This is a genomic window from Eubacterium sp. An3 (assembly GCF_002159465.1).
GTDB lineage: Bacteria > Bacillota > Clostridia > Lachnospirales > Lachnospiraceae > Anaerobutyricum > Anaerobutyricum stercoris.
Window position 1 is genome coordinate 173,014 of record NZ_NFIR01000001.1, and the last position, 57,671, is coordinate 230,684.

52 protein-coding genes and 1 tRNA gene (2 of these 53 only partly in view) are annotated in these 57,671 nt (G+C 47.3%); 44 read left to right on the forward strand and 9 right to left on the reverse strand.

Annotation, left to right across the window (positions count from 1 at the left end; translation table 11 throughout):
• On the forward strand, window positions 1–731 hold the end of the coding sequence (gene ftsH / locus B5F87_RS00800; protein ID WP_343215697.1) for an ATP-dependent zinc metalloprotease FtsH. 1,123 nt of this gene lie to the left of the window's left edge; only the last 731 of its 1,854 coding nucleotides appear in the window; its start codon lies off the left edge, out of view; its stop codon occupies window positions 729–731.
• Window positions 732–1,510: 779 nt separating this feature from the next.
• Here the strand turns inward: ftsH and B5F87_RS00805 are convergent.
• Together B5F87_RS00805 and B5F87_RS00810 are read right to left on the reverse strand one after the other, a co-directional pair.
• Window positions 1,511–2,956 carry a nicotinate phosphoribosyltransferase gene (locus tag B5F87_RS00805; RefSeq protein ID WP_087275379.1) on the reverse strand — a complete coding sequence of 482 codons (1,446 nt, stop codon included), beginning with the start codon at window positions 2,954–2,956 and terminating at the stop codon, window positions 1,511–1,513.
• 4 nt (window positions 2,957–2,960) lie between these two features.
• On the reverse strand, window positions 2,961–3,392 hold the full coding sequence (locus tag B5F87_RS00810) for an SH3 domain-containing protein (protein ID WP_087275381.1): 432 nt from the start codon (window positions 3,390–3,392) through the stop codon (window positions 2,961–2,963).
• A 472-nt stretch (window positions 3,393–3,864) separates the two neighbouring features.
• Between B5F87_RS00810 and ileS the strand changes: the two genes are divergently transcribed.
• The 22 genes from ileS to B5F87_RS00920 all read left to right on the forward strand — a co-directional run bounded on the left by ileS (window position 3,865) and on the right by B5F87_RS00920 (window position 28,522).
• A complete protein-coding gene (gene ileS, locus B5F87_RS00815) occupies window positions 3,865–7,020 on the forward strand; it encodes an isoleucine--tRNA ligase (RefSeq protein WP_087275383.1) in 3,156 nt (1,051 codons plus the stop codon).
• 18 nt (window positions 7,021–7,038) lie between these two features.
• Window positions 7,039–9,477, forward strand: a complete 2,439-nt coding sequence (locus tag B5F87_RS00820; RefSeq protein ID WP_087275385.1) for a glycogen/starch/alpha-glucan phosphorylase — start codon at window positions 7,039–7,041, stop codon at window positions 9,475–9,477.
• Window positions 9,478–9,795: 318 nt separating this feature from the next.
• On the forward strand, window positions 9,796–10,458 hold the full coding sequence (locus tag B5F87_RS00825) for a cobalamin-dependent protein (RefSeq protein ID WP_087275387.1): 663 nt from the start codon (window positions 9,796–9,798) through the stop codon (window positions 10,456–10,458).
• Window positions 10,459–10,506: 48 nt separating this feature from the next.
• Window positions 10,507–11,742: a PocR ligand-binding domain-containing protein gene (locus B5F87_RS00830; RefSeq protein ID WP_158096902.1), complete on the forward strand. Its 1,236-nt coding sequence runs from the start codon at window positions 10,507–10,509 to the stop codon at window positions 11,740–11,742.
• A gap of 15 nt (window positions 11,743–11,757) precedes the next feature.
• Complete coding sequence (locus B5F87_RS00835) at window positions 11,758–12,825, forward strand: response regulator (RefSeq protein ID WP_090124500.1); 1,068 nt, start codon at window positions 11,758–11,760, stop codon at window positions 12,823–12,825.
• Window positions 12,812–13,966: a 1-propanol dehydrogenase PduQ gene (locus B5F87_RS00840; protein ID WP_087275393.1), complete on the forward strand. Its 1,155-nt coding sequence runs from the start codon at window positions 12,812–12,814 to the stop codon at window positions 13,964–13,966. The genes B5F87_RS00835 and B5F87_RS00840 overlap by 14 nt, the downstream gene beginning before the upstream one ends.
• A 226-nt stretch (window positions 13,967–14,192) precedes the next feature.
• Window positions 14,193–14,465 (forward strand): propanediol utilization microcompartment protein PduA, encoded by a 273-nt coding sequence (gene pduA / locus B5F87_RS00845; protein ID WP_087275395.1) that lies wholly within the window; start codon window positions 14,193–14,195, stop codon window positions 14,463–14,465.
• Between the two features lie 43 nt (window positions 14,466–14,508).
• Window positions 14,509–15,336, forward strand: coding sequence for a propanediol utilization microcompartment protein PduB (gene pduB, locus B5F87_RS00850; protein ID WP_087275397.1), 828 nt, complete (start codon window positions 14,509–14,511; stop codon window positions 15,334–15,336).
• A 167-nt stretch (window positions 15,337–15,503) separates the two neighbouring features.
• The gene (locus tag B5F87_RS00855; protein ID WP_087275399.1) at window positions 15,504–17,168 is read left to right on the forward strand and encodes a propanediol/glycerol family dehydratase large subunit; all 1,665 of its coding nucleotides are present in this window, start codon (window positions 15,504–15,506) and stop codon (window positions 17,166–17,168) included.
• Window positions 17,169–17,197: 29 nt separating this feature from the next.
• Window positions 17,198–17,842, forward strand: coding sequence for a propanediol/glycerol family dehydratase medium subunit (locus B5F87_RS00860; protein ID WP_087275401.1), 645 nt, complete (start codon window positions 17,198–17,200; stop codon window positions 17,840–17,842).
• Between the two features lie 12 nt (window positions 17,843–17,854).
• On the forward strand, window positions 17,855–18,352 hold the full coding sequence (locus B5F87_RS00865; RefSeq protein ID WP_343215715.1) for a diol dehydratase small subunit: 498 nt from the start codon (window positions 17,855–17,857) through the stop codon (window positions 18,350–18,352).
• A 103-nt stretch (window positions 18,353–18,455) separates the two neighbouring features.
• On the forward strand, window positions 18,456–20,276 hold the full coding sequence (locus tag B5F87_RS00870; RefSeq protein ID WP_087275407.1) for a diol dehydratase reactivase subunit alpha: 1,821 nt from the start codon (window positions 18,456–18,458) through the stop codon (window positions 20,274–20,276).
• A 2-nt stretch (window positions 20,277–20,278) separates the two neighbouring features.
• The gene (locus B5F87_RS00875) at window positions 20,279–20,641 is read left to right on the forward strand and encodes a glycerol dehydratase reactivase beta/small subunit family protein (RefSeq protein ID WP_087275409.1); all 363 of its coding nucleotides are present in this window, start codon (window positions 20,279–20,281) and stop codon (window positions 20,639–20,641) included.
• 38 nt (window positions 20,642–20,679) lie between these two features.
• Window positions 20,680–21,507: a BMC domain-containing protein gene (locus B5F87_RS21570; RefSeq protein ID WP_087275410.1), complete on the forward strand. Its 828-nt coding sequence runs from the start codon at window positions 20,680–20,682 to the stop codon at window positions 21,505–21,507.
• Window positions 21,508–21,705: 198 nt separating this feature from the next.
• A complete protein-coding gene (gene eutJ / locus B5F87_RS00885) occupies window positions 21,706–22,524 on the forward strand; it encodes an ethanolamine utilization protein EutJ (RefSeq protein WP_087275413.1) in 819 nt (272 codons plus the stop codon).
• A gap of 8 nt (window positions 22,525–22,532) precedes the next feature.
• Window positions 22,533–23,390, forward strand: coding sequence for a flavoprotein (locus B5F87_RS00890; RefSeq protein WP_087275415.1), 858 nt, complete (start codon window positions 22,533–22,535; stop codon window positions 23,388–23,390).
• A gap of 13 nt (window positions 23,391–23,403) precedes the next feature.
• The gene (locus B5F87_RS00895) at window positions 23,404–23,685 is read left to right on the forward strand and encodes a EutN/CcmL family microcompartment protein (RefSeq protein WP_087275417.1); all 282 of its coding nucleotides are present in this window, start codon (window positions 23,404–23,406) and stop codon (window positions 23,683–23,685) included.
• Window positions 23,686–23,697: 12 nt separating this feature from the next.
• Complete coding sequence (locus B5F87_RS00900) at window positions 23,698–24,717, forward strand: cob(I)yrinic acid a,c-diamide adenosyltransferase (protein WP_087275419.1); 1,020 nt, start codon at window positions 23,698–23,700, stop codon at window positions 24,715–24,717.
• Entirely contained in the window at window positions 24,717–26,123 is a 1,407-nt protein-coding gene (locus tag B5F87_RS00905) for an aldehyde dehydrogenase family protein (protein WP_087275421.1), read from the forward strand. Before B5F87_RS00900 ends, B5F87_RS00905 begins: the two co-directional genes overlap by 1 nt.
• Window positions 26,124–26,139: 16 nt before the next feature.
• The gene (locus B5F87_RS00910) at window positions 26,140–27,468 is read left to right on the forward strand and encodes a 4Fe-4S dicluster domain-containing protein (protein WP_087275423.1); all 1,329 of its coding nucleotides are present in this window, start codon (window positions 26,140–26,142) and stop codon (window positions 27,466–27,468) included.
• 17 nt (window positions 27,469–27,485) lie between these two features.
• Window positions 27,486–28,037 (forward strand): BMC domain-containing protein, encoded by a 552-nt coding sequence (locus B5F87_RS00915; RefSeq protein ID WP_087275426.1) that lies wholly within the window; start codon window positions 27,486–27,488, stop codon window positions 28,035–28,037.
• A 134-nt stretch (window positions 28,038–28,171) separates the two neighbouring features.
• Window positions 28,172–28,522, forward strand: coding sequence for a hypothetical protein (locus tag B5F87_RS00920; RefSeq protein ID WP_087275429.1), 351 nt, complete (start codon window positions 28,172–28,174; stop codon window positions 28,520–28,522).
• 214 nt (window positions 28,523–28,736) lie between these two features.
• On the opposite strand, the gene B5F87_RS00925 is transcribed toward B5F87_RS00920, so the two are convergent.
• From B5F87_RS00925 to B5F87_RS00940, 4 genes are read right to left on the reverse strand one after another with little or no spacing between them, the layout of a single operon-like run.
• Window positions 28,737–29,975, reverse strand: coding sequence for a phosphotransferase (locus tag B5F87_RS00925; protein ID WP_087275431.1), 1,239 nt, complete (start codon window positions 29,973–29,975; stop codon window positions 28,737–28,739).
• Between the two features lie 17 nt (window positions 29,976–29,992).
• Window positions 29,993–31,291, reverse strand: a complete 1,299-nt coding sequence (locus B5F87_RS00930) for a phosphotransferase (RefSeq protein WP_087275433.1) — start codon at window positions 31,289–31,291, stop codon at window positions 29,993–29,995.
• 60 nt (window positions 31,292–31,351) lie between these two features.
• Window positions 31,352–31,831, reverse strand: a complete 480-nt coding sequence (eutP, locus tag B5F87_RS00935; RefSeq protein ID WP_087275436.1) for a EutP/PduV family microcompartment system protein — start codon at window positions 31,829–31,831, stop codon at window positions 31,352–31,354.
• A gap of 15 nt (window positions 31,832–31,846) precedes the next feature.
• Window positions 31,847–32,197 carry a BMC domain-containing protein gene (locus B5F87_RS00940; RefSeq protein WP_204246034.1) on the reverse strand — a complete coding sequence of 117 codons (351 nt, stop codon included), beginning with the start codon at window positions 32,195–32,197 and terminating at the stop codon, window positions 31,847–31,849.
• A gap of 285 nt (window positions 32,198–32,482) precedes the next feature.
• Here B5F87_RS00940 and B5F87_RS00945 point away from each other — a divergent pair, with 285 nt between their 5' ends.
• The 3 genes from B5F87_RS00945 (at window position 32,483) to B5F87_RS00955 (ending at window position 34,840) form a co-directional block, all read left to right on the forward strand.
• On the forward strand, window positions 32,483–33,397 hold the full coding sequence (locus B5F87_RS00945) for a SpoIID/LytB domain-containing protein (protein WP_158096903.1): 915 nt from the start codon (window positions 32,483–32,485) through the stop codon (window positions 33,395–33,397).
• Between the two features lie 40 nt (window positions 33,398–33,437).
• On the forward strand, window positions 33,438–34,283 hold the full coding sequence (locus B5F87_RS00950) for a M23 family metallopeptidase (protein ID WP_158096904.1): 846 nt from the start codon (window positions 33,438–33,440) through the stop codon (window positions 34,281–34,283).
• A 308-nt stretch (window positions 34,284–34,591) separates the two neighbouring features.
• Entirely contained in the window at window positions 34,592–34,840 is a 249-nt protein-coding gene (locus tag B5F87_RS00955; protein ID WP_087276114.1) for a GIY-YIG nuclease family protein, read from the forward strand.
• A 171-nt stretch (window positions 34,841–35,011) separates the two neighbouring features.
• Here B5F87_RS00955 and B5F87_RS00960 read toward each other — a convergent pair whose 3' ends face one another.
• A complete protein-coding gene (locus tag B5F87_RS00960; protein WP_087275444.1) occupies window positions 35,012–35,662 on the reverse strand; it encodes a hemolysin III family protein in 651 nt (216 codons plus the stop codon).
• A gap of 297 nt (window positions 35,663–35,959) precedes the next feature.
• Here B5F87_RS00960 and B5F87_RS00965 point away from each other — a divergent pair, with 297 nt between their 5' ends.
• The 13 genes from B5F87_RS00965 (at window position 35,960) to B5F87_RS01030 (ending at window position 51,912) form a co-directional block, all read left to right on the forward strand.
• Complete coding sequence (locus B5F87_RS00965) at window positions 35,960–36,793, forward strand: nitrilase-related carbon-nitrogen hydrolase (protein WP_087275446.1); 834 nt, start codon at window positions 35,960–35,962, stop codon at window positions 36,791–36,793.
• A gap of 189 nt (window positions 36,794–36,982) precedes the next feature.
• Window positions 36,983–38,569, forward strand: a complete 1,587-nt coding sequence (locus B5F87_RS00970) for a DEAD/DEAH box helicase (protein ID WP_087276117.1) — start codon at window positions 36,983–36,985, stop codon at window positions 38,567–38,569.
• A 40-nt stretch (window positions 38,570–38,609) separates the two neighbouring features.
• The gene (locus B5F87_RS00975) at window positions 38,610–40,718 is read left to right on the forward strand and encodes a glycoside hydrolase family 13 protein (RefSeq protein WP_343215698.1); all 2,109 of its coding nucleotides are present in this window, start codon (window positions 38,610–38,612) and stop codon (window positions 40,716–40,718) included.
• Between the two features lie 97 nt (window positions 40,719–40,815).
• A tRNA-Tyr gene (locus B5F87_RS00980) sits at window positions 40,816–40,897 on the forward strand.
• 284 nt (window positions 40,898–41,181) lie between these two features.
• Window positions 41,182–41,490 (forward strand): DUF6110 family protein, encoded by a 309-nt coding sequence (locus tag B5F87_RS00985; RefSeq protein ID WP_087275448.1) that lies wholly within the window; start codon window positions 41,182–41,184, stop codon window positions 41,488–41,490.
• Window positions 41,480–43,567 (forward strand): heavy metal translocating P-type ATPase, encoded by a 2,088-nt coding sequence (locus tag B5F87_RS00990; RefSeq protein WP_087275450.1) that lies wholly within the window; start codon window positions 41,480–41,482, stop codon window positions 43,565–43,567. Before B5F87_RS00985 ends, B5F87_RS00990 begins: the two co-directional genes overlap by 11 nt.
• A gap of 250 nt (window positions 43,568–43,817) precedes the next feature.
• Window positions 43,818–45,470, forward strand: coding sequence for a VanW family protein (locus B5F87_RS00995; RefSeq protein ID WP_087275452.1), 1,653 nt, complete (start codon window positions 43,818–43,820; stop codon window positions 45,468–45,470).
• A 249-nt stretch (window positions 45,471–45,719) separates the two neighbouring features.
• Window positions 45,720–46,775 (forward strand): phosphate acetyltransferase, encoded by a 1,056-nt coding sequence (gene pta / locus B5F87_RS01000; RefSeq protein WP_087275454.1) that lies wholly within the window; start codon window positions 45,720–45,722, stop codon window positions 46,773–46,775.
• Window positions 46,776–46,968: 193 nt separating this feature from the next.
• Window positions 46,969–47,532 carry an NAD(P)H-dependent oxidoreductase gene (locus tag B5F87_RS01010; RefSeq protein ID WP_087275458.1) on the forward strand — a complete coding sequence of 188 codons (564 nt, stop codon included), beginning with the start codon at window positions 46,969–46,971 and terminating at the stop codon, window positions 47,530–47,532.
• A 43-nt stretch (window positions 47,533–47,575) separates the two neighbouring features.
• On the forward strand, window positions 47,576–48,916 hold the full coding sequence (locus tag B5F87_RS01015) for an acetyl-CoA hydrolase/transferase C-terminal domain-containing protein (RefSeq protein ID WP_087275460.1): 1,341 nt from the start codon (window positions 47,576–47,578) through the stop codon (window positions 48,914–48,916).
• Between the two features lie 311 nt (window positions 48,917–49,227).
• Entirely contained in the window at window positions 49,228–49,929 is a 702-nt protein-coding gene (locus B5F87_RS01020) for a LytTR family DNA-binding domain-containing protein (RefSeq protein WP_087275461.1), read from the forward strand.
• A 214-nt stretch (window positions 49,930–50,143) separates the two neighbouring features.
• Entirely contained in the window at window positions 50,144–51,553 is a 1,410-nt protein-coding gene (locus B5F87_RS01025) for an MATE family efflux transporter (RefSeq protein WP_242964204.1), read from the forward strand.
• 161 nt (window positions 51,554–51,714) lie between these two features.
• Window positions 51,715–51,912, forward strand: a complete 198-nt coding sequence (locus B5F87_RS01030; RefSeq protein WP_087275463.1) for a hypothetical protein — start codon at window positions 51,715–51,717, stop codon at window positions 51,910–51,912.
• 120 nt (window positions 51,913–52,032) lie between these two features.
• On the opposite strand, the gene B5F87_RS01035 is transcribed toward B5F87_RS01030, so the two are convergent.
• Window positions 52,033–52,503, reverse strand: coding sequence for a hypothetical protein (locus tag B5F87_RS01035; protein ID WP_087275466.1), 471 nt, complete (start codon window positions 52,501–52,503; stop codon window positions 52,033–52,035).
• A gap of 220 nt (window positions 52,504–52,723) precedes the next feature.
• On the opposite strand from B5F87_RS01035, the gene B5F87_RS01040 reads away from it, so the two are divergent.
• Window positions 52,724–52,921, forward strand: a complete 198-nt coding sequence (locus tag B5F87_RS01040) for a ferredoxin-thioredoxin reductase catalytic domain-containing protein (protein WP_087275468.1) — start codon at window positions 52,724–52,726, stop codon at window positions 52,919–52,921.
• A gap of 53 nt (window positions 52,922–52,974) precedes the next feature.
• A complete protein-coding gene (locus tag B5F87_RS01045; RefSeq protein ID WP_087275470.1) occupies window positions 52,975–53,952 on the forward strand; it encodes a hypothetical protein in 978 nt (325 codons plus the stop codon).
• Window positions 53,953–54,015: 63 nt separating this feature from the next.
• On the opposite strand, the gene B5F87_RS01050 is transcribed toward B5F87_RS01045, so the two are convergent.
• Complete coding sequence (locus tag B5F87_RS01050) at window positions 54,016–54,450, reverse strand: hypothetical protein (protein ID WP_087275472.1); 435 nt, start codon at window positions 54,448–54,450, stop codon at window positions 54,016–54,018.
• A gap of 242 nt (window positions 54,451–54,692) precedes the next feature.
• Here B5F87_RS01050 and B5F87_RS01055 point away from each other — a divergent pair, with 242 nt between their 5' ends.
• The 3 genes from B5F87_RS01055 to B5F87_RS01065 form a co-directional block, all read left to right on the forward strand.
• Window positions 54,693–55,577: a VWA domain-containing protein gene (locus tag B5F87_RS01055; RefSeq protein WP_087275474.1), complete on the forward strand. Its 885-nt coding sequence runs from the start codon at window positions 54,693–54,695 to the stop codon at window positions 55,575–55,577.
• A gap of 70 nt (window positions 55,578–55,647) precedes the next feature.
• Window positions 55,648–57,003, forward strand: a complete 1,356-nt coding sequence (locus tag B5F87_RS01060; protein WP_087275476.1) for a serine/threonine-protein kinase — start codon at window positions 55,648–55,650, stop codon at window positions 57,001–57,003.
• Window positions 57,004–57,180: 177 nt separating this feature from the next.
• Window positions 57,181–57,671: the start of a hypothetical protein gene (locus B5F87_RS01065; protein ID WP_158096905.1), read on the forward strand. Its footprint extends 673 nt past the window's final position; only the first 491 of its 1,164 coding nucleotides appear in the window; the start codon lies at window positions 57,181–57,183; its stop codon lies beyond the right edge, outside the window.

A 57,671-nucleotide genomic window follows, 5' to 3' on the forward strand; every position in this document is an offset into this window, starting at 1 on the left:
ACCTGATGAATGAGGCGGCGATTCTTGCGGCAAGGCATGACCGTCGTTTTATCAAGATGGAAGATGTGCAGAAGGCGTTCATCAAAGTGGGGATCGGCACGGAAAAGAAAAGCCGTCTGATTCCGGAGCTGGAGAAAAAGATCACGGCTTATCATGAATCCGGCCACGCTATTTTATTCCACGTGCTTCCGGATGTGGGACCGGTTTACACAGTTTCCATTATCCCGACAGGAGTCGGCGCGGCTGGATATACCATGCCGCTGCCGGAGAATGATAACGTGTTCAATACTAAGAGCAAGATGATTCAGGATATCAAAGTAGGTATGGGCGGAAGGATCGCTGAGGAGCTGATCTTTAATGATGTGACCACGGGGGCGTCTCAGGATATCAAGAGTGTCACGGCCACAGCCAGAGCCATGATCACGCAGTACGGCATGTCCGAGAATCTGGGCTTTATCAACTATGAGGAAAACAGCGACGAGGTCTTCCTGGGAAGAGATCTGGGACATTCCAGAAGCTTCAGTGAAGAAGTGGCGAGCCAGATTGACAGAGAAGTGAAGAAACTGGTAGATGACTGCTATGCAGACGCAAAGCGGATCATCCTTGAGCATATGGATGTGCTGCATGCCTGTGCAGCTCTTCTCATTGAAAAAGAGAGAATCAACCGCGAAGAGTTTGAGGCACTCTTTGAGAACCGTGAAAATGCGCCGATACAGGGCGCGCAAGTATAATAACAGAACGGGGCGGCCGCGCTGAATCAATTTCAGTAGTCCGCCCTGTTTTTTTGTATGATGTAAAATGTTTTTCTTGTTAATTTAAAGTCATAAATTTTTGCGTTTTTGACTTTTTGCACAATATTTCTGATAAAATATTGTTGTAAAGAAACGTAAAAACAGGGTAAAATCAATAGAATTGTGGCAAAAACGTGAGAAATGCAGCGGAAAACGATAGAAATTCAGATAATATGACCAATCCGTGTCGAAAACACTCTATCATGCACAAATTTTTTTGTTAAAAAAATATTTTTTTGTGCACACTTATTTAATAGGGAATGCTATTATAATAGACGTAACCCCCCCCAATACATTATATAGTTTTTGCTACACCCAATAAGTAACAAAAATACCTTCTCCAAAAAAGGATGGCGTTCGGAATTGCCATCCTTTTTTCGTGCGTAAAATATTGGCCGGCTGCCGGATGTGAAGCGCCGGATGCTGACATATAGTAATCATTCTTATTGTCAGATAGTTTGGAAAACTTTGACATGTATTTTGACAAAATGCATAAAAAAACCAAAGGAAATAAATAAAGTTTATGCACACTTCAGGAGAAACAGATGCTATTATAATAGACGTAACCCCCCCAATACATTATAGATTTTGTTGCTAATAACGTAACAAAATACCTTCTCCAAAATGGGAGCGGCATTCGGGGCCGCTCTCGCAAATACATGTATAAAGCCAGAAAAAGTGGCGGCCAGTCGATGGCTGCCACTTTTTTCGTAATATTATTATTTTTCGTTTTCAAGCAGCCGGCGCTTCAGATCAAAGAGCGGCTGGGATAAATCTACGTATACGGTCTGAGGATTCATCAATCTGCGGTTTTCATCCCATAAGGTATTTAATTCTTCCTGGCAGACACTCTTAATGCTCATGGTATCCGGAGATTCATATACGCATTGGCCGTTCAGGAAGACCGGAACCAGAAGTTCCCGCATGTGATAGGTTCCGCCCGGTATGGTGGACTTCTTCCAGGTGGAGATCGGGTCGAAGATCTTCAGATCCTGGGAGACGTCGTAGGTCTCTCCTGCCAGACAAATCAAATCCGCCTTGATCTTCCGGGTTTCTTTGTCATAGATACGGAAGATGGTTTTGTTGCCCGGATTGGTGATTTTCTCCGGGTTCTCGGAGATTTTGATCTTGGCGGTAAACTCTTCCTCACCCGGCTTCTTGATGGCAGCCAGCTTGTATACGCCGCCGAAGGCCGGATTATCCGCGGAGGTGATCAGGTTTGTTCCCACACCCCAGGAAGTGATGGCGGCGCCCTGAGTCCGCAGGCTGTCGATCAGATACTCGTCCAGATCGCTGGAGGCAGAGATGACCGCATCGGTAAAGCCGGCGTCATCCAGCATCTTTCTCGCCTTCTTGGACAGGTACGCCAGGTCGCCGCTGTCCAGACGTATGCCGTAGAATTTGGAATGGATACCCTGTTCGCGCATCTCTTTAAAGACGCGGATGGCGTTCGGTACGCCGGACTTCAGCGTATCATAGGTGTCCACCAGAAGAATGCAGGCGTTCGGATACATGTCGGCGTAGGTCTTGAAGGCGGTGTATTCATCTGGAAAACTCATGATCCATGCATGGGCGTGAGTACCCTGCACCGGGATGCCGAACAGCTCGCCGGCCAGTACATTTGACGTGCCGGTACAGCCGCCGATGACAGCCGCCCTTGCTCCGAGAGTTCCGGCGTCCGGTCCCTGGGCTCTGCGAAGACCGAATTCCATTACTCCGCCGCCGGCAGCATAATCGACCCGGGACGCTTTTGTGGCGATGAGACTCTGGTGATTGACGATATTTAAGATCGCCGTCTCCACCAGCTGCGCCTCCATGATCGGGGCGATGACCTTGATGAGCGGTTCCTTCGGGAAGACAACGGTGCCTTCTGGTATGGCATAAATGTCGCCGCTGAAATGGAAGCCTGCGAGATAGGACAGAAAATCCTCGCGAAAGATGTGCAGGCTTCTCAGATAATCAATATCGTCATAAGAAAAACTCAAGTTCTTTACATAGTCAATGACCTGAGCCAGACCGCAGGTGATGGCGTAGGCGCTGCCGCTTGGATTGGTGCGGTAGAACATATCAAACACAACCGTATCGTTATTGCCGTTCAAAAAATAACCCTGCATCATGGTCAGCTCATATAAATCAGTCATCATTGTCAGGTTGCTGGAAAACATAATCTTACTCCTCTGTTCCGACACGAATCGTCGATTCACCCAGACGGGTGATGTATTCGTTGTTTACATATCCTCTGTAGCTTTCGTATTCGCCGGTCTGCACTTCTACCAGTGCGTAATCTGTATCTTCCACAAACTCGATCAATCTCAGATGTGTCATAGGTGTCAGGCTGGCAATCTCATCAGAATCACTGCTTGGTCCATCCCTCAGGGTCAGAGACTGATGTACATCGGCCACGTAAATGTCCTCGCTGTTTTGTTCCTCCTCTGTAGAGGCGTTCTCCGTCTCTTCTGAATCTTCCACGGTGGAAGGAAGGCTGATGGAGCTCATTGCCTGCTGGCTTGGGATTGCAAAATAGAGAAACAGAAAACCGGAGAAAATAACTCCCGCGATAAACACAACACAAAGAAAAGAAACAATGAATTTTCTAATCATGTGGACTCCTTTCCGTCATGGTATTTAAGAAGAAATCAGTCGGTTTCTTTCTATAATAAAGTGTAGTATTCCCTTATGGCAGATGCTTCTATGCATTTAACACAAGGTTTGTCTGCTATTTTACCATAATATTATGAAAAACGCCACCGATTTATAATTGACATTTTTGCGCAAGTAGTATATGATGATACAAGTGTCAAAAAAGTAAAAAACAAAGACGGAGACAGTAAGCATTTCCGAACGCTCCCAGTGAGGCGGGGACAGTGCGAACCCGCTGCCAGTAAGAGATTGCCGAACATCACTCCTGAGTTGCGCCGCTGAAGGGTTTTAGTAAGCGACGACGGAATCTCACCGTTATAAGAGAGACATATGATAGTATGTAAAGGTGGTATAGTGAAACGCGTGTGCTTTCATCCTGTTACGGATGGGAGCTTTTTTTATTTCACGGAAACATCAGTGACAGGAGGAAAAAATGTATAAGAAAGTTTCAACGAATCTGAACTTCGTGGAACGGGAAAAAGAGACTGCGAAGTTCTGGAAGGACCATGACATTTTCAAGAAAAGTATGGAACAGAGAGAGGGCTGTCCGACCTACACATTTTATGACGGACCGCCAACCGCCAACGGCAAGCCGCACATCGGCCACGTGCTGACCCGTGTCATCAAGGACATGATCCCGCGGTACCGCACCATGAAAGGATACATGGTGCCGAGAAAGGCCGGCTGGGATACCCATGGTCTGCCGGTGGAGCTGGAGGTCGAGAAGCTTCTGGGCCTGGACGGCAAGGAACAGATCGAGGAGTACGGTCTGGACCCGTTCATCAGCAAATGTAAAGAATCCGTCTGGAAGTACAAAGGAATGTGGGAAGACTTTTCAGGGACCGTCGGTTTCTGGGCGGATATGGATAATCCGTATGTTACCTATCACGACGATTTTATCGAGTCCGAGTGGTGGGCGTTAAAGACCATCTGGGACAAGGGCCTTCTTTATAAAGGATTTAAGATCGTTCCGTACTGTCCAAGATGTGGAACCCCGCTGTCCTCCCACGAGGTGGCGCAGGGCTATAAGGCTGTCAAGGAGCGCTCCGCTGTGGTACGTTTCAAGGTGGTGGGCGAGGACGCTTACTTCCTGGCATGGACCACCACGCCATGGACCCTGCCGTCCAACGTGGCGCTCTGTGTGAACCCGGAGGAGGATTACTGCAAGGTAAAAGCTGCCGACGGCTATACCTACTATATGGCAAAAGCCCTTCTTGACAAGGTGCTCGGCAAGCTGGCCGAAGAAGGTGAGAAGGCGTACGAAGTTCTTGAGACCATGAAGGGAACGGATCTGGAACGCAAGGAATACGAACCTCTCTTTGCCGCAGCGGGCGTTGCTGCTGATAAACAGCACAAAAAAGGATTCTATGTGACCTGTGACGACTATGTTACCATGTCCGACGGTACCGGTATCGTTCATATCGCGCCGGCCTTCGGTGAGGACGACTCCAAGGTGGGCAGAAAATACGATCTGCCGTTCGTACAGTTCGTAAACGGCAAGGGCGAGATGACGGAAGAGACCGATTATGCCGGTACATTTGTAAAAGACGCGGACCCGATGATCTTAAAAGACCTGGACGCGAAGGGACTGCTCTTTGACGCGCCGAAGTTCGAGCATGATTATCCGTTCTGCTGGAGATGTGACACACCGCTGATCTACTATGCGAGAGAGTCCTGGTTCATCAAGATGACGGCGGTGAAGGAAGACATGATCCGCAACAACAACACCATCAACTGGATTCCGGAGTCCATCGGAAAGGGACGTTTTGGAGACTGGCTTAACAACCTGCAGGACTGGGGCGTATCCAGAAACCGTTACTGGGGTACTCCGTTAAATGTATGGGAGTGCGAAGGCTGCGGCCATATGGAAGCCATCGGAAGCCGTCAGGAGCTGGCCGACAGAAGCGGCGATCCGGAAGCAGCAAAGGTAGAGCTGCACCGTCCATATATCGATGAGGTGACATTTACCTGTCCGGACTGCGGTAAGACCATGCACCGTGTACCGGAGGTTATCGACTGCTGGTTTGACTCCGGAGCGATGCCGTTTGCACAGCATCACTATCCGTTCGAGAACAAGGAACTTTTTGAGCAGCAGTTCCCGGCGCAGTTTATCTCCGAGGCGGTGGATCAGACCCGTGGATGGTTCTATTCTCTGCTGGCAGAGTCCACTCTGCTGTTCAACAAGGCGCCGTATGAGAACGTTATCGTCCTCGGTCATGTGCAGGATGAGAATGGACAGAAGATGAGCAAGAGCAAAGGAAATGCGGTGGATCCGTTTGATGCTCTGGAGCGTCACGGTGCAGACGCCATCCGCTGGTATTTCTATTCCAACAGCGCGCCATGGCTGCCAAACCGTTTCCACGACGGTGCGGTGACAGAAGGACAGCGTAAGTTCATGGGAACTCTCTGGAATACTTACGCATTCTTTGTACTGTATGCGGATATCGATTCCTTTGATCCGACCCAGTACACGCTGGATTATGAGAAGCTGTCCGTCATGGATAAATGGCTCCTGTCCCGCCTGTACTCCACCGTAAAGGCTGTGGATGATAATCTGAACAACTACAAGATTCCGGAGACCGCTAAGGTTCTTCAGAGTTTTGTGGACGACATGAGTAACTGGTATGTGCGTCGTTCCAGAAGCCGTTTCTGGGCAAAAGGCATGGAGCAGGATAAGATCAACGCCTATATGACGCTGTATACAGCGCTTGTGACTGTCGCCAAGGCTGCGGCACCGATGATTCCGTTCATGACGGAAGATATCTACCAGAATCTGGTGAGAACGGTGGATAAAAATGCACCGGAGAGTATTCATCTGTGCGACTTCCCGGAAGTAAAGGAAGAGATGATCGACGCGCAGCTTGAAAAAGACATGGCGGAGGTTCTCGACATTGTCGTTCTCGGCCGTGCCGCAAGAAATGCTTCCGGCATCAAGAACCGTCAGCCGATCGGACAGATGTTTGTGAAAGCCGACAGTGATCTGAACATTTTCTATAAGCAGATCATCGAAGAAGAGCTTAATGTGAAAAATGTTGAATTCAGAGAAGATGTTTCCGAATTTGCCGGATATACGTTTAAACCTCAGCTCCGTCTTCTGGGACCGAAATACGGCAAACAGCTGGGACAGATCAGTAAAGCGCTGGCGGAGATTGACGGAAGCGCTGCGAAAAAGCAGCTGGATGCCGAGGGCATTTTGACAATTGCAGTGAATGATGGTAAGATTGATTTGACTCCGGAGGAACTGCTCATCACAACGACACAGAAAGAGGGATTTGTATCACAGGAAGATCGTGGGGTTACTGTTGTGCTTGATACGAATCTGACGCCGGAGTTGATTGAAGAAGGATTTGTAAGGGAAATCATTAGCAAGATTCAGACAATGCGGAAGGAAGCTGGTTTTGAAGTGACCGACCACATTGTGGTCTGCGAGAGCGGCAACGATACGATCAGGGCAATTATGGCCGACAACGCGGACCTGGTTAAACGGGATGTATTGGCAGAAGAGATCGTTTTCGATGCAGAGCGGGGATATTCCAAGGAATGGAATATCAACGGCGAGAAAGTACAGCTTTCCGTGGAAAAAAGATGATGTAGGAGGATTCCCCAATTGATTAAGAAAACAACCTTTAACAAGAAGAAGTTCAAAAAAGAGGTGGAGGCAAACACTCGTGTGCTGTTCCGCCGGACACTGGAAGAGGCAACTCCGCAGCAGATTTATCAGGCGGTAGCCTACTCCATCAAAGATGATATTATTGATAACTGGATCGAGACCCATAAGGCGTATGCCGCTCAGGACAAAAAGACGGTGTATTATATGTCCATGGAGTTTCTTATGGGCCGTGCCCTGGGTAATAACATGATCAACCTGACCTGCTATGACGAGGTCCGCGAGGCTCTCGAGGAGATGGGTCTTGACTTGAACCTGATCGAAGATCAGGAGCCGGATGCGGCTCTCGGCAACGGCGGACTCGGCCGTCTGGCAGCATGTTTCCTGGATTCCCTGGCTACTCTGGGATATCCGGCATACGGCTGCGGCATCCGCTACCACTATGGTATGTTTAAACAGAAGATCGAGAACGGCTATCAGATCGAGACGCCGGATGACTGGTTAAAGAACGGCAATCCGTTTGAGATCAGAAGAGACGAGTACTCTGTTGAGGTGAAGTTCGGCGGCTATGTGGATGTGGAGAATCACAACGGACGGTCTAAGTTCGTGCAGAAAGGATATCAGAGCGTCCGCGCCGTACCGTATGATATGCCGGTTGTGGGCTATGGCAATCATATCGTGAATACTCTCCGTATCTGGGATGCGGAAGCAATCAATACTTTTAATCTGGATTCTTTTGATAAGGGTGAGTATCAGAAAGCAGTGGAGCAGGAAAACCTGGCGAGAACCATTTGCGAAGTGCTTTACCCGAACGATAACCATATGGCAGGTAAGGAGCTTCGTCTGAAACAGCAGTATTTCTTCATCTCCGCTTCCGTGCAGAGAGCGGTACAGAAATACAAAGAGACTCATGATGATATCCGTAAGTTCCATGAGAAAGTGACCTTCCAGCTGAATGATACTCATCCGACGGTGGCAGTTGCCGAGCTGATGCGTATTCTCGTGGATGAGGAGGACCTCACATGGGAAGAGGCGTGGGATGTGACCACAAAGACCTGTGCTTACACTAACCATACCATTATGGCGGAGGCTCTTGAGAAATGGCCAATCGAGCTGTTCTCCAGACTGCTTCCTCGTGTATACCAGATCGTGGAGGAGATCAACCGTCGTTTTGTCATGGAGATCCAGGCCAAATATCCGGGCGACCAGGAAAAGGTACGCAAGATGGCAATCCTTTATGACGGACAGGTGCGCATGGCTCATCTTGCCATCGCCGGAAGCTTTTCCGTCAACGGCGTGGCACGCCTGCATACCGATATCCTCAAGAAACGCGAACTGAAAGATTTCTATGAGATGATGCCGGAGAAGTTCAACAACAAAACCAACGGTATCACTCAGAGAAGATTCCTGCTTCACGGAAACCCTCTGCTGGCTTCCTGGGTAACCGACAAGATCGGCGACGACTGGATCACAGATCTCTCCCATATCGGCAAACTGGGCGTTTATGTGGACGATGAGAAGTGTCAGCAGGAGTTTATGAACATCAAATATCAGAACAAGGTTCGCCTTGCAAAATATATCAAAGAACACAACGGCATCGATGTGGACCCTCGTTCCATCTTTGACTGTCAGGTAAAGAGACTTCATGAGTACAAACGTCAGCTCATGAACATCATGCACGTTATGCATCTTTACAACCTGCTCAAAGAGCATCCGGAGATGGATATCGTGCCGCGTACCTTTGTTTTCGGCGCCAAGGCGGCGGCAGGCTATGATACAGCCAAGCTGACCATCAAGCTCATCAACGCCGTGGCAGACCGTGTGAACAATGACCCGGCCATCAACGGCAGAGTGAAGGTTGTCTTCATCGAAGACTACCGTGTATCCAACGCAGAGCTTATCTTTGCGGCGGCCGACGTCAGCGAGCAGATTTCCACCGCTTCCAAAGAGGCGTCAGGAACAGGAAACATGAAGTTCATGCTGAACGGCGCGGTGACTATCGGAACTATGGATGGCGCCAATGTGGAGATCGTGGAAGAAGTTGGCGAAGAGAACGCTTTCATCTTCGGTATGTCTGCGGAGCAGGTTATGGAATACGAGAAGAATAAAAACTATCATCCGGCTGATCTGTACAACAGCCATGATGATATCCGCCGGGTAATGACCCAGATGATCAACGGCTTCTATTGTCCGGAGAATCCGGATCTGTTCCGTCCGCTGTACGATACTCTCATGCAGAAGGATATGTACTTCATTCTGGCAGACTTTGAATCCTACAAAGAAGCTCAGAAGAGAGTGGAAGCGGCATACCGCGATGAGAAACGCTGGGCGCGTATGGCGATGATGCAGACTGCTCACTGCGGCAAGTTCTCCTCTGACAGAACCATCGAAGAGTATGTACACGATATCTGGCATCTGGAGAAGGTAGAGCTTCGCTGATACTTTTTGTAATGAGACAGAATGCCGGTATACGGTTATAAGAAACAATAAAATACTGTAGTTTATTGTAAAGAAACCGAGAGAAAATGAAAAATCAGGTAAATATTTACCGTGAGAACCATTTTCTCCGGTTTCTTTTCTTTTTTTGCCAGAAGCTATCTATTTCTTGAATAAAATTAGTCGTATTCTACCAGGAAAAGTTGTGGAATATTTTGGATAATTAAAAAAGATTGTAAAATATACGATAATAATTTGCTTTTTCATGCAAAAAAGTATAGAATAAGGATAAATGAGTCCTTTGATGCGTGGAGGAGAGAAATGAGCGCGATTATTGATGAGATTATTGATTCCCTGAAAAAAGGACAGGGTAAGCGGGTGACAGACCTGGTTAAAATGGCGCTGGAAGAAGGAATTTCCGCCCAGAGCATTCTGGAAGACGGATTTCTGGCGGGAATGGGACAGATTGCGGAGAAGTTCCGACGGGAAGAAGTAGGAGTCCCGGAGATATTAAGTGTCACAAGAGCGCTTGACAAGGGGGTGCAGTCGCTCAGAAGCTATACCGGCAGCAGCAATTCCAAAGAGGTGGGCACGGTTGTTCTCGGTACAGTAAAGGGCGATATGCATGACATTGGAAAGAATCTTGTGAAGATGATGATGGAAAGTAAGAATATTCATGTTGTCGATCTGGGAGTGGACGTTTCTCCCCGGCGGTTTGTGGACGAGGCCATTGCCAGCCGGGCGCAGATCGTATGTATGAGTGGAATATTATCCAAATCAGGGGAAGATATGCGTGCGGTTGTGGAAGCATTTGAAGACAGGGGCATTCGCAATCGGGTGTATTTTATGGTGGGCGGATATTTTCTGGATGAGCAGCAGGCGAGAAAGATCGGCGCCGACTGCTATACGGAGGATGCCTGCGCCTGTGCGGAGAGGGCGTATCAGTATTTGATGAAAAAGGGGAGAAGAAAGCGGTATCAGTAAAGCTTGCCGGGTTTTGTGAAGTGACTACAGTGGATGGAGGACAGATCGTTGGCAGATAGAAATAATATTTATATTGAAGATGTCATAGATGTGAAAGAGCTGCAGAATTTGCAGGATAATTGGGCGAAGGCGACCAATCTTGCGTTTGTCAGTGTAGACTGTAACGGAACGCCGATAACAGAATACAGTAATTTCACTCCTTTTTGTGAAAAACTGCGGGAGATAGACGAGTTCAGGGAGAGGTGCCACTACTGTGACGCCTGCGGAGGAAGAAAGGCCAAGAGAATCGGGAAAGCGTATGCCTATATCTGCCACGCCGGATTGATCGACTTTGCGATTCCGATCATGATAAAGGGACAGTATGTGGGAGCGATCCTTGCCGGACAGGTGACCAGTACAGATTTTCAGGATCTGAAACCGATTACGCCTGCCAGCAAGGGATGGCAGGAAAATGAAGAGCTCATGAAGCTTTATAAACAGGTGGCGGTCATGCCGACGGAAAAAATACTGGCGGTGGCGCAGATTCTCTGCGACAGCTACAATTATTCCGTGGAGAAACAGTACGCCAACAAGGTGGATGCGGAGCTGCGGGAGAAGGATCTGAAGCTCATCAAGGAGGAGAAGCTGCGCATTGAGATGGAAAAGGCTCTGCGCGAGATAGAGCTTAAAGCTCTGCACTACCAGATTAATCCGCATTTTCTTTTTAATGTGCTTAATACCATCGGCCGCCTGGCATTTTTTGAAAATGCCAAGATGACGGAAGATGTGGTCTATGCGTTTTCTGATATGATGCGGTATATTCTGCGCAAAAGCAGCCAGCCGCTGAGTTCCCTGGGTGATGAGATTGGTTATGTGGTCAATTATCTGAAAATACAGAAGATCCGTCTGGGAAGCAGGATGCAGTACAGCATCGATGTGCCGGAAGAATATTATACGGTGAAGCTGCCGTTCCTGTCAGTGACAACCATCGTGGAGAATTCCATCAAACATGCGGTGGAGAACCGGGCGTCCGGCGGCATGATTCAGGTGAAAGCCCACAGGGAAGATAAAGATCTGTATGTGGATATCATAGATGACGGCGACGGGATCGCGCCGGAGAAGATCACCAGTATTCTCCGGGGAGACGCCTACAAGAATGAAAAAGAAGGAGCCGTGGGGATTTATAATATCAACAGCCGTCTGATCAATCATTTCGGGCATGAATATGCCCTCATGATCGAGAGCGAGAACAAGCCGTCCATGGGGACGAAGGTGACCATTAAAGTGCCGTTGAAAAATCAGTAGAAAGGCGGTGTCATTTTGTACCGTATTTTAATAGTGGAAGACGAAGAACTGGAGAGAACCTCGATGAAGATCTTCCTGGAGGAGAACCTGCCGGATGTGGAGATCGTCGGAGAGGCAAAAAGCGGGTACGAGGCCGTGGAGATGATTGGAAATTGTGACATCAATCTTATTCTGGTGGATATTAATATACCTGGTATCGACGGCATGGAAGTTATCAAATATGCCAGAAAGAAACTGCCGCAGGCGGTGATCATCATCACCACCGCCTACGATGATTTTAATATCGCCCACAAAGCGATCAAGCTGAAGGTGGATGATTTTCTGCTGAAACCTATCCGTAAAGAGGTGCTGCTTGAATCCGTGAAGGCTTTCGCAGGAAGGCTTGGGGAAGGCCCTCAGACCGATAAGAGTAATAAATTGTTGTCAAAGCTTGAGGTCGAACTAAGAAAATGCTCTTACAAAGCTACTGTAGACCTTTTAAGAGAGTACATTGACCAGTTATATTTAGAACATCACGATGTTAATGTGATCTCCAAGCGGCTGCAGGATCTGGCAAAGATGATCGTGCGTACCGCGGAGGAGCTCAATATCAGTGATACCAACGAGCTTGTAATGCAGATGGAGAAGCTTAAGATCAAATATCTGCTTTATAATAATAAACATGATGCCTACAATGAAGTTGTAAAGATGGTTGATATTCTCTTTGATAAGATGAACATCAAAGGGAAGCTGTCCGACGGCGGCATGAAGTCCGTCGTGGACTACATAGAGAGAAACTTAAAGCGGGGCATCAGCCTGGAGGACGTGGCCAACCACGTCAACATCAGCACCTACTATCTCAGCAAGATCTTCAAGAAAGAGATGGGGGTGAATTTCATCACCTACGTTACAGACCGCAAAATGGATCTGGCGAAGGAGATGCTTGTGAACACCGATATACCGGTGCTTAATATTGCCTTGGATCTGGCGTACAATGAAGCGAATTATTTCAGCAAGGCTTTCAAAAAGAAAACCGGATTGACGCCGTCTGAGTATAGAGAAAAATACAGAGTAAGAAAGGAGGAGGAAAATGAAACGGTTTAAGCTTTCCACTGAAGTGCTTTTCAGTGAGGATGCCATTGACGCTCTGCTTGAAGAGAAGGATGAGAACGCGGTTCTTATCACGGACAAGTTCATGGTGGATTCGGGGATGGCTGACATTATCCTTAAAAAGTTGTCAAACTGTAATTCAGTTTCCGTATTTGACGAGGTAATTCCTGACCCGCCGATGGATTTGATCGAGAGAGGAATCGATTTCCTTCAGGACAAAGACTGCGACGTGGTTGTCGCGCTGGGAGGAGGTTCTTCCATAGACGCGGCGAAGGCCATCGTTTTCATGGCGAGAAAGATTGAACTTGCACAGAATCCGGAGAGCACAAAGAAGATTAAGCTGATTGCCCTTCCGACCACCAGCGGCACAGGTTCTGAGGTGACGCAGTTTGCGGTGGTTACCGATTCCAAAACCGGCGTGAAGATCCCTCTTATCGACGAGAGTCTGATGCCGGATATCGCGATCCTCGATCCGGAACTGGTCAAATCAGCGCCGCCATTTATCACGGCGGATACCGGCATGGACGTAATTACCCACGCCATTGAGGCGTATGTGTCCGAGACAGCCAGCGACTGTTCCGACTGTCTGGCGGAAAAAGCCATGGAGCTGGCCTTTGAATATCTGCCGAAGGCATACCGCAACGGGTATGATATCAAGGCGAGGGACAAAATGCACCGGGCATCCTGCCTGGCGGGAATGGCGTTCAGCCTTGTTAATCTGGGACTGAACCATGGTATCGCTCATGCACTTGGAGCTATTTTCCACATTCCTCACGGCCGTGCCAACGCGCTTGTGCTTCCGCATGTCATCTATTTCAATGCGGATATGGACAGAGAAGCGGCAAAACACAGCAATGATTCGGCAAAAAAATACCAGAAGCTTGCCCGTATCGTAGGGCTGCCGGCGCCGACAGTTAAGGTGGGTGTGTCCAACCTGATTTCAGAGATCAACCGTCTTCTGAAATACATGGACCGTCCGATGTGTATCACAGAATGTGGCGTTACCCTCGAGGAGTTTGAGGCTAACAGAGACGAGATCGTACGCCGGGCTCTGGCAGACGCATGCACCCAGGCTAACCCGAGAAAGGTTACGGCGGACGACGTCAACAAGATTCTTGACCACATTGCAAAATAATAGACATATCATACGGAATTGTTTTGCAGTGCAGGTGAAAAAATGTCAACAAAGTATCATGTCGAAGTTTGGCTTTCAGAATATTATATATATTTAAAGGCTAAAAATTATAGGAAAACGCCAAGTAATTTTGTGAAAGTTGCTATATAATGATACTATCCTGTAAATCAACCAAAGGTAGTCTGTCCTATCCAGACAGACAAGAATTTTTATAAGGAGGTCAATTATGCAGAAAGAAGCTTTAGGAATGATTGAGACCAAAGGTTTGGTTGGCGCAATCGAAGCAGCCGATTCCATGGTTAAATCAGCAAACGTAACACTGGTGGGATATGAAAAAATCGGATCTGGTTTAGTTACTGTTATGGTTAGAGGTGATGTAGGAGCTGTTAAAGCATCTGTTGATGCAGGTACTGTTGCTGCTGACAAAGTAGGTACTGTTGTATCCAGCCATGTAATCCCAAGACCACATACAGACGTAGAAAAAATCTTACCACAATAAGTTTAGTCCTAGTCTGATCAATTATTAATGGAGGTATAATTCAATGAAAGATGAAATGATGGCTAAAATCATGGACGAAGTTATGAAAAAAATGGGTGGCACTCAGGCTGAAAGTGCTTTCGCTAATGATACAACTATCGCAGCTCCAACACCTAAGGGAATCAACGAAGATCTTTGCGGATTAACAGAGTATGTTGGAACAGCATTAGGCCATACAATCGGTCTTGTTATTGCTAACCTTGACTACAGCGTTCATGAATTACTGAAAATCGATCCTAAATACCGTTCTATCGGTATTATTTCCGACCGTGTTGGTGCAGGCCCACAGATTTTTGCATGTGACGAAGCTGTAAAAGCTACAAATACTGAGATTGTTCTTTGCGAGTGCCCAAGAGATACAGAAGGCGGCGCTGGACATGGTTCCTTAACAATCTTCGGTGCTGAGGATGTATCCGATGCAAGAAGAGCTGTAGAGGTTGCATTAAGCTTTGTTGAGAAACAGATGGGTGATGTATACGGCAACTCCGCTGGACATCTGGAGTTCCAGTACACAGCACGTGCTTCCTACTGCTTAGAGAAAGCATTCGGCGCTGTTGTTGGTAAAGCATTCGGTATCACCGTAGGTGCTCCTGCTGGTATCGGTGTTGTATTAGCGGATACAGCTGCTAAGACTGCTACAATTGATCCTATCGCTATCGCTACCCCAGGTAACGGCGGAACATCCTTCTCCAACGAGGTTAACTTCTTCTTTACTGGAGATTCAGGTGCAGTTAGACAGGCTATCATCGGCGCAAGAGAAGTTGGAAAACAGTTACTGAAAGCTTTAGAGCCGAACGAGCCGCTGGAATCCACTACTGTTCCTTATATCTAAGATAACGCTTTGATTTTTAATGATCCTTATGCGGGATGAGAGACGCGTGAGGTAACAAGTAAATGTGATATCTGTATACATAATTATGAACGGACAGACAGATATCGGAGCTTCTGTTAAATAGTATAGAAGAAAGTTTAATTGAGAAATTGAGAGGTGTTGAGACCGTGAGAAGTAAACGTTTTGAATATTTAGATCAAAGACCTGTTAATCAGGACGGCTACGCTTTAGAGTGGCCAGAAGTTGGATTTATTGCGATGAACAGCCCATATGACCCTACTCCTTCTATCAAGATCGAGAACGGCGAAGTAGTAGAGATGGATGGAAAAACAAAAGACGAGTTTGATATGCTCGATGCTTTCATCGCTAAATACGCTATTAACCTTGATTTCGCAGAGGAAGCTATGGCTAAAGATTCTCTGGAAATCGCTCGTATGCTCGTTGACATCAACGTAAACAGAGCTGAGTGTCTGAAATACACAACAGCAGTTACACCTGCTAAATTAGTAGAGATCGTTGGTAACCTGAATGTTCTTGAGACAATGATGGGTATTACCAAGATGAGATGTAGATTAAAACCAGCTAACCAGTGTCACGTTACAAACGTAAAAGACAACATGATCCAGATTGCAGCAGACGCAGCTGAGGCAGCTGTTCGTGGTTTCGCTGAGATGGAGACAACAGTTGGTATCGTTCGTTACGCTCCTTTCAATGCTATCGCTATCATGCTTGGTGCTAACGTTGGACGTCCTGGTATTCTTACACAGTGTGCTGTAGAAGAGGCTACAGAGCTTGACCTTGGTATGAGAGGTTACACAGCTTACGCTGAGACAGTTTCCGTATACGGAACAGAAGACGTATTCATGGATGGTGACGATACTCCATGGTCCAAAGCATTCCTGGCTTCCTGCTACGCTTCCCGTGGTGTTAAGATGAGATTTACATCCGGTACCGGTTCTGAGGTTCAGATGGGTATGGCAGAAGGAAAATCCATGCTTTACCTTGAGGCTAGATGTCTTGGTGTTACCCGTGGTGCTGGTGTTCAGGGAACTCAGAACGGTTCCGTATCTTGTGTTGGTGTACCTGCTGCCGTACCTGGCGGTGTTCGTGCCATCGCTTGTGAGAACTTAATTGCTGCTATGCTTGACCTTGAGAACGCATCTTCCAACGACCAGACATTCACACATTCTGATCTTCGTAGAGTTGCTCGTTCCATTCCTCAGTTTATCCCGGGAACTGACTACATCTGTTCCGGATATTCTGCTACACCTAACTATGATAACATGTTCGCTGGATCCAACTGGGATGCAGACGACTATGATGACTGGGTAGTTATCCAGCGTGACTTAAAAGTTGACGCAGGTCTTGTTCCTGCTACAGAAGAAGAAGTTGTTGCTGCTCGTAATAAAGCTGCAAGAGCTATTCAGGCTCTCTTCCGTGAATTAGGATTACCTGAAATCACTGACGAAGAAGTTGAAGCTGGTACATACGCTCGTGGATCACAGGATATGCCTGACCGTGACGTTGTTGCTGACCTTAAAGCTGCTACAGAAATGCTTGAGCGCGGCGTAACAGGTATTGACTTCGTTAAAGCTCTTTACAAAGGCGGATTTGAAGATGTTGCAGAATCTATCTTCAACATTCAGAAAGCTAAAGTTGTTGGTGACTACTTACATACAGCTTCCATGCTTGATGATAAGTTCCACGTAATTTCTGCTGTTAACAGCCCGAACTGCTACGAAGGACCTATGACCGGTTACCAGATCAGCCCAGAACTGTGGGCAAAACTCAGCAACATTCGTACAGCTGTTGACCCGTCAAAGATTAATTAGTTAGTCTATTTTAAGGAAGGTGAACTATAATGGCAATTGATGAAAGATTATTAAAAAGCGTTATCGCTGAAGTTCTCAAAGAAATGAACGCTACTTCCGCAGCAGCAGCTGAAGAGTCCTGTTCCGAAGGCATGACCATCACAGAAGTTGGCGATGCTCAGAAAGGTACAAACCCTAACGAAGTTGTTTTAGGTGTTGCTCCTGCTTTTGGCGCTTCCCAGACAAAGAATATCGTTGGTATTCCTCACGCAGCTATCATCAAAGAGATCATGGCTGGTCTTGAGGAAGAAGGCGTTGCTTGCCGTATCGTTAAAGTTTACAGAACATCTGACGTATCATTCGTAGCTCATGATGCAGCAGAGTTATCTGGATCAGGCATTGGTATTGGTATTCAGTCCAAAGGTACTACTGTAATCCATCAGAAAGACCTCCCACCGCTGTCTAACCTGGAATTATTCCCTCAGTGCCCTCTGATTGACCTTGAAACATACAGAGCAATTGGTAAGAACGCTGCTAAATATGCAAAAGGCGAATCTCCAAACCCTGTACCGGTAAGAAATGATCAGATGGCAAGACCGAAATACCAGGCTTTATCCGCTGTTCTGCACATCAAAGAGACAGAGCATGCTGACAGAAATAAAGCTCCTAAAGCTCTTAAAGTTGAATTTAAATAAACGGAGGTGTCAATCGTGGATCAGGAATTATTAGTAAGACAGATTATGCAGGAAGTGCTTAAAAACATGCAGGGTTCTGCAGCAGCTTGCGAATGCGAAGGCAAAGTAACTGTTGAAGATTACCCTATCGGAGAAAAAAGACCTGAGTTGATCAAGAGTGCATCAGGTAAATCTCTGGATGAATTAACATTACAGGGCGTTATCGATGGTACCTTAGACGCTAAGGATTTCCGTATTACAAAAGAAACTCTGGAATTACAGGCTCAGGTTGCTGAATCTGCAGGACGTGGATTCTTCGCAGTAAACTTAAGAAGAGCTGGTGAGTTAATCCCTGTACCAGATGCAAGACTTCTTGAGATTTACAATGCATTAAGACCTTATCGTTCCACAAAAGCAGAGTTATATGCTATCGGTGATGAGTTAATCAACCAGTATGGCGCTACTGTTTGTGGTAACTTCGTTAAAGAAGCTGCAGACATCTACGAAAAACGTGGACGTTTAAAAAAATAGTTGATTAGCTTCTGCGGTAAATAAAGGAAGCTTAGATGCAGTACAGTTGCTGCATATGACTCCCTGAGACCGCATGTAAGTGGAAACAACGGAGGTATATAAAGTGAAATTAGTTGCGGGCGTTGATATTGGCAATGCGACAACAGAAACAGCCGTTGCCAGAATCGACGGAAAGCATGTGACGTTTCTTTCCAGTGGTATCACAGGTACCACTGGAATCAAAGGAACAAAACAGAATATTCACGGAGTTTTCCAGTCTCTGAAGCACGCTTTGGACAAGGTTGGGCTTGATATCAGCGATCTGGATGAAGTTCGCGTGAATGAGGCAGCTCCCGTAATCGGTGATGTTGCTATGGAAACGATTACCGAGACTATTATCACTGAATCAACTATGATTGGACACAATCCCAATACCCCTGGCGGTATTGGGATTGGTGTCGGAACCTCCCAGCTTATCACAAAGCTGGAGAAGGTGGAATCAGGTTCGGACGTGATAGTGGTTATCCCGTCAAGTATTTCCTTTGAAGCCGCTGCAAGGATTATCAACCAGTATAATAAAATATTAAATATTACAGGTGCCATTGTCCAGCGCGATGATGGCGTTTTAATTAACAACCGTCTTGAGAAAAAGATTCCGATTGTCGATGAGGTGGGAATGGTCGATAAGGTCCCGCTGGGCATGAATTGTGCCGTTGAGGTTGCCGCTGTTGGCGGAGTGGTTGAGGTTCTCTCCAATCCGTACGGTATTGCGACGCTCTTCAAACTGACACCGGAAGAAACAAAGCAGGTTGTCCCGATTGCCCGGGCGCTGATCGGAAACCGCTCGGCCGTTGTAATTAAAACACCAGAGGGAGACGTAAAGGAAAGACGGATTCCTGCTGGTTCCATTGAAATTATTGGTAAAAAGAAAAAAGTAACGGTTGGCGTTGACGAAGGCGCCGAAAAGATGATGGATGCCGTAAAAAGCATAGATGTCATCGAAGATATTAAAGGCGAACCGGGAACGAATGCCGGCGGAATGCTTGAAAAAGTTCGTCAGGTTATGTCAAATCTTACAAACCAGCATCCGAGAGATATCAAGATTCAGGATTTACTGGCGGTGGATACCTACAATCCGCAGCAGGTAAAGGGAGGTCTCGCCAATGAGTTTTCACTGGAGAGCGCAGTTGGTATCGCGGCCATGGTTAAGGCGGACCGTCTGCAGATGCAGATGATCGCTGAAGAGTTGACTGACAGATTGAAAATACCTGTATATGTCGGCGGCGTTGAAGCCGACATGGCTATCAAAGGTGCTTTGACAACACCTGGTACAAACGTACCGATTGCTATTGTTGATATGGGCGCAGGTTCGACGGACGCATCCATTAAGAATAAAGAAGGAGACGTTAAGCTGGTTCATCTGGCAGGTGCCGGCAATATGGTGACGCTCCTGATTCAATCTGAGTTGGGTCTTGAAGACTTTAACACAGCGGAAGACATTAAGAAATATCCTCTTGCAAAGGTGGAGAGCCTTTTCCACATTCGTCATGAGGACGGTACAGTGCAGTTCTTTGAGGAACCGCTGGATCCGAATGTTTTCGCTAAGGTTGTATTGGTAAAGGAAGGTGGAGAATTAGTACCGCTTGAGGGATTTTCCTCCCTTGAGAAGATCAAACTGGTACGGACTAATGCAAAGCGAAAAGTATTTGTTACAAATGCAATCCGTTCACTGGCTAAGGTCAGCCCGACGGGAAATGTAAGAGATATTGAATTTGTAGTATTAGTCGGCGGTTCTGCACTGGACTTTGAGGTGCCGACTCTCGTAACTGATGCATTATCACAATATAATATAGTAGCTGGCCGGGGTAATATTCGCGGATGCGAGGGACCTCGAAATGCGGTGGCAACAGGACTTGCAATGTCTTGTTCTGATATGGGAGATTGAAAATGGAAGGAAGTAATACAGGAATAAATACAAGACCTTCAATAAAAGTTTTTTATGACTGTGATAATCTTTCTTTGGCTGATTTTTCCGGAGTTCTTCTTGGGATTGAAGAAGAAGGTATCCCCTATGATATTCAGGCAGAGCATTGTTCGGACGTTCTGGAACTTGCCCGGAATGCCAGCTTGGATTCAAGATTAGGGGTGGGCGTTGGAATCAGCAAAGAAGGCGTTGTTCTTCAGTATGAAAAGCTAGATAAAGCGGCCCCTCTTTTTAGAATTAAGTTTTATCAGACAGACCAGTTCAGGAATATCGGTTCCAACGCGGCGCGGCTTGTAAAGAAGATGCCGTTCCGGAGTCTGGACTAGTCTATAAGTTATAATCTGGAAAGTAAGGAGGTGTAAAGGTGGCTGACAAAAGTATTGGTTTTATTGAAACCTTTGGCCTGGCGGCCTGCGTGGCGGCTGCGGATGCGGCAGTCAAATCTGCCAATGTCAAATTGCTGGGTTTTGAGTATGCAAAAGGCGACGGTATGTGTACCGTAAAAGTCGAGGGTAATGTCGGAGCCTGCAAAGCAGCAGTGGAAGCGGGTAAAAAAGCAGCAGAGGCTGTACAGGGATCATTAAGCGGAACAAAGAGCGTACTTCTGAAAGCAAGACCGGCTCCTAGCATGCGGGCGCTTCTTGTGGATAACAGGGAGACCGTAGGAGGAGAGATTGCTCTGGCAGAAGGATATCGTCCGGTGGGCGACAGCAAGAAGCCTGTTCTGGTTAAGAACTGGAAGCCGAAAGAAGAGCCAAAGGCAGAGACGCCAATGGAAGAAGCACCTGAACCGCCTGTAGTTGAAGAGCTTGAGGATAAGACATCTGATAAAAAGGAAACAGATTCAGCGGAAGTTCAGCCGGAAGAGGATCCAAAAGCTGAGGAGACAGAGCCGGAGGCTCCACAGGAAGTGGAAGCTCCAGCAGAGGAAGCTCCGCAGGCAACGGAAGTCCAGCCGGAAGAAGCTCCAGCAGAAGCAGAAACAAAACCGGAGGAAACGGAATCGGTTGTAGCTCCTGAGGCTGAAGAAGCCCCGGTCGCAGCTCCTGAGGAAGAGACCAAGGAAGAACCTGCGCCTGCCGAGGAGAAAAAAGCAGAAGATGTAACCGACACAGATGCTCCTGCCAAGAAACCATCAACAGGAAATAGAAGAAGCGGAAGATCTAGAAAGAAAAAGAACACAGATAAATAATCCGGCATAACCGGTGCATACAACAGTATGAATGAAATACCGGATGTCTGATATATCGTGTGAATTGCAATCAGATCGTAATACTCAGGTACGAATCAGGTGCGGTATCACATCGCACCTGATTTGACCTTGATATGTCGCAGTCTACCGACAACGGTATATAGTGGCAGAATATGGTAGACCTATGAGGCAGAATGCATGAATAATTATAATGATGTTTTGGTCGGCTTTTCAGAGCTGATTAAAAATGAAGAATTTCGACCGTATGAAGGAGAATTGAGACTGGGTGTGGATCTGGGAACGGCAAATATTGTGGTTTCTGTGGTGGACGCCAACAATACCCCGATCGCAGGGGCTTCTTATCCTTCTACAGTTGTCCGGGATGGTATCGTTGTTGATTTTCTCGGTGCATCCAGAGCGGTTCAGAATATGAAAAACCGGCTGGAGGAAATGATGGGCGTAGAGTTCCGCGAGGCGGCTACAGCCATTCCTCCGGGAATTATATCCGGCAACGTAAAAGTTATCTCCAACGTTGTGGAATCTGTCGGACTGGACGTGGTCAATGTCATTGACGAACCTACGGCTGCGGCCTCTGTTCTGGGAATTACAGACGGAGCAGTGGTGGACGTCGGTGGCGGAACGACCGGTATCAGTATTCTGAAAGACGGAAAGGTAGTTTTTACGGCCGATGAACCGACAGGAGGTACGCACATGACTCTGGTTCTTGCCGGAAGTCTGGGATGTACTTTTGAGGAAGCGGAGAGAATCAAGAAGGATCCGAAACAGGAGGTGCTGGTATTTCCGGTCGTGAAACCGGTAATAGAGAAGATGGCTGCCATTGTTTCCCGGTTTATTCAGGGATATGATGTGGACGTGATCTATGTTGTGGGCGGTGCCTGCAGCTTTAAGAAGTTCGAGAGTGTCTTTGAGAAAGAAACCGGAATTAAGACAATCAAGCCAAAGGAGCCATTACTGGTAACACCTCTTGGAATTGCCATGAACTGTAACAGACAATAGGTGGCATAATGAATAGAAACGAATTTGAGAATGCGCTTATGTCAACCATTGTGGAATATATTTCTGACCAGATCGTTCTGAGATATATGGATGCCTGCAAGCAGGCGGCAGTGCTTTTTTCAGGAGCGCTGATCGGATATGCCGATGCGGTAAGATCCCTGAAAGAGCTGAAAAAAGATGGCTGGAAACTGACAGTTGTAATGTCAAAGGCTGCTGACGAAGTTCTTACAAAAGAACGTATCCAGAATGATATTGGTCCGGATGCCATTTATGTTGAGGGCGCTCCGGTAAATGGAAGACAGATTATTGACGATAATCAGTTCGTGATCGTGCCTGCGCTGACCATTAATACGGCTGCAAAGGTGGCAAACTGCATCAGTGATAATTTGCTCACGAATATGATTTCCAGAGCCATGGCCACGGGTAAACCGATTGTGGCTGCCGTTGACGGCTGCTGTCCGGATAACGAGGTCAGAGCGAAGATTGGATTCAAGGTGACCGACGCTTACAAGATGCGGATGCGCAGTAATCTTGAGGCGCTGCAGTCCTACGGAATCCATCTCACTGTAGACGATAATCTGTTTGAGAAAGTAAATAAAGTATATGCTGCAAGTTTTGATTTCCCGTCTCCGGATTCAGACGTGAAACCGGCGCAGGTAAAAAACGAAAAAGCAGCAAAACCGACTTGCAGTGGCAGTGCGGCGGCAGAGGCAGCCAGCATTAAGCTGGATAAAAAGGTCATCGGCCGTGTGGATATTGCCAAAAATGCAAGATATAAAACCATTATTGTGGGAGCTGACGCGGTTGTGACAGGTCTTGCAAATGACGAAGCATACAATCGTGGTATCACGATTGTCAGAGAGTAAAGTAGGTGAAGACATGTATTTAGGTAAAGTAATTGGCACAGTGGTATCTACTGTAAAATGCCCCAGTCTGACCGGATGTAAGTTTCTGATCGTCGAAAAGATCAATCAGGACCTTACAGCTAAAAAGCAGACCGAAATTGCCGTCGATACTGTTGGAGCCGGTGATGGCGAAACCGTAATTGTCGTTGGAGGCAGTTCGGCGCGTATGTCAGGTGATGGTGACAAGAAAAACAGTCTTCCTGTTGATGCCGCAATCGTTGGTATTGTGGATACCGTGGAAGTGTCACAGTGTTAAAGGTGTGAATGTATGGCTAATATTTATACAAAGACAGGTGACAAAGGTACAACAGGTTTATACGGCGGTTCCAGAGTGGACAAAGACAGCCTGAATGTCGATGTCTATGGAACCATCGACGAAGCTATTTCCGCATTGGGAGTAGCTTACGCCCAGACTGAGTCACCGGATATCAGAGAATATATCAATCATATTCAGAAAAGAATGTTCCAGGCAGGAGCAGAATTCGCGTCCGATGAGCGGGGCATGGAGATGCTTAAGGACAAAATTGGAGAGGCAGACATCAAATACCTGGAAGATATTGTCGATCAATCAACGGAAGTCAATGGACTGATGCGCGAGTTCGTAGTGCCTGGAGTAAATCCATCTTCCGCAGCCTTGCATGTGGCGAGGACAGTCGTAAGACGAGCGGAAAGAAAAATAACAACCCTTGCCAGGGAGATTCCTGTTCGCGATGAATTACGTAAATATATCAATCGTCTTTCAGACGCATGTTTTGCCATGGCGCGCCTTGAGGAAGCCAGAGCACAGCAGCAGGAAATCGAGGAGCTCAAAGAGGCAGTGCGCAAAGTGGTGAAAGAAACCATGGGAGGCGACGGCAATAAAGGAGAATGCAAGATGGACATGTCTTTAAAGAGCCTGAAAAAGATGGCTGAATTTGTGGAAGAAAAAGCAAATGAAATCGGTGTGCCTATGGTCTTTTCCGCAGTGGATGAGGGAGGTAACCTTCTGTACTTCCAGAGAATGGAAGGGGCTCTGCTGATCAGCGTAAAAGTATCACAGGATAAAGCATATACCGCATGTGCTCTTAAGTGTCCGACTGCAGCCCTTGCTGATGTCACCAAGCCTGGTGACAGCCTGTGGAGCCTTCATAACTCCGGAGATGGCAGGATTGTATGTTTTGGCGGTGGATATCCGATTGAAGTTGATGGCAAAGTAATCGGTGCTATCGGCGTCAGTGGAGGTACTGCCGAGGAAGATATGGCAGTCGCTACATATGCATTAGAAAAAATGCAAGGAGGAAATGCATAATGAATATTGATGTTCAATTAATTGAAAAAGTTGTGAAAAAGGTTTTAACAGATGTTGAATCCGCTTGCCCTGCCGACGATTATACCTATGGTATTTTCGAGACAATGGACGACGCGATCGAGGCATCTGCTAAAGCACAGAAAGAATATATGAACTACTCCATGTCCGACAGACAGAGATTTGTTGAGGGAATCAGAGAAGTAGTTTGCCAGAAAGAAAACCTGGAATACATGAGCAAACTTGCCGTAGAAGAGAGCGGCATGGGAGCTTATGAATATAAACTGATCAAAAACAGACTGGCTGCTGAGAAATCTCCAGGAATCGAAGATCTGACTACAGAAGCATTATCCGGAGACGACGGACTTACATTAGTAGAGTACTGCCCGTTTGGTGTTATCGGAGCAATCGCACCTACCACAAACCCTACAGAGACAGTTATCTGTAACTCCATCGGAATGCTGGCAGGCGGAAATACTGTAGTATTCAGCCCACATCCACGTTCCAAAGGCGTTTCCATCTGGCTGATCAAAAAGATCAATGCTAAGCTGGAAGAATTAGGCGCTCCGAGAAACCTGATTGTTACTGTAAAAGAGCCATCCATTGAGAACACCAATATCATGATGCAGCATCCAAAGGTTCGTATGCTGGTTGCTACAGGTGGCCCTGGAATCGTAAAAGCTGTTATGTCCACAGGTAAAAAGGCTATCGGCGCTGGCGCAGGTAACCCTCCTGTTGTTGTTGACGAGACAGCAGATATCGAGAAAGCTGCCGTTGATATCGTAAACGGATGTTCTTTTGATAACAACCTTCCATGTATCGCAGAGAAAGAAGTTATCGCAGTTGATCAGATTGCTGATTACCTGATTTTCAATATGAAGAACAACGGTGCATATGAAGTGAAAGATCCGGAAATCATCCAGAAGATGGTTGAGATGGTTACAAACGATGGAAAGAAACCAAATGTAAACTTTGTTGGTAAGAGCGCACAGTATATCCTTGACAAAGTGGGAATCAAAGTTGGTCCGGAAGTAAAATGTATTATCATGGAAGCTCCTAAGGATCACCCATTCGTTCAGGTTGAGCTGATGATGCCTATCCTTCCAATCGTTCGTGTAGCAAACGTTGATGAAGCGATTGAGTTTGCCGTAGAAGTAGAGCACGGCAACAGACATACAGCAATGATGCATTCCAGAAATGTAGATAAGCTTACCAAGATGGCAAAAGAAATCGAAACTACTATTTTCGTTAAGAACGGCCCATCTTATGCTGGTATCGGCGTTGGCGGAATGGGATACACCACATTTACCATCGCAGGTCCTACCGGTGAGGGTCTGACATCTGCCAAATCATTCTGCCGTAAGAGAAGATGTGTATTAAAGGATGGTCTCCATATCAGAATGAAATAATTAAGAGGTGAGTAAAATGGAAAAAAACCTTATTGATATTATCGCTCAGTCCGGTATCGTAGGCGCCGGTGGCGCAGGTTTTCCTACTCATGTAAAAGTGAACGCCAAAGCTGAATATGTCATCCTTAACGGTGCGGAGTGCGAGCCGCTGTTAAGAGTAGACCAGCAGCTGATGGCAGTCGAGACAAAAAAAATCCTTGAAGGCTTAAAGCTCATCAAAGAAACCGTAGGCGCAGATAAAGTGGTTATTGCTTTAAAGGATCATTATACAGCAGCAATTAACAGCTTTAACGGGCTTATTGGGGAGTATGAAGGCTTTAGCCTTCATCTTCTCGAAAACTTTTACCCAGCGGGTGATGAACAGGTTACGGTATATGAGGTGACAGGAAGAATTGTTCCGGAAGGCGGTATTCCATTAAACGTAGGCGTGATCGTTTCCAATGTTGAGACAGTTCTTAACATTTACAACGCATACTATGAGGATCAGCCGGTGACGGATTCCTATGTAACATTTGCCGGAGAAGTAAAGAATCATGTGACTATGAAGCTGCCTCTCGGCATGACAGTCGGCGAAGCTCTTGAACTGGCGGGCGGCGTTACTGTGGATGGTCCTTATGTTGTTATCAACGGCGGCCCTATGATGGGTAAACATGTTCCTCTGGACTCCAAGATTACCAAGACAACCAAAGGTCTGATCGTATTACCGGAAAGTCATCCGTTGATTCAGGATGTGAAGATGGACATTTCCAAAATGCTTCATATCGCAAAAGCTGCGTGCTGTCACTGCAGCCTTTGTACAGAAGTATGTCCTCGTAATTTGATAGGACATAGAATTGCTCCGCATAAGACTATCAGATTTGCTAGTTACGGCCATCTGTGCGATGGTTCTGACACTCCAATGATCGCATTCTTATGTTCAGAATGCCGTCTTTGTCAGTATGCCTGCGTTATGAACCTCCAGCCATGGAAGGTAAATCACGAATTAAAAGGTATCATGGCAAAACAGGGTATCAGAAATTCATTAAACAATGCGCCTGAATCAGCACATCCAATGAGAGAATACAAAAAATATCCGATTAAGAAGCTTATTGCTAATCTGGGACTCTCAAAATACAATGTGGCTGCACCATTGACAGAACTTCCAAAAGAGATAGACCATGTTTCTATTCCGTGCGGACAGCACATCGGCGCTCCGGCAGTTCCGTGTGTAAATGTTGGTGATACAGTTGCAAAAGGCGATGTGATCGCAAAACCTGCAGAAGGTAAATTAGGTGCTTGTATTCATGCTAGTATCAGCGGTACGATCAAAGAAATCGCTGACGGTTGTATTGCAATCGAAAAATAAAGGATGGTGTTTACGCAGTGAGAAAAGCAGTTGGATTTGTAGAAATTAAGAGCATTCCTGTAGGTATCCAGACGGCTGATGAGATGGTAAAAGCAGGAAATGTAGAATTATTATTAGCTACACCAATCTGCCCTGGCAAGTATGTGATTATCGTTGGCGGACACGTAGGTCCGGTAAAAGCAGCTATGAGCAAAGCAGAGCTCGTGAGCGGCATCTACCTGATCGATACACACATTCTTGATAATGTTCGTGAAGAAGTTCTTCCGGCAATTTCCGGATTTACCAATACAGAGAATATTCAGGCAGTTGGTGCAATTGAGACAATCTCCGCTTTGACAGCAGTTATCGCAGCCGATGTTGCAGTAAAAGCTTCCAAAGTAAGTATTGTTGATTTAAGAATTGCAAGAGGTTTAGGTGGAAAAGGATACCTGGTTATCACCGGTGAAGTATCTTCCGTAAGATCGGCAGTAAACGCCTGTCTTGCTAAGCTGAGCATCAGCGGAGAAGTAACCTCCACATCCATCATTCCACGTCCACACCCATCAATCGTGGAAAACCTGCTGAAATAACGATGCGGATTTGTCGCCACGCCATTGCAAAGCGAAGGCAGCATGGCGTGAGAAACCGTGCAAGGCATAATAACAAAAATAAAAAAGGCTGCTCTATCCGGGCAGCCTTTTTGAGCTGAAAAAAGGAGACTATTATGGCAGAAACATATATCCCAATTGGTGAGAAAAATAAGAAAATCATTTTAAATTTTATCGGAATGTGCCGGATGAACGGTCTGGAAGAGAACGGTGAGCCGTCTTTTACATTCAAAGATCCGAGAGAAGGAATCGGAGTGGTTATGTTTGACCTCTTTTACCGGAGCACAAATGTCCTGGAGCCATGCTGGAGCATGACGGTAAAAGTTGATTCAGAAAAACGTTTCCATGACGATCAGCCGGAAGAAGAAGGAGCAACCTACTGCTACCTCGATTCCTACAAAATAGCGAAGGATTCCCTGGAATTGGAACACAAAACGTCCAAGTTTAATGTTTTTTCCTGGAGATAGGATTGAGGAGTCTGACAGATAAAAACATACAATATTATTTATAATAAATCCCATAGAATCAACAATAAAAAGTTTTTCGAAAAAACTGCAAAAAGAAATATCCCTCAAAAAACGACGTGCTGAAAAGCAGAAGGCTTTGAGGGATATCTTTTTTTGTAAAAAAGCTTTTAATGACTTCCGTAATTAATAACTTCCGAAAAAGATTGACGGCTGTCTATAAAAGTTCTCTGCGTTTTTTTAGTAAAGTGATCATATCATCAAGCGGTTCTTCAATAGTATTATAAGTGAACCACTTGCGGAAAAGAAGTTCGTCAATCTCAATGGAAAGGAACTTCGCCTGAGTACGAAGATGATTATCCGTGATATGATCAAAGTCGGCAGTCTGCATGGTGCCGCAGACACGGCAGAGATTAGCGCAGGCAGCGAATCCAAAGCATTCCCGGAGAATATCCAGGGCAAGAGATTCTTTGTAGCCTTTTGCCAGCTTATACTCCAGTTTGGCGTCCTTTTCCCAGTATTCAAAGAAATACTGAATGTAATCAGTATAGAGCAGATGCATAATTGAAATCAGATATGAGAGACAGACCTTTCTCTCGCTTTCTTCTTCAAAAGGACGGAAAGCAGCGGAACAAAACTGGCTGATGATATTGGCCAGAATAAACCCTAAATCATAGGAGAAAGGAGCTCCGAAAGTATATTCCATATCAATGACCTTCAAATGCGTATCATCCGCAAACATATTGGATGTGTGGAAGTCGCCGTGAATCAGAGTCTCTGACTTGCTCATGAACAGATGACGCAGTTTAAAACGCTGGAAGGTAATCTCTGTATCCTTATAAATATTGCGGCAGTATTCCTCAAAGTCCGGGCCGCAGGCTGGGTCAAACTCATCGGAACCAAAGATACCAAGAAAGATGCCGTCTTCCATGACATGCCGGATCTCGGCGTTCATAAAATAGGAGAGAAGACTGCGGAACTCCTCGGAATCCAGATAAAACTCTGATGTATAAAAATGAGTAGCGGCAAGATACTGGGCGGCCTGGCTGGCCAGCTCCGGCAGCCGGTGGTTCTCATTCATCTGATAGCGAACCAGTTTCAGATTAGAAACGTCTTCCATGATAAAAATATTATTTTCAAAATCTCCATGGTAAAGAGACGGTACATACTGAGGAACAATCTTGGAACGAAGCTGCATGATCTCATATTCATAGCGGTTGCGCTTCGGTGTGATCGGCTGTCCCCGCCGGCGCAGATGGCTGGTGGACTGCTTTACGATATAAGAAGAGTGGGCGTCTGCAACACGGAATACAAAATTGCAGTAGCCGTCGCCTTCCACATCCTCGCTGAGCTCTCCGTCACCAATAACATTTACCTGGACAGGTTCCTCCAGTTTGATGGAAGGGACATTGTCATTAATATAAGAAACAATATTTTCTTTTGTTAAAATTATCATAATGAAAATCCTCCCTTCTATTTTCTGTTCTGTCCGGCCGTGGAACCGGCGTCAGCCCGCTGTTCGTCATATTCTTTTGCATACCGGCAGTAGATTTCCTCCACGGTAAGCATGTCTGAGATGAATTCGTCGATGGTATTATACTGTTCCCATTTAACCAGCATCTGACGATTGAGGATAATGGAGTAGCATTTGGCGTTATGCCGCTGCACATAATCATCAATGTCGTCATAATCCGGATAAGGAATATCTCCTGCAATCCGCCCCAGCATAGCAGAAGCGGCAAAGCCGATAAACTCTCTCAGTGTGGTCAGGCGGAAATCCTGCTGCAGTCCCGGAACATGCTGATATACCTGTTTGGCGTCTTCATCCCAGTAGCGGCAGAAATAATCACAGAACTTGCAGTATGTTTCCCTGATCATGAACAGACAATAATCCTTGAACATAACACGTGCCTGCTCCGTCTTATACGGACGGAAAAGCGCCGCTGCATATTGTGCGATAAAGTTTGCAAGGAAATATCCCATGTCATAAGAAAATGGTCCGCAGAATGTATATTCCATATCAATAATTTTGGCCTCAGTCTGGCTGGCAAAAATATTGGATGTATGTAAATCTCCATGAATCAGACATTCGCCCTTAGTCATAAAAAGATGACGGAGCTTTTGCCTGGAAAGCTGTACAGCCGGATCGGCACAGATTCTTTTTGAAAATGTGACAAAATCCGGATCCAGAGGACGGCCTACCGTATCTTCCGGAGAAACACTGGTAAGGAACATGCCCACATCCATAATATCACGCATGGTAGAATTCATAAAATGTACGGACAGATCGCGGAATGTTTTTCCGTCCAGATAGAATTCTGATGTGTAGAAATTATTGGCAGCCATATAGCGGGCAACCTGTTCTGCCAGGAGAGGATAAGTAACCCCCTTTAAAAGCTGAAAACGGGATATTCTGAGACGGGATACATCCTCTGTGATAAAAATCCGGTTTTCATCATCGCAATCGTACAAATCAGGAATCAAATCCGGAATAATCGCCTTGCGAATCTGCATGGATTCATATTCCAGTTTGAAACGGTTGACGTCCAGTACGAAATCCCCCTTGCAGCGAGGCTCTGCTGTGGACTGTTTGACTATAAGGAAATACTTCCCATCGGAGACGCGGAAAACCATATTGATAAAACCGTCTCCATCCTCTTCGACAGAACCCTCCCCGATGGCGGAAACCGTCACAGGACCGCCGTCTGTATTAAAAAAATCAAGCCTTGATTTTACATAGTCGGTCACATTCTCTTTGGTCAGTATAATCAAGGTGTCACCTCCTCCTTTTTCGGGTACTCTCTGATTTGAAATAAGCGTCTATTGTGTTATTTAATCAAAATAATCTGCTTCGTAACGACGGGCATTCTCCTTTTTATATCTCTCAACCATCGCATGAAGACTGTCTGAAAGTTCATCCACACCCTCGCCGGTATAAGAACTGACGGCAAAGATATCTCTGCATCCTGCCAGTTCCAGATAAGAGCGCGCCTGACTCTGGTTGGAATCTTTCCGGTCAATCTTTGTGAGAATGCCGACCACAGGTTTCTCAAACTTTGTGGTAAGACCGCCGGAAAACCAGCAGTCCTCACTGGTGGAATCCTGTACGAGTCCAATGATATCTGCATCGTGCGACGTGATGGTCAGAGAACCCCAGTATCCGCGCTGCTGCATATATTCACCGGGGGTATCAATGAAATTCCCCACATATTCTACAGTCTGCGTCTTATCATATTTAATCTCCTTATCAATAAGGCGCTGAATCAATGTTGTCTTTCCGGCAGCTGAAGGGCCGATTAGCATAATCTTCATAATCTACGTCCCCTGTCACGTTTTGGTGATGGCAACTGTGTCAAAGCCCAGCTTGTTATAAAATGTAGTTATCACGCTGTTGAGCGCAGATTCCACATTAGCTGTGGAACCGACAATAATAACAGAGCCGGAAAAACGATCGACGAATCCAAGTTTAATGGAAGCAGCTTTCGTGCAGATATCAGCTGCTATGATCGTAGCTTCTGACGGGGTAATGGTCATGATGCCGATGGCATCGTGGTAATCATCAGGAAGCCCCAGTTTTTTATAAACGGAAGCCTTCGGCCGGGTAACCATGTGCGCCAGAGTGATCTGTTTGCCGGGAACGTATTCCTGTATCATACGGGATTTATCTTCTGCATTGATCCCGTTGTTAATCATATCTCTCGCCATACTCGCTCCTTTCTACAAAAGCGCATACGTATCCAAATTTTAAACTCTATTGCATATATTATATAAATAAGAGAAGGGAAAGTAAATGTAAATTAGCCATAAAGTACAAGTATTCTTTTGTGATTTTACAATTTCTGAGGTAAAATCTTTTGAGGCACCGCCCTGGAGCGTGAATCTTTTTGCAGACGCAACAGACATAAAGCCGGCGCCGGTACAATATAATATAAGATGAAAAAAATAATTCAGGCAGTTCTGATTTTGAGTCTGAGTCTTTTTCTGCCGGGCATCTGTACGATGCTCATCACGGGAAAAACCGGAGGAAATCAGAGAAAAATGGGAGTGATAGTGACGCTGGAAAATGGAGACCAGATTGACGGCGAAGACTTTGTTATCGGTATGGCTGCTTCAGAATTATCCTACGCCAGGGAGGAGGAAGCATTGAAAGCGTGGGTAATTGTATGCAGAACAAATTTTGTCAAAGCAGTTGGAGATAAAAAGGAAGTCAAAGCAGAGGATCTGTCGCTGGATTACATTTCCGAAGATGAATTGGAGCAAAATAATGGAAGAAAAGTATGGCTGGAGCTTAATAACCGGCTGGAGGAAGCCTCCGAAGAGACATTTGGACAGGTACTCTGTTATGGAGGGAGCCTCATTGACGCACTGTACCATCCGGTCAGCATTGGAAAAACGGTTTCTGCCAGTGAGATTTATTCTGTGGATGTGCCTTATCTTATCAGCGTGGACAGCAGTCAGGACGTGGAATCAGAGGAGTACATGGATGTAAAAATAATGTCCTACAAAGATTGCGTCAAAATGCTTTCCGATGCGGGGTATACAGAGATGGAGGAGAGCTGTAAAAACAATCTCAAAATCGAGAAACAGACAGAAAATGGATTTGTTCAGAGTGTAAAAACAAAAGATAATAAATGGACGGGAGAAGAATGGAAAGATATTTTTTCCCTCAATTCTACAAATTTTTATCTGGAAAATTACGGAGATCGCTTGCGCATTGTGACCATCGGCAAAGGACACAGCATGGGAATGAGCCTTTACGGAGCCAATGCCCTGGCACAAAAAGATTTGTCTGCGGCTACAATACTTTCTTACTATTATCCGGGGACGGAGCTTCAGGATGCTTTTGCCGGAGAGAAAAAAATCACAAAAAATGTATAAATTTTCATCCGCTGGCAAAGCTATAGCCAGAGGTGATGATATGAAAAGACCAAATAAACTTTTAAACAAAAAATATATTTCAAGTTTGGTTATTGCAGCATTTTTGATTCTATCCGTTCTCACGGCCTATAATATTCAATTTGGAAATAACCGGCAGGAGAAAAAGGATACAGATGTGACAGAGACCATTGGAAACAATGATGACGTCATAAGTTCGGGAGAAGCCCGCGTGGAAAACGGTGAGGAAGGAAGATTGGACGACAACAGTGATTCCCGCACCGGAATCGGCGGGGACAATACCGGCGCTGATACTGGAGAAAGCCGGCCGGCAGATGAGGAAGCCGAAAACGGCGGAAATGATCAGAGCCAGGTGGGAGGAGACCGGGATAATGAAGACCGGGACGACGAAGAAAATGTTTCGGATACATCAGAGGAGGATGGACAGGAAGCGGATCTTAGTCATTTCAGCTATGACGGAAGCAGTAAGATGCCATGGCCGGTGATGGGAAATGTGATTCTTCCATACAGCATGGATACCACGGTTTACTACACAACACTTGATCAGTACGCCTGCAACGATGGTATTCTCATCGGCGCTAAAAAAGGCGAGGATGTGATCGCTACGGCGGACGGAAGAATCGTCAACATTGCAAAATCTGATCGCTATGGGACTACAGTGACCATGGTAATCGGGGAGTATTATGAAGTATCCTATTCGCAGGTGGAAAATGTCAACTATGAGATCGGTGATGAAGTAAAAGAAGGCGATGTCATCGCCACAGTGGCGGAACCGACAAGGTCTTTTACGCTGGAAGGCCCGCACCTGTTTTTCAAAATGACCTACAAGGGCGAGACGGTGAATCCGACAGATTATCTGGAGGCGTAAAAAGCCGGGGCCCGGTGAAGAGCAGGAGCCAGCGCTGAAAAAAGTCAGAGTTTCGCCCGGCACACCGCGCATAATGCCGCCGGCGCATCCGCATCCCTTTGTAACCTCCGTCGCATTTCTGCATAAAATAAACAAGGTGTAAAAACCTGTGAAAAATACAGCCGGATTTATGATACAATTGCAGAAACAATATCCTTTGTATGATTCCACAGATAATATACAAGAAGTCTCCGGCTGATAAGATAGGGAGGACCGGCAGCGGCCCTCCCGGAAAGAATACAAAGGGAAAAATGCAGAAAGGAATACAAATGCAGTATACATACATTGTAGAATGTCGTGACGGAACCCTTTATACCGGGTGGACGACAGATCTTGAAAAAAGAATCAAAGCACATAATGCGGGTAAAGGTGCAAAATACACGAAGAACAGGGCTCCTGTGCGTCTCGTATACTATGAGGAATACGAGACAAAGCAGGAAGCCCTGAAACGGGAATATGCCATCAAACAGTTGACAAAGAAGGAGAAGCTTGCGCTGATTCAGAGTAAAACGAGATAACTTCTCCGGTTATGCGCAGCCCTTCATAAAAAAACCGGCCCTGATCCAGGACCATAAGCCCTTGGATCCGAACCGGTTCGCGCAAAAAATGATTAAGGATGTAAATCTATTACAAACTACCAGCACGGAGAGCCGCCGCCAGGACGGCTCTCTGTGCGCAGTGTGTAAGCGTTACAGCATATAAACATACATGAAAATGAAATGGCAGAAGCTGCCGCCCATCACAAACAGATGGAAAATCTCATGACTGCCGAAACTTTTTGGAAGCTTGTCAAATACAGGCAGCTTAAGACCGTAAAGGACGCCTCCGATAGTGTAAATGATGCCGCCTGCCAGAAGCCATCCGAAAGCTGCGGCAGGAAGAGCGGTTACCAATGGTTTAAATACCAGCACACAGGTCCAGCCCATGGCGATATAGATGATGGAGCTTACCCAGTGCGGACAATTGATGATAAATATTTTAAGGCCGATGCCGATGACTGCAGCTGACCATACAAGAATCAGAAGCGGGATACCGGTGCTTGCCGGCAGAGCCAGCAGACATACCGGCGTATAGGAACCGGCGATCAATACAAATATCATGGCGTGGTCGATGCGGCGGAACAGCAGATTCACCTTGGCGGAAATATCCAGGGAATGATACAGGCTGCTGGCGCCATAAAGAAGAATCATACTTCCGATAAACACGGCCATAGAAACAACAGCAACTGTACTGTCGCTCTGGGCCGCCTTGAAAATCAGCGGGAAAGAGCAGATGACAGCGCCGCCCATGGCGATCAGATGTGTAATTGCGCTTCCAGGATCTTTTAAACGTGTATTCATGAAAATACCTCCTTTATACTACTGTTTTCTTCCCGGCTGTGTTATTATGAAAAAAACGCAGCCTGATGCGCCGGTACGTTTCCATCTAAAAGAAATGTGTCAGTACATCAGAAGATATAATAACATACAAATATTATATGATGTAGTTTTAAAAACTATGTATCAAGTGTTTAAATACTATCACATCGATAGCGAAAATGCAACCCCTGATTTTACGTATATTTTCGGGAAAGCGGCTGTGGATTCGTGTATATATGACAGCGAATAAAACGGCCGCAGAAAAATAAGGAGAGTTTTATGAGAATTGGATTGGCGCAGATGGATATCATTTGGGAAAATGTACAGAAGAATAAGGAAAAAGCAGAGAAATTTATAAAAAAGGCAAAAGAGCATCAGGTGGAGCTTTTGGCGTTTCCTGAAATGAGTCTGACCGGTTTTTCCATGAATGTGGAAAAAACCACAGAAAACTGGCAGGAACAGGTACAGTTTTTTAAGAAAATGAGTCTGAAATATGAAATAACTCTGGTATTTGGATATCCTGCGCCGGTGGAACAACAGGAACTGCTCAGGCATCCCGGCTGGAAGAAGTATCAGAATTGGCTTGCTGCAGCGGAAAAAGGAGAAATCCGTATGAGTTACGCTAAGATTCATCCTTTTACTTTTGGTCAGGAAGGAGATTATTTCCAGGGAGGAGAAAAGATAGACACCCTGCCGTGGAAGGATACGGTGTTGGGAGGATTTGTATGCTACGATCTCCGTTTCCCGGAGATCTTTCAGATCAGTTCAGCGGACAGCGAGGTGATTTTCGTCATCGCCAACTGGCCGGTCAGCAGAATCGACGACTGGGACTGCCTGCTGAAAGTAAGAGCCATCGAGAATCAGGCTTTCGTGGCGGGTGTCAACCGGGTGGGAGAAGGCGGCGGCATCGCCTATAACGGACATTCCGCCCTCTACGGTCCGCGGGGAGAGCGGCTGACCCGATTCTGCGAGGAAGAGAGCCTGCTCATTGGGGACATTGACCCTGCTGAAGTACGAAAGTGCAGAGAAGTTTTTCCTGTGAAAAAAGACAGAAGAGAAGATGTGTATTGGAAAGAGAGCCGGAGAAGGGGCGGAATTTCGTTTATTGTTTGACTTTCTGAACAGCCTATGTTATCTTTTATCAGTAGAATTTACATATGAACGGATTATGGAGTCCGGAGAGCGTCCGGGCTCTATTTTTGTGCAATGGGAGTGATTCTATATTGCACGGCAGACAAATCCGAAAAATTATGGCAAAAACACTGTAAAAAGAAAATATACGAAATAGAAAGAGAGACATACATGGATTCATTACAGTTTATGGAATTAGATATTAAACCGGAGATTTTAAAAGCCATCGCCCACATGGGGTTTGAGGAGATGACGCCGATTCAGGCGAGGGCGATTCCGGTGGAGCTTTCCGGGGCGGATGTGGTCGGTCAGGCGCAGACAGGAACGGGTAAAACCGCGGCCTTCGCCATCCCGATTCTTCAGAAGATTCATCCGAAGCTGAAAAAACCACAGGCTATGGTTATCTGCCCGACCAGAGAGCTGGCCATTCAGGTGGCGGACGAAATCCGGAAGCTTGCCAAATATATGCCGTCGGTAAAAGTTCTGCCAATCTACGGCGGACAGGAGATTTCCAAACAGATTCGTTCGCTGAAAGCAGGCGTGCAGGTGATCATCGGTACGCCGGGACGGATTATGGACCATATGAGAAGAAAAACGGTAAAGTTTGACGAGATCAGCACAGTGGTACTGGACGAGGCGGACGAAATGCTGGATATGGGATTCCGGGAGGACATCGAGACAATCCTAAGCGATATCCGGGAAGACCGGCAGACGCTGCTTTTTTCCGCCACTATGCCGAGACCGATTCTGGAACTGACCAAAAAATATCAGCACAGCCCGCAGACTATCAAAGTAGTGCGCAAAGAACTGACGGTGCCGAATATTACCCAATATTATTATGAAGTGCGCCCGAAGAACAAGAGCGAAGTACTTTCCCGTCTTCTGGACATTTACGATCCAAAGCTGTCGGTGGTATTCTGCAACACCAAGAAAGGTGTTGACGAGCTGGTGCAGGATCTGCAGGGCCGGGGATATTTTGCGGAAGGCCTCCACGGCGATATGAAACAGACCATGCGCGACAGAGTCATGCGCAGTTTCCGGAACGGAAAGACAGATATTCTGGTGGCGACGGACGTGGCTGCCCGCGGAATCGACGTGGATGATGTGGACGCGGTGTTCAACTATGATCTGCCGCAGGATGAAGAGTATTACGTTCACAGAATCGGAAGAACCGGACGTGCCGGAAAGGCGGGTATGGCGTTCAGTTTCGTGGTAGGCCGGGAGGTCTATAAACTTAGAGAAATCAAAAAATACTGCCGTGCCAAAATCAAGGCGCAGCCGATCCCATCACTTAATGATGTCACGGAAACACGGGTTGAAAAAATCTTTGAAAGGCTCGATTCTTATATTGAAGACCAGGACTTAAAGCGTTATATTAATATGATAGAGGCTTTCGTTAATGAGAAAGATTATACAACAATGGATGTGGCCGCTGCATTTCTGGCGGAGATTCTCGGCAATTCCGAAGGCAGATGCGCCCAGGAAAAAGAGGATTTCGGGGATACCGGCGCGGAAGAGGGCATGGTGCGTCTTTTCATTAATATAGGAAAGAAGCAGGGCATCCGTCCGGGAGATATTTTGGGAGCCATTGCGGGCGAATCGGGTATCCCGGGTAATCTGGTGGGATCCATTGATCTGTATGATAAATATACTTTTGTGGAAGTGCCGCGGGATGTCGCTTCCGATGTGCTGGATGCCATGAAGAATGTGAAGATTAAAGGCAAGGCCATCAACGTGGAGCCGGCCAATCGAAAATAGAGCGTATATCAAAATAGAAAGATAAATTGAGGGAACGATAATGGGAATGTTTCAGAATCTGTCATTATCAGAAAAAGTCCAATTGCATATTCAAAGGACGAAACCAATCCTGAACCAGCAGGCACTGTTTACAGACGGCGGGCCTAATTTTGTGCAGCCTATGGAGCCGAAGGCGGGGGATGAGGTAAAGATTCGTTTCCGGACAGCAAGAGAAAATGTGGAGCATGTATATTTTTGTGCGGGGGAAGAACGGACAGAGATGAAGCTTGCTTCACGAGACAGACTTTTTGATTTTTATGAGACGCATATCACGGTGGATGAAGAAGCTGTAAAGTATTATTTCGAAGTACATGCCGGCGGAAAAGTGTGCTTCTTTAATAAGATGGGGCCGAGGAAGGAGCTTGACTCATTTTTTAATTATGAGATCACTCCGGGTTTTTCCACCCCGGACTGGGCGAAAGGAGCCGTATTCTATCAGATATATGTGGATCGTTTTGCCAACGGTGATCCGTCCAATGATGTGCTGGACAGAGAATATATTTATATAGGGGAGCCCGTGACCCGGGTGACTGACTGGAACAAATATCCGGCAAAAATGGGAGTCCGGGAATTTTACGGCGGCGATCTGCAGGGGGTTCTTGACCATCTGGATTATTTGCAGGAGCTGGGCGTAGACGTCCTTTACCTGAATCCGATCTTTGTATCCCCGTCCAATCATAAATACGATATTCAGGATTATGATTACGTGGACCCGCATTTTACGACCATCGCTGTGGATGAGGGAGAAGTGCTGCCGGAGGGCGCCCTCAACAACATCCAGGCGACCAAGTACATTTCCCGCGTGACCGATAAGAGAAACCTGGAAGCCAGCAATGCATTTTTTGTGAAGTTTGTGGAAGAGGTACATAGCAGAGGGATGCGCGTGATTCTGGACGGAGTCTTCAATCACTGCGGTTCTTTTAACAAATGGATGGACGCCGAGCGGCTTTACGAGAATCAATACGGCTATGAAAAGGGCGCGTACGTGGATAAAAACAGTCCGTATCATAATTATTTTAAGTTTTATAACGAAGAGGAGTGGCCGTACAATGAGGAATATGACGGCTGGTGGGGTCACCGGACGCTGCCGAAGCTTAATTATGAGGAGTCCAGGCAGCTCTATGAGTACATCCTGAAAATAGGCAGGAAATGGGTCTCGCCGCCGTACAACGTGGACGGCTGGCGGCTGGATGTGGCGGCTGATCTGGGCTATGGAGAGGAAATGAATCATCAGTTCTGGAGAGATTTCCGGACTGCCGTAAAGGAGGCCAACCCGGAGGCTATCATTTTGGCGGAACACTATGACGATCCGGGAGAATGGCTGGAAGGCGATCAGTGGGATACGGTCATGAACTACAATGCGTTTATGGAGCCGGTGACATGGTTCTTCACCGGCATGGAGAAGCACAGCGATGAGAAGCGCAGCGACCTGTTGGGCAACACCAGAGCGTTTCTGGACTCCATGATGTATCATATGTCCCGCTTTCAGTATCCGTCCCTGCTTGTATCCATGAACGAACTGTCTAATCACGACCATTCCCGATTCCTCACAAGAACAAATCAGACGGTAGGAAGAACGGAGAGTATGGGACCGGAAGCCGCGGATGCCAATGTCAATAAGGGGATTATGCGGGCGGCGGTCATGCTGCAGATGACCTGGCCGGGTGCGCCGATGCTGTATTATGGCGACGAAGCCGGCGTCACCGGCTGGACCGATCCGGATAACCGGAGGACGTATCCGTGGGGACATGAAGATCAGGGGCTCATTGAATATCACCGGAAGATGATACGGATCCACAAAGAACATGAAGCGCTGCTTACAGGCTCTTTGAAATATCTGGAAGGCGCCTACAAAGTCATCTGCTACGGAAGATTTACTGCTCACGAAAAAATGGTCGTTCTTATCAACGGCGGTTTTGATGAGGCAAAGGTCCGCGTGCCTGTCTGGGAGATTGGCGTGACGGAAGAAGAAGAGCTGCAGAGGATCATCATGAGCCGGGAGGCGGATTTTACTCTGGAACCGGCAGTCTGTCCGGTGCAGGGCGGGGTGCTGGAGATTACTCTTCCGGCGATAACAGCGATTCTTCTGAAAGCGGTTCCGAAAAAATAAACTTATTTTTACAGTAATCTACGGAAAAACTGCTTGATTTTTGCAGACGAATCCGTTATAATCAAAAACTGTCAGATATGCAAACTGCATATGGAATGGGTGGATTCCCGAGTGGCCAAAGGGGACAGACTGTAAATCTGCTGCAAATTGCTTCGGTGGTTCGAATCCACCTCCGCCCATTACTTTCAGAGACACGGTTTTTATGCCGTGTCTTTTTTTGTTTATTGAAAGTTCTGCGGGGATTCCCACGCAATAATGCCTCAAAAATGTACAGACAATTGATAAAGTTTTTCAATAAAAGAAAAAATATGGAAATACTCAGTGCACAGAGTTAGAATAGAAAAAAATCAAAACACAGGGAGGATTGTCAGATGGAAAAACATAAATTCTGGGCGTGGGCGCTTATTTTTTGTTTGTTTATGACAATGTACACCGGGTATAAGCACAAATAGGAGGTATGGACATGTTAAATTGTTTGAAATGTTTATCAAAAATTGATGGAAAGAAAACAGGAATTTTCGCTGCCGGCGTATTATTCGGTACGGCCGGAATCAAGATCCTGTCCAGTAAAGAGGCAAAGAAAGTATATACAAACTGTACGGCAGCGGCGCTTCGTGCGAAAGAATGTATCATGAACACAGCTACAACCATTCAGGAGAATGCAGAGGATATCTACGCAGAGGCTCAGCAGATTAATGAAGAGAGAGCTGCAGAGGACGAAGAAGTAGTCTGCACTTCTGAAGAAGAAAAAGAGAATTCCGATGAAGTTTAGGATCAAACATGAAATCCGGGGAAGAATCCGTCTGCAGAGCTGCCGGAACAAGCTGACTGACGCAGAGGCGGACGCTCTCCAATATTATCTGAGCTGCCGGGAAATGGTGGATTCCGTCAAGGTGCAGGAGCGCACCGGAGATATTGTTATCCGTTATACCGGAAAGAGAGAGGAGCTCCTGCAGGTCGTCAGAGATTTCTGCATGGAGGATGTGAAGGTTCCCGCAGACTGCCGGCAGAGCAGCAGCCGGAGGCTGAACCAGGAATACTGGGATAAGCTCATCAACAGAATTGTTCTGTATTACGGAGGAAGGCTGTTTATTCCGTATCCATTGCGGGCTGTTCTCACGGCTGCGAAATCATTAAAATATATTAAACACGGTATTCAGACACTGGCGAAAGGAAAAATAGAGGTTCCGGTGCTGGACGGCACTGCCATCGCCATCTCCATGATCCGGGGCAATATCAATACGGCGTCCTCCATCATGTTCCTGCTGGGCGTCGGCGAGATCCTGGAAGAATGGACCCATAAAAAGTCAGTGGACGATCTGGCAAACAGCATGTCCTTAAACATCAGCAAAGTCTGGCTGATGCGGGAAGGACAGGAGGTTCTTGTTCCTGTCAATATGATTCAGGCGGGAGATCAGGTCCGGGTACATATGGGAAATGTAATTCCTTTTGACGGGGTTGTGACCGAGGGCGAGGCCATGGTCAATCAGTCTTCTCTCACCGGTGAGGCGCTTCCGGTTCGTAAATGCGCGGGCGGCTATGTCTATGCCGGAACGGTGGTGGAAGAAGGAGAGATCACCCTTCAGGTGAAGGAAACTAACGGATCCAGCCGTTTTGAAAAAATTGTCACCATGATCGAGGAATCCGAACAGCTGAAATCCGCGCTGGAAAGCAAGGCAGAGCATCTGGCGGACAAACTGGTTCCATACACCCTTCTGGGAACGGGACTTACCTATCTGCTGACCCGCAATGCCACAAAGGCACTGTCTGTACTCATGGTGGATTTTTCCTGTGCATTGAAGCTGGCCATGCCGATCTCTGTACTGTCGGCCATCCGGGAAGCCAGCACTTATAAGATCACCGTCAAAGGCGGCAAATCCATGGAAGCTATGGCGGAAGCGCAGACCATCGTTTTTGATAAAACAGGAACCCTTACTAAGGCACGGCCGACGGTGGTGGATGTGGTATCTTTTAACGGTGAGCAGCCGGATGAACTGTTGCGCATCGCTGCCTGTCTTGAAGAACATTTTCCACATTCCATGGCGAAAGCGGTGGTACAGGCGGCAAAGGAAAAAGGACTTGTCCATGAGGAACTTCACTCCAAGGTGGAGTACATCATCGCCCATGGCATTTCTTCCACCATCGACGGCAAAAAAGCCGTCATCGGAAGTTATCATTTTGTCTTTGAAGATGAGAAATGTACCATTCCGGAGGAGAAAGAAGAAATCTTCCACAGCCTTCCGGATGAATATTCGCATCTCTATATGGCCATAGAAGGAAAGCTGACAGCGGTCATCTGTATCGAAGACCCTCTGAGAGAAGAAGCAGCCGACGTCATAAGGCAGTTAAAAAATATTGGCATCACCAAAGTAGTCATGATGACCGGAGACAGCGAGCGGACGGCAAAATCCATCGCCTCACGGGTCGGTGTGGACGAGTATTATTCTGAGGTGCTGCCGGAAGACAAGGCGAGATTCATCGAGAAGGAGAAAAATGCCGGACGGAAGGTTATTATGATTGGAGACGGCATCAACGATTCGCCGGCTCTCTCCGCCGCTGACGTGGGTATCGCCATCAGCGACGGTGCGGAGATTGCCAGAGAGATTGCCGACATTACCATCGGTGAGGATAATCTGCAGGGCATCGTTACATTAAAGACCATCAGCAGTTGTCTGATGCGGCGCATCCAGAACAACTACAGAGCTATCATGAGCTTTAATGCTGGACTCATTGTTCTCGGCGTGGCGGGAATCCTGCCGCCGACCGTGTCGGCTCTGCTGCATAATACATCGACCCTGTGCATCAGCTTGAACGGCATGCGTAATCTGCTGCCGGAAGAGAAAGCATAGGTATGATGGGGGACTGAGCGGTACAAGATGGGAAAGCCGGACGATGCCGGTCAGACCGCCCCTTTCAGGCGCAAAAATAAAAAAACATAATTCGTCATATTTTGGGATATTTCGCTTTTCTTTTTCGGGGAAATGTACTACAATAGTCCAAAAGCAGACGCAGGGAAGTTCTGCTGTCCATGGGAATGTATTTTTGCATGGAGGCAGGACTCCTTTTATTTTAAGAAAGATAAAGAAGGTATGACGAATTATGGGTAGAAGACAGGAAAAGAAACAACAAAGAAAGAAGCAGCGAAAGAAACTGAGTCTGTTGGGACTTTCTGTTCTGGTGGTGCTTTGCGCCGGTTACCTGCTGACCTGCTCCATGGCGGAGAAAAACACCATTATCGACGGGGTGCAGGTCAACGGAACGGAAGTCGGCGGTCTTACCACAGAGCAGGCGGCAGACCGGATTCAGAAGGCCTTTGAGGAGGAATACGCCGACGCCGCGCTGACAGTAAGCGCCAACGGAGCGGAATATCAGGTAGCAATGGCGCCGTGCCTTTCCATGGATGTGGAGAGCGCTGCGGAGAAAGCCATGGATTACGGCCACGGCAGTTTCCTGACAAGGGGAGCGGCTCTTCTGAAAGCAAAGATTTTCGGACAGGATGTTACACAGCATCCGCAGGTGGGAGATGAGGCAAAGCTGACGGAGAGCATCGATGCTTCCGGGCTGTCTGCCATTAATACAACGGTGCAGACAACTTATGAGGTGACGGGAGATTCGCTGGTGATTCATAAAGGTGTGACAGGAGTCTCTGTGGATAAGGAGAATCTTGTGACTGCCATAAAGACGGCGGTGTCGGAGAAAGATTTTGATACGGTGCTGGAGAGTCCGATGCTTACCGGGCAGGTGGAGGCCACAGACATCCAGGCTATTTATGATACGATTCACACAAAGAAGTCCAACGCCACTCTGAATCCGAAGAAGAATTATAAGATCGTAAAGTCGGTCAAGGGGATCAGTTTCGATGTGGACAGCGCCAAAGCGTCCTTTGACGCGGCAGCGGAAGGGGAAGATGTGGTTGTTCCTCTGAAAGTAAAGAAACCGAAGATCACGACCAAGAATCTCAAGAAGCATTTGTTTAAGGATAAGCTGGGAAGCTGTACCACCAACGTGAGCGGCTCCAGCGCCAGAGTGTCCAATGTGGATCTTGCGGCAGAAACTCTGGATGGAACTATCCTGCTGCCGGGAGAGACATTTTCATATAATGATGCGCTTGGCGAGAGAACCACAGAGCGGGGCTACCAGGCTGCGCCGGCCTACTCCAACGGCGAGTCGGTGCAGGAAGTGGGCGGCGGCATCTGCCAGGTATCCTCCACGCTGTACAAGGCGACTCTGCTGTCGGATCTGGAGATAGTGGAACATCATAATCATTCTTATGTGTCTGCGTATATCGGTATCGGCATGGATGCGACTGTATCCTGGGGCGGTCCGGATTATCAGTTTAAAAACAATACGGACTATCCGATCAAGATAGCCGCTTCCTATTCCGGCGGGCAGGTAACCTGTACGATCTACGGAGCCAAGCTGGACGACACCTATGTGGAGATGACGGCGGAGACTCTCCAGGTCAACTCCTGCGGAACTGTGTACCAGGATGATCCGGACATGGACGCCGGAACAAGCACGGTGGTGTCTTCCGGTCATGACGGATATGTGGTGCAGACATACCGTAACATTTATAATAAAAAAGGAAAGAAAATATCCACGAAAAAAGAAGCTTATTGCGTTTACCGCAAAAAGGACCGGGTGGTCCGCGTCGGCACCAGAGAAGCGGCGCCGGAAGAGAGCACGGCGGCTGCGGACGGAACTGCCGGCAGCGACACGGCAGCCGGCGGAACGGAGGAAGTGTCAGAGTAATAAAGACCGTCGGATATCATTTTGCCCCGGAGAGGAAAATGTTGCTGTCCTCCGGGGCATTTTGCACAATAGTTTAATTCGGCTAAACATTTTCTTATGTATTACCGGCAAAAATTTATCGCAAACGTCTGTTGAAAAAAAGGAACGGGGAGTTTACAATAAAAGAAGGATAAATTACACTGGGTTGATTTACATTTCATTTACTGTAAATGAAAAACAGGATGCAACATACTTTTGGAGGTTCAAAAAATGTTAACCAAAATGATTGAAACATTGAAGAAGAATCCTCGCACAATTGTCTTTACAGAAGGAACCGACAACAGAATCCTTGATGCGGCGGACAAGCTGACAGCAGAAGGTATTCTGGGCGTTATTCTCCTCGGAAAAGAGGAAGAAGTAAAGGCCGCAGCAAAGGCTGGTAATTACAACATTGAGAAGTGTTCGATTATCGACCCGGAGGGCTATCCTGAGATGGATGCCATGGTTGCGGAGATGGTTAAGCTTCGTAAAGGCAAGATGACAGAGGAACAGTGCCAGAAAGCATTATCCCAGAGCAATTACTTTGGAACGATGCTTGTGAAGATGGGCAAGGCAGACTGCCTTCTCGGCGGAGCGACTTATTCCACAGCGGATACTGTCCGTCCTGCCTTGCAGCTTATTAAGACGAAACCAGGTAACAAGATTGTGAGCTCCTGCTTTATTCTCGTTCGTGGGGATGAGAAGATCGCCATGGGAGACTGCGCGATTAACATTGATCCTTCTGAAGATGATCTTGTTGAAATCGCAATCGAATCTGCAAAGACCGCCAAGGTCTTCGGTATTGACCCGAAGGTTGCCATGCTGTCCTACTCCACGCTGGGTTCCGGTAAGGGCCCGTCTGTGACAAAAGTGGCGAACGCAACAAAGAAGATTAAAGAAGCAGCACCAGATCTGGCTGTTGAGGGCGAGATTCAGTTTGACGCATCCGTATCGCCGGATGTGGCAGGTATCAAGTGTCCGGGTTCCCCGGTGGCTGGTCAGGCAAACACCTTTATTTTCCCTGATATTAATGCAGGTAATATCGGTTATAAGATTGCCTCCCGTCTCGGCGGATACACAGCAGTAGGTCCTGTGCTTCAGGGACTGAACGCTCCGATCAACGACCTGAGCCGCGGATGTACGGCTGAGGAAGTTTACAGCATGTCCATCGTAACAGCTGCCCTGAGTGTTCCGGAAGAGGAACAGCAGGTAGACATGGTCGAATTGGAGACCATCGTCCGCACAGTTGTAGAGACATTTATCGCAGCGAAAAAGTTAAAAAAATAATCACATATTGAAGTATGTGGACAGGGAAACCAGAGCGGGCGGCGTATGAAGTCATTTCATGCGCCGCCTGTTTTTCATTTCACAGGAAACTGTGTTTCTATGAAATGAAAAACGCTCTGCGGGGAGCGCACTGCGGCAGATTGGAAGATGTGATGTCGCTGAAGCGACCCGCCGAAAAAGTGAGGAGAACAAAATGAAGAAAATACTTTTTATTGACGCCTGCGCCAGACCGGAATCAAGAACCCGACGGCTCGCGCGGCATGTTTTGGAGCAGCTGCAGGGAGAAAATGTAAAAGTGCAGCTGTATGAGGAAGAACAGCTCCTTCCTCTCAATAATGACCGCCTGCAGAGGCGTAACGGTTATGTGGCCGCCGGTGATTTCGCAGAAGAGATATTTCGTTATGCCAGACAATTTGCACAGGCGGATGAAATTGTCATTGCAGCGCCGTACTGGGATCTGCTGTTTCCGGCAGTCCTCCGTGCCTATCTTGAACTGGTCACTGTGACAGGCGTTACATTTTATTATACGCCGGAAGGCGTGCCGAAGGGTATGTGCCGGGCCGGAAGGATCATTTATGTCACAACGGCAGGAGGTCCCATTGGAGCCAATAACTTCGGCTATGACTACGTGAAGGCGCTGGCGGATACGTTCTACGGCATACCGGAGACAGTCTGTGTGAAGGCGGAGAATCTCGATATTGTGGGAGCGGACCCGGAAATGATTCTTAAAGATACAATGGATAACATACATATATAGCGGATGAGAAGAAGAGAGAAACATTGCCTCAGGGGGGATAGTGATGAAAGATTTCAGAACAGAATATATGGAAAAGCTCCGGACTCCGGAAGAAGCGGTGCAGGTTATCAAAAGCGGAGATTGGGTGGATTACACCAGTTCCCTCGGTAAGCCGGTGCTTCTCGACCGGGCGCTGGCAAAAAGAAGAGATGAGCTGTATGATGTGAAAATAAGAGGAAATCTGATTTCGGGCCCCATTGAGGTGGCCGAGTGTGATGAAAGCCAGGAACATTTTGTGTATCACACCTGGCATTGCTCGGCTTACGAGAGAAAGCTGTGCGACCGGGGACTCTGCTACTTTATTCCTATGGTTTTTCATAATAATGCAGCTTATTATAAATATTTTCTCAACGTCAACGTGGTTATGGTCAGCGTGGCTCCCATGGACAGACACGGTTACTTTAATTATTCCGTAAATACGGGAGTGGCGGCGCCCATCGCGCAGAACGCGGACATTGTCATCGTGGAAGTCAACGAATATATGCCGAAGATTCACGGAGGATATGACGAGTGCGTGCATATCTCGGAGGTGGATTACATTGTGGAAGGAAAACATGAACCATTCCCGGCAAGTCCCCGCTACGCGCCCACGGAGGTGGACCGGAAGATCGCGGCCAACCTGCTGCCATATATCTGTGACGGCGCCACGTTACAGCTGGGCGTGGGAAGTATGCCCAATGCGCTGGGGGAGATTCTTGCTGAATCAGATTTAAAGGATCTTGGCATGCACACGGAGCTTTGCACCGACGCTTTTCTGCATCTGTACCGGGCAGGAAAGCTCACCAACAAGAGAAAGACCATTGATAAAGGAAAAGGCGTGTTCGGCGTTGCCATCGGAGGGCCGGATCTTTATGAATGGCTGGACGATAATCCCGGAGTGGCAGCCTATCCACTGGAATATGTGAACCGCCCCGATGTGATTGCGCAGATAGATAATATGGTTTCCATCAACAGCTGCGTGGCGGTGGATATTTACGGACAGGTGTCCTCGGAGAGCTTCGGCTCCCGGCAGATCAGCGGAACCGGAGGACAGCTGGATTTTCTCATCGGCGCGTCTTCGGCAAAGGGCGGCAAAGCCTTTATCTGTATGAGTTCCACATTTAAAGACCGGCAGGGCAATCTGCATTCCCGTGTTCTGCCGCAGTTTAACGGAGATATTATCACCTCTCCGCGAAGTCAGGTGTACTTTCTGGCGACCGAATTCGGCGTGATCAACATGGAAGGACTGTCCACCTGGGAACGTGCGGAAGGGCTTATTTCCATCGCTCATCCGGATTTTCGCGACGGACTGATCAAGGAAGCAGAAAAAAGAAAGATATGGAGACGCTCCAACCGGCGGGGATGAATCCCACGCGCAAATTCCATATTGAAAATATTAGATTTTTAGGGCGTCAGGATGCGTGTAAGCGATAGTATGTTATTGCCGGCGATCACTGCATAAAAAATGTATAAAAGCGGATACTGTGTATACGGTGTCCGCCTTTTGTAATAGGTGTCAAAAATAAAGTCGAAAGTGCAATAACTAAAAATGAAAATAAATATCTGCTATGGTATAATTTAATAGAATAAAGTACTTCCCTGACTGAAAGATTTATTATTTTGAATGTGATCTTTTAACAATAAGATGGAGGTTAATATTAGTGGGAGGGATGCGTTATGAACATTGGTATTTTGGAATATGACAAGGAGATAGCGTATCAACTGACAGAAGTTATTAACGAGAATTGCCCCCATATACAGGTTAAAGTTTGGGAGCACGACAGCAGTTTAAAAGAAGATATCAGCAGTGGAGGATTATACAAGATTCTGTTTTTGTCTCTGGAGAGAGATCCCATGGAGATTATTGAGTATTCCAGAAGACTTCAGGATTTGCATCCCGATGTAAAGATTATCTATATAACTGAACTGAATAACTCTGTTTTTGAAGTATTTCATTCCACTCCGACATATATACTGTCAAGGCCTCTGAATATTGGACATGTAAAAAAAGCACTGGAGAAGGCGCTCCATGAGTTGAGCCTCTCCAAAGAGAAGAATTTTACAATTATCAATAAGCAGGGAATTTATACCATACCTTATACGAAGATATATTATGTGGAGAGTGACAAGAGAAAGTTGAACATCTACGGTGAGGAAGGTCTTGTGAAGACTATTAATCTGAAGATTTCTGATTTCCTCAAATACGAACACGGCGTATACTTTTTACAATGTCACAAGAGTTATGCTGTGAATCTGATGCACATTTCTCAACTGGAAAAGTATGAGATCGTTCTCGAAAATGGAATGAAGCTTCCAATCAGCCAATCCAGATACATGGATACGAAGTCACAGTACATGGATTATCTGGAGAACGAATAAAAGAGACAGCCGTCCGGGCGGAAATAGCCAGGGCGGCTGTTTCTTTTCCGGCAAAACTTTCTTGAAGAAATCCTGCCGGTATGTTATATTTTATGGCAGTGAGGCGTTCTGAAAGTTACCCCTGAGGTACGGCACAGCCGTATGGTAGCTTTCGGGACGCATTTTTTGTGGCCGGGAAATTATAATAGAGCTAATGGACAGAGAGGAGACACACATGCACAACAATGGAATGACAGGAAAAGGAGCGGAGGCAAAAAAGACAAAAGCGAAAGAGACGGCGGCAAATGTGACAAAAGAACTTCTGATATTCACGCTTCCCCTCATATTAAGCGGGCTGTTCCAGCAGCTGTTCAACTGGGTAGATGCCTTCATCGTGGGAAATATAGAGGGCGAACTGGCACTGGCGGGAATCGGCGCCACAACCGCCCTCTATAATCTGTTTGTGACCATCATCACGGGTTTTACCTCGGGACTGGCAGTTCTCGCCGCCCAGTATTATGGCAGAGGCGAAAAGAAAAAGATTACCGGAATCCTCGCTTCCTACTCCATAATGCTGGGTGTGTTGTTTGCGGTAATCGCTCTGACTGGCATAATTTTTTCTGAAAATATCCTTTGTCTTCTTGACACTCCGGAAAATATTTTTGCCAGTGCAGAGGGATACCTGCGGATTCTTCTGATAGGCATTCCGTTTCTTGCCGTATACAATACCTACTCCGCCGTGCTGCGGGGCGTCGGCAACAGCCGCGCGCCCTTCCTGGCAGTACTCGTATCCTCAGCGGTAAACGTGGTTCTCGATATTTTCTTCGTCGCCGTTCTGGGATGGGGTGCCCCGGGCGCAGCAGCAGCTACCGCGCTGTCGCAGGCCGCCATGACTATCTTCGTCATCTTCTATGCCGTAAAGAACTATCCGATTCTCCGGTTCCGGATCTTCACGAGCCGCCCGCAGGAAAATGACAGACAGGAGCGCTGGAACAGTGGTCTCGTAAAACAGGGAGCGAAGTTTGGCTTTCCGCCGGCTATTCAGTCCGGCGTCAGCTCTGTGGGAAGTGTCTTTCTCCAACACTTTATGAACGGATTTGGAGAGCAGACTGTGGCGGCCATCACCACGGCTTACCGTGTCGATACGGTAATCTTTCTGCCGATCATTAATCTGGGTTCCGGCATCGCCACCATCGTTGCCCAGAACATTGGCGCCGGCGACAAAAAACGCGCCTGCAGAGTATTTCGGGCAGGTACGGTAATCATGACAGCGGTTTCCCTGGGATTGACAGCCATTGTGCTGGTTCTTGGCACACACCTCATCGCCATGTTCGGCCTGACCAGCGAATCCGTCGTCATCGGCAGCCACTTCTTCCGCTCCATTGCCAGCTTTTACCTCATCTATGGTCTCAGCATGGCCATCCGCGGTTATCTGGAAGGAACCGGCGACATGATCTTCTCCGGCGTCACGGGCATACTCGCACTGCTCGTGCGGATCATCTGCTCATACGCCCTGAAGCCGGTATTTGGCAACATGGTCGTGGCCTACGCCGAAGCCTTCTCGTGGATGTTCCTGCTGGCAATCCTGCTGCTGCGATACCTGTGGAAACGTAAATCCAACGCGGATGTGTCTGTGGGGAAATAAATGCTATTTGCTTAAAATATATTTTTACTACTTAAAAAATATTTTTTTGTCAAAAAATGTTAAAAAACGGAGAGGCTTGTGGTATAATGTGAGGCAAGAGGCTGGGAGCATTATCCCGGCGGGTACGCTACCTGAAACGAGAAGAAGGGGGAATAAAAGAAATGTGTGAATATTCAGAGAGAATCTTTAATGGGGGCAGAGAAGAAGGAATAAAAGTGGGCCGCCGTGAGGGACTTAGGGAAGGAAGTCAGAGAGAACACCAGAAGATGATAGGCCTGATGAGGGCACAGGGAGTAGACGAAGCGATTATTGCAAAGATACTGGCAAGTATTACAGAGCAGGAAACGGTAAAAGTATGACAGCGCATCAAAGAAGAAAAATAAGTTAATGGTGTAGCCAGCTACGAACGGCATGAATTTATTAGAAAATTTTTTTCAGGGGCTGAATTTTTCAGCCCCTGCATTTTGTCTCTCTTTTCGTCAGTCCGTCAAAAAGTTTGCCCAGTCCATAATCATCTCGTCAATGTTCTCGTATAGTTTTCTGATCTGGTGTTCATCGGGATTGTCCACGTAGACTCCGCCGGTGCAAAGGGTTCGTTTGCCGGTTTGTTTGGCGATGTTTTTGGCCACATAGGCGCAGAAAGAAGCATCGGCATTGTCGTCACTTTTGATAATGGTCGTGTCACATTCGAAAGCGCTGTCGTTTGATGCTGCGGTGTTGGCCAATGCAGCGGTGGAGGTTTCAGCTTGTGCCGAGCCTGCCGCTGCGCCGGCTTCTGCGTCAAACAGCTTGTCCAGGCCGCCAAGCTCATCCGTCGGCTTTGGGACGCTGAAAGCGGTGCAGCCGATGCGGTGTTTGTCGCCGCCGGTCAGCAGGATGTGGAGGTCGTCGCCTACCGGGGTGATGTCCATCTGTATGGTTGTGAATAATAAAACTCTGTGAAATTTCATGTCATTTCCTCCTGAGATATTTGGCATTATGGTTCATTATAGCATAATCGTAATAACTTTTTGACGCATTTTGCTCATATTCTTATGTTAAGATTCTGTTAAGAAAACGTCTGTTATTTCTTAAGAAATACATGAATTGTGTACAACGGGAATATAATTTGTGTACAATGTGCTGGAAATGCATAGAAATGAAAAGAAGAAGTAAATCAGGAGGCAAAATATGAAGATCAGATTGAACCCCGATGAGAAGGTTGTTGCCATGGTGAAAGAGGGCCTGGCAAAGAAAGACGGCTATTGCCCGTGCCGGCTGGAGCGGACGCCGGAGAATAAATGTATGTGCAAGGAGTTCCGGGAGCAGATTGCCGATGAGAATTTTGAGGGCTACTGTCATTGTATGCTGTATTACAAGGAAAAATAAAGTAAGAAAGAACGTTATTATTTAAGAGAGAGAAAGGCTAAAGGAGAGAAAAGATGAAGAAAAAAACATGGGCGGCTGTTGCCTGCGCAGCGCTGTTTCTGGGCGTCGGCCTGGGAGCGGGGCTGGGGGCGGATGCACCGATGCAGGTGGAGGCCAAGTCGAAGGTAGTGAAAAAGGATAAGACGCCGAAGGAACCAAAAAGCAGCGATCTGAAGATCGTGCAGACGGTGACGAAGCTGTCTTCCAGACGGTGGATTCAGTCCTTTACATATGATTCCAGATATTATTATTTTATTCAGATGACGAAGCCGAGCGTGGGTAATCTTCGGATCACGCGGGTTAAGTATAAAGGTCTTGGAAAGTATACGACGGCCAAAATGGATCTGCGGGGGTTTGGTCATGCGACGAATCTGGATTGTTCCGTTTACAATGGCAGAACCTATCTCTGGACCGGAAGCAACGCGGCAAGCGGCTCCGATGTTTCCAGGGCGATTACCTGTTTTACTTTCCAGAAAAACAGGATTCTTAGGAAAAATGGTTCCATTTATTATAAGATTCCGAAGGGGACGGACGGAAAATATGTGACCAACGTTTATCCGGCGGTAAGTTCCGACAGCACAAAGCTGGGTGTTCGTTTTACGTATCAGGGAATGCAGTATTATCAGATTTATGAGCTGGTAAACGGAACCCGGATCAATGTCTGGGACCCGATAGAGCAGATTGTCCTGCCACCGACCACGGGTGATTTCCAGGGATTTGATATTGACGGCACGAAGATCTGTACCATTGAGGGAAGCCCGAGAAAGTCGTTCCTGAAAAGCTATGACCGTTCAAGAAAGTATCAGCCGACCATCATCCGTACCTGGGACTACCGCACGGGAGCCATGTCCCGCAAAGTCATTAAGGGAGCGGCGAGACTTTCCTTCCGGGAGCCGGAGGGCGTCAAGCTTATGGAAAACGGAAAAATGCGGATTATGTATGTGTCCAACACGCTTACCAATCAGTCCTGCAACATTTACGATGTGAAATAAAAATAAGAGAGAACCCCGGATCATTCCGACCCGGAGGTTCTCTTTTGCTGTCTATAGATATTTTTACAGATAGGCCCGCATGTCCACGGAGAGGTCTTCTTCCAGTTTGATGACCTTTTTCGCTAATGCCTTTGCCTGGGCGCTGGCGTTCTGACATTCGTTGAGATATTTCTGCAGGGTGCGGACGCCCATGTCGCAGCCGGTGCTGATGAGGTTGGCGATGGTGTCGTCGCCCGGATTCACCGACATGGTCAGGTTTGTTTTGATCCAGGACATGCCTTTGGCCATCATGCCGGGTTCCTCGTCCCGCGCGTTATTTTCCATAAGAAGAGAATGGGTCTCTTCGCCGAGCTTTTTGTGCTCCTTCTCGCAGACAGTCAGTTTATTTTTTAGCTCTTCATTTTTTACATTGGGAAGCACTTCCCGGATGGCGTCCACTGCCATTTTGATGCCGCTGCTGCATTCCTGCAGAAGCTGGCAGGTATCCTGTTTGTGCATAGTTCTGCCTCCTTTTCGTGATAAATGAATCGTGTGCTTTCGCAAGAATAGTATTTGCGGCGCAGTACAAAATATTACAGGAGATTTTTTGAAAAATACATTTTTTTGATGAGGGCAGTCAGGAAATATATCGCTATCTGATGGGAAAAATGATTTTGTAATTGTACAATATGATGATATAATACACGTAGACTGCGGACAGCAACGGAAAGCTGATGCAAATTTTTTCGGGAGGAATGTATATGCCAAAATGGATTGATTTAAATGAAATGGATGACGACGATATTCTTTTGAAGCGCAACCGTATGAGCCGGAGCCTGGTCAGCGACGAGATCCCGGCAGTGAAAGCGGACGCCTATGAGGATGATTTTCTCGACGCCATGGAACCGGCGAAGAAAAGTATGACCATCTTTTTCCTCATTGATGTGTCAGGCAGCATGAAGGGAACGAAGATCGGTTCGCTCAACGGCACCATGGAAGAGCTGCTTCCGTCTCTGATTGGAGTGGGTGAGGCGTCCACCGATGTGAAGATTGCCATTATGAAGTTCTCCACTGACGTGGAGTGGGTGACGCCGGAGCCGGTGCGCATTGAGGAGTATCAGTACTGGAACCGCCTGGAGGCGGAAGGACTGACCTTCATGGGAGACGCATTTCTGGAACTGTCCAAAAAGCTGTCCAGAAGCAGCTTTTTGAATTCTCCGTCCATTTCCTTCGCGCCGGTCATTTTCCTGTTGTCGGACGGATCGCCAAACGATGACTGGAAGAAGGGTCTTGAGACGCTCAAGCAGAATAAATGGTTCCAGCATGGTCTGAAGATCGCGCTGGGCATCGGTTCCAAGGTCAATATGGATGTGCTTCGTGCATTTACCGGCAACGACGAGCTGGCAGTGCAGGCAAAGAATGCGGATCAGCTCCGGGAGCTCATCAAGCTTCTGGCGGTGACGTCCTCACAGATTGGAAGCCGCAGCCTTGCGCTGGTGGATAACGGCGGCGGACAGCAGCCGGGCGAGGAAGTGGTCGCCATGGCCAAGCAGCAGGTGCTGGTGGAGGAGATTCGTTCCGGCACGAAGGATATTCTGGGCGAGGCTGTGGATCTGGAGGCCGTGGACTTTGACGAAGGATGGTAGAAGTCGGGAAAGCAGTCGTACATGGCTGTGTTTTGTACCGGGAGAGTTGAATGAAGGATGGTAAGATAATATGAGAGAGTTGAAAATAGGAGAGCGCATCCCGGTGGAGACCGGCGGCGAGGCGGTCGTGTCCAGAGAGCTTGGACGGGGCGGCCAGGGTATCGTCTATCTGGTGCGGTATAACGGCAGAGAATATGCGCTGAAATGGTATTTTATCAGCCGCATCAAGAATCCGGAAGCGTTTCGGGATAACCTGAGAAGAAATATTGAGGACGGTGCGCCGGACGGCGGACAGCAGTTTATCTGGCCGTTGTTTCTCACAGAGCAGAAAAAGAACGGAGCCTTCGGCTATCTGATGCGCCTGGCTCCGTCGGGATACGATTCTTTTACGGATATTTATAATGGATACAAATGGGAGAAGCCGGTGGCAAAAGGGCGGCCGGCCCGGAAGAGAAAGGTGAAGTTTGCCTCTCTTGATGTGATGATCACGGCGGCCATCAACATTGTAAAGGCGTTCCGCTCCCTGCATTTGTCGGGAAAGAGCTATCAGGATTTGAACGACGGCGGATTCTTTATCGACACCAACACCGGCGACGTGCTGGTGTGCGACTGTGATAACGTGGCGGCCGACGGCGATAACTTCGGTATCGGCGGTATGCCGGGCTTCATGGCGCCGGAGGTGGTGCGTGGCATCGCCAAGCCGGGAGTGCTCACCGACCGGTATTCGCTGGCGGTGGTGCTTTTTAAGCTGTTTTTCCGGGGAGATCCGCTGGAGGGAAGCAAGGTGCTCCAGTGCGTAGTCATGACAGAAGAAAATGATTTGATTCATTATGGAAAAAATCCGGTGTTTGTCTATGACCCGAACGATGCGTCCAACCGTCCGGTGAAGGGCGTGCATGATAATGTCATCAAACTGTGGCAGATTTATCCGGATTACATCCGGCAGGCGTTTACTCTGTCCTTTACCTACGGGATTCAGGAGCCCAACGCCCGCATCATCGAGAAAAACTGGATACAGATGCTGACGCAGCTGAAAATGGATATCATCCACTGCGGATGCGGACGGACTGCCTTTCTTTCTTCTTTTGAGAAGAAAGGGGAACATTCTCTGGTCTGCCAGAAATGCGGCAATCCGATTTATATGATGAGCGTCAAGGACTTTGAGATTCCGCTCTACATGGGCGCCAAGCTGTATCGCTGCGTCACAGAGAAGAATAACGATGATATTGAGACCGTGACAGGCGCGGTCATTGAGAACCGCCTGAAAAAAGGACTGTTCGGCGTTAAAAATATGTCCCGCCAGACCTGGCAGGCGCTGTATCCGGATCATTCTCTCCGGGAAGTGGGGCCAGGCAAAGGCGTCCCGATCTGGAAAGGGCTGGAGATTGACTTTGGCGACGGGGTCAGCGGAAAGATTCTGCTGTAGCCTGCGGGCGACGAGCAGTGCTGCAGCACATATGGAATGGCGAATATGCGTGCCAGCGGGCAGTGCTGCAGCATAGAATGACAGGTATGTGTGCCAGCGAGCAGTGCTGCAGCATAGAATAGCAGGCATGTGTGCCAAAAGGCGCAGCATGTACATAAAGAGAGGCATAATGCCGGAATGATGGCGGTGAAACAGATAGATATGAATGAAAAGAAAGAAACAGTTTGGGTGTCGCTGCAGGAAATCTGCGATGAGACAAGGCTGGTGCGGGACCCGGAGACGGGACGAATGGTAAAAAAGCCTGCCAGCTTTGCGTCCATGAAAGCGCTGCTGCAGGGGGCTTTCCGGTTTGTGGAGTTTTTTGAACAGCTTCACAGAGAAGGAAGCGTGTGGAAGAGCGACGCGGCAGATGGCTTCCGGTTTTCCCTGGCGACAGGGGAGATGGTGTATGAAGATTCGTCTGCCGGCCCGCTCATAATCAATGAATTCCTTGCGCCGGAGCTGGTGGAGTGCATCAAAGAGCGGATGGCTGCGCCGGCATCTGCCGAAGAGGCAGACAACGCGGCGGAGCTGCCCTTTACGGTGGAGACCGACCGGTATTTTATGGCGGTATTTCTCTTTGAATATTTCTTTCATACAGGGTCTCCCTTTGAGGGGAAGAAGATGGT

Excerpts from the sequence above, each read along its gene's own strand:
- B5F87_RS01035 (WP_087275466.1), bottom strand. The coding sequence starts at position 52,503 with ATGAAATTTCACAGAGTTTTATTATTCACAACCATACAGATGGACATC.
- B5F87_RS00840 (WP_087275393.1), top strand. The coding sequence starts at position 12,812 with ATGAAACGGTTTAAGCTTTCCACTGAAGTGCTTTTCAGTGAGGATGCC.
- B5F87_RS01015 (WP_087275460.1), top strand. The coding sequence starts at position 47,576 with ATGAAAGATTTCAGAACAGAATATATGGAAAAGCTCCGGACTCCGGAA.
- B5F87_RS00960 (WP_087275444.1), bottom strand. The coding sequence starts at position 35,662 with ATGAATACACGTTTAAAAGATCCTGGAAGCGCAATTACACATCTGATC.
- B5F87_RS01060 (WP_087275476.1), top strand. The coding sequence starts at position 55,648 with ATGAGAGAGTTGAAAATAGGAGAGCGCATCCCGGTGGAGACCGGCGGC.
- pduA (WP_087275395.1), top strand. The coding sequence starts at position 14,193 with ATGCAGAAAGAAGCTTTAGGAATGATTGAGACCAAAGGTTTGGTTGGC.
- B5F87_RS00985 (WP_087275448.1), top strand. The coding sequence starts at position 41,182 with ATGTTAAATTGTTTGAAATGTTTATCAAAAATTGATGGAAAGAAAACA.
- B5F87_RS01010 (WP_087275458.1), top strand. The coding sequence starts at position 46,969 with ATGAAGAAAATACTTTTTATTGACGCCTGCGCCAGACCGGAATCAAGA.
- B5F87_RS00995 (WP_087275452.1), top strand. The coding sequence starts at position 43,818 with ATGGGTAGAAGACAGGAAAAGAAACAACAAAGAAAGAAGCAGCGAAAG.
- B5F87_RS00955 (WP_087276114.1), top strand. The coding sequence starts at position 34,592 with ATGCAGTATACATACATTGTAGAATGTCGTGACGGAACCCTTTATACC.
- pduB (WP_087275397.1), top strand. The coding sequence starts at position 14,509 with ATGAAAGATGAAATGATGGCTAAAATCATGGACGAAGTTATGAAAAAA.
- B5F87_RS00965 (WP_087275446.1), top strand. The coding sequence starts at position 35,960 with ATGAGAATTGGATTGGCGCAGATGGATATCATTTGGGAAAATGTACAG.
- B5F87_RS00925 (WP_087275431.1), bottom strand. The coding sequence starts at position 29,975 with ATGATAATTTTAACAAAAGAAAATATTGTTTCTTATATTAATGACAAT.
- B5F87_RS00810 (WP_087275381.1), bottom strand. The coding sequence starts at position 3,392 with ATGATTAGAAAATTCATTGTTTCTTTTCTTTGTGTTGTGTTTATCGCG.
- B5F87_RS00990 (WP_087275450.1), top strand. The coding sequence starts at position 41,480 with ATGAAGTTTAGGATCAAACATGAAATCCGGGGAAGAATCCGTCTGCAG.
- B5F87_RS00900 (WP_087275419.1), top strand. The coding sequence starts at position 23,698 with ATGGCTAATATTTATACAAAGACAGGTGACAAAGGTACAACAGGTTTA.
- B5F87_RS00875 (WP_087275409.1), top strand. The coding sequence starts at position 20,279 with ATGGAAGGAAGTAATACAGGAATAAATACAAGACCTTCAATAAAAGTT.
- B5F87_RS00905 (WP_087275421.1), top strand. The coding sequence starts at position 24,717 with ATGAATATTGATGTTCAATTAATTGAAAAAGTTGTGAAAAAGGTTTTA.
- B5F87_RS01045 (WP_087275470.1), top strand. The coding sequence starts at position 52,975 with ATGAAGAAAAAAACATGGGCGGCTGTTGCCTGCGCAGCGCTGTTTCTG.
- B5F87_RS00805 (WP_087275379.1), bottom strand. The coding sequence starts at position 2,956 with ATGTTTTCCAGCAACCTGACAATGATGACTGATTTATATGAGCTGACC.
- pta (WP_087275454.1), top strand. The coding sequence starts at position 45,720 with ATGTTAACCAAAATGATTGAAACATTGAAGAAGAATCCTCGCACAATT.
- B5F87_RS00970 (WP_087276117.1), top strand. The coding sequence starts at position 36,983 with ATGGATTCATTACAGTTTATGGAATTAGATATTAAACCGGAGATTTTA.
- B5F87_RS00860 (WP_087275401.1), top strand. The coding sequence starts at position 17,198 with ATGGCAATTGATGAAAGATTATTAAAAAGCGTTATCGCTGAAGTTCTC.
- eutP (WP_087275436.1), bottom strand. The coding sequence starts at position 31,831 with ATGAAGATTATGCTAATCGGCCCTTCAGCTGCCGGAAAGACAACATTG.
- B5F87_RS01055 (WP_087275474.1), top strand. The coding sequence starts at position 54,693 with ATGCCAAAATGGATTGATTTAAATGAAATGGATGACGACGATATTCTT.
- B5F87_RS00950 (WP_158096904.1), top strand. The coding sequence starts at position 33,438 with ATGAAAAGACCAAATAAACTTTTAAACAAAAAATATATTTCAAGTTTG.
- B5F87_RS00910 (WP_087275423.1), top strand. The coding sequence starts at position 26,140 with ATGGAAAAAAACCTTATTGATATTATCGCTCAGTCCGGTATCGTAGGC.
- B5F87_RS00975 (WP_343215698.1), top strand. The coding sequence starts at position 38,610 with ATGGGAATGTTTCAGAATCTGTCATTATCAGAAAAAGTCCAATTGCAT.
- B5F87_RS01025 (WP_242964204.1), top strand. The coding sequence starts at position 50,144 with ATGCACAACAATGGAATGACAGGAAAAGGAGCGGAGGCAAAAAAGACA.
- B5F87_RS00890 (WP_087275415.1), top strand. The coding sequence starts at position 22,533 with ATGAATAGAAACGAATTTGAGAATGCGCTTATGTCAACCATTGTGGAA.
- B5F87_RS01040 (WP_087275468.1), top strand. The coding sequence starts at position 52,724 with ATGAAGATCAGATTGAACCCCGATGAGAAGGTTGTTGCCATGGTGAAA.
- B5F87_RS01030 (WP_087275463.1), top strand. The coding sequence starts at position 51,715 with ATGTGTGAATATTCAGAGAGAATCTTTAATGGGGGCAGAGAAGAAGGA.
- eutJ (WP_087275413.1), top strand. The coding sequence starts at position 21,706 with ATGAATAATTATAATGATGTTTTGGTCGGCTTTTCAGAGCTGATTAAA.
- B5F87_RS01050 (WP_087275472.1), bottom strand. The coding sequence starts at position 54,450 with ATGCACAAACAGGATACCTGCCAGCTTCTGCAGGAATGCAGCAGCGGC.
- B5F87_RS00825 (WP_087275387.1), top strand. The coding sequence starts at position 9,796 with ATGAGCGCGATTATTGATGAGATTATTGATTCCCTGAAAAAAGGACAG.
- ileS (WP_087275383.1), top strand. The coding sequence starts at position 3,865 with ATGTATAAGAAAGTTTCAACGAATCTGAACTTCGTGGAACGGGAAAAA.
- B5F87_RS01020 (WP_087275461.1), top strand. The coding sequence starts at position 49,228 with ATGAACATTGGTATTTTGGAATATGACAAGGAGATAGCGTATCAACTG.
- B5F87_RS00895 (WP_087275417.1), top strand. The coding sequence starts at position 23,404 with ATGTATTTAGGTAAAGTAATTGGCACAGTGGTATCTACTGTAAAATGC.
- B5F87_RS00920 (WP_087275429.1), top strand. The coding sequence starts at position 28,172 with ATGGCAGAAACATATATCCCAATTGGTGAGAAAAATAAGAAAATCATT.